Raw genomic sequence first — 57219 nt, 5'->3', positions numbered from 1 at the left:
AAGAACCTAAAAAGGTTTTTAAGAAGCTGGCGGAGAAATTGGATTAGTAAGACAAGAAGACCTACAAGGTCAAAAAAAGACTCTGTAGGTTTTTCAGAGATATATGGGATTAGCTCCTCTCCTTCGGAGAGGCGGGGGTGAGGCTTTACTTCAGCAGCACTCCTCTTTTCTGCATCACCGGTAGCTCCTGAAGCGCCTTTTCGTTGATGCTGTTCTTTCTGAAAACAAATTTTTTATGGAACATCTTTCCTTCAGCAAAAAAGGAGACAGAAAATTCATTGTTAAGCTGAAGGACATCATCCTGTAGAAACTCCACCTTTGCATAAGACTGGGGTGGCAATTCAGCAATAGAATGTCTCATGGTAGATGTTTCCCTTTTGCCGTCATAACCTTTGCTCACGATGAGAACTCCTTCCAAAGTTTCGTTCCTGTCGTTAATGAGATAAGCATTCCAGTCCAGGGTTTGATACTCCGCGTGCTTTTCCCGCACGGCAGCCACAAAAACATCCTTTACCTCAGGAATATCAATGTCTTTTTTCACAACTAACCGATCTTGCTCTTCACCTTGCGCCATAGCCACCAGATGATTCCCAAAGCAACTAATAATAAAACAGCGCCAATAGCAAATTCAATGATTTCCACTACAATTAGCACCACGATGACCGCAACGATGATTAAGCCAATAATCCCTACTCCTAAAGTTTTCATATAGATGATTTAAACTGTTCCAGGAACCTCATGTCATTCTCATAGAACATGCGAATATCACCAATTTGGTAAAGCAGCATGGCAATTCTTTCTATCCCCATACCAAAGGCAAACCCGGAATACTCTGCAGGATCTATGTTACAGTTTCGAAGTACATTTGGATCTACCATCCCACAGCCCATGATCTCCAGCCAACCGGTACCTTTGGTGATGCGGTAATCGGTTTCAGTTTCAAGGCCCCAGTAGATATCAACTTCTGCACTCGGTTCTGTAAAAGGAAAATAAGACGGTCTCAGCCTTATCTTTGATTTTCCGAACAACTGCTTAGTAAAGTACAACAAAGTTTGCTTCAAATCTGCAAACGAAACGTTTTTATCTACATACAAACCTTCTACCTGATGAAAGATACAGTGGGAACGTGCCGAAATAGCCTCATTCCTAAAAACCCTTCCGGGAGAAATTGTTCTGATTGGCGGCTTGTTATCTTCCATATACCGCACCTGTACAGAGGAGGTGTGGGTACGCAACAGCACATCTGGATTCGTCTGAATAAAGAAAGTATCCTGCATATCCCTTGCCGGGTGATACTCCGGAAGGTTCAATGCTGTAAAGTTGTGCCAGTCATCTTCCATTTCGGGACCTTCAGAAACATTGAAGCCAATGTTTGCAAAGATCTCGATGATCTGGTTCTTTACAATGGAAATAGGATGACGTGCACCAATCTCTACCGGTTCCCCGGGACGCGTAAGATCACCGTAGATGCCCTTCTCCTCTTCCTTGCTATCAAGCTCCTCCTTAAGTTGCTGCACCTTATTGTTTGCAGCATTTTTAAGCTCATTCACAGCCTGCCCAAAGGCTTTTTTCTCCTCATTAGGCACCGCTTTGAATTCAGCAAAATACTGGTTCAAAATACCTTTTTTGCCAAGGTATTTTATTCGGAAATTTTCAACTTCTTCTTTCGTTTTGGCTTGAAAAGCCTCAATTTCAGAGATATGCTCCTTTATAGTTTCTGTCATGGTCCCTTTTCTTTAGGAAGCGCAAATTTAGCAAAATAATGCGGCACTAGCTACAGGGAATGTGTTGTAAAGCTGTAGTGCCAAAAATGCTATTTTATATAATCTTTTTCCAGGAAGTATTGCACAATAGCCTCCTTCATAAGCACCTGCTGTTCCCCGGCTTTTAACTGCGGAAGGTTCTCGACAACTTTATAATGCGGCCAGCCTTCATCATCAAAATATTCGAATTCGTAATATCCATAGGGCTCCAGCAGACGGCATATTGCTATGTGCATAAGATCAAGCTTGTGATCTTTCTTGAATTTCCTGTGAATTTGCCCCAACTCCTGAAGGCCGATAAGGTATATAATAGCATCGAGCTCCAGCTTTTCTCCATCGGCAAATTGCTGTGACAGCTTGAGCTCTACCTCGGCCCAACGTAATTTTAATTGTTCATCTCTAGACATTTTGCAAAGATAATTACTAAGAACCGGAAATTACTATCTTTGAGAACATGAATATCCTCGATCTGCTCCTCACGATCTTTATACTTACAGGTCTCGTAAGAGGACTATTTAAGGGCTTTTTCGTGGAACTGGCAGGTCTACTCTCCCTCCTGGGAGGAATTTACGCCGCCATACATTTCTCCGGCGCTACTTATGTTTTTCTAAATAGTTTTCTGGACTGGAGCGATAAACTGCTCTCAATAGTATCCTTTGCCCTTACATTTTTTATTGTTGCCCTGCTCATTTCTCTTGCAGGAAGTTTTCTCACCAAAATGGTGCACATGGTTGCCCTGGGAATTATAAACAGGTTAGCTGGCGGTGCTTTAGGGGTGCTAAAAATGTCATTTTTGGCAAGTATATTTATTATGTTTATCGAGCGCTTCGATGTATTTACGGCCGAAGAATCTACAAAAGAAGAGTCTATTCTCTATACACCCGTAAGAGCAATAGCCCCGGCTATTTTGCCTACTATAATTGAAGAAATAAAAGAAGGGGACCTTTTCGAGACTTCTCCGGAAGCTGAAGAGACTTCTGAAGAGCTTCGGTAATTTCACCTTTTTGAAGGTTATATTTAAAGAAAAGATCCGGCAGAAATAGTTAATTCCATACCGGATCTTTTATCTGAAGTTCAGTTGTTAAGCCGAAAAAAATTCCTTTTTATATAAGGCTGACCTTTCCGGTCGATATGGAATAAACTCCACCCACGATCTTGATCTCGCCCTTTTCTTCCATCTCCTTTAAGATCGGACTTTTTTCTCTGATCCTTTCCATCGTGAGCTTAACATTGTTCTCAACAACATCGGCTACAAAAGAGTCATTTTTGGAACTTCTTTCTCCATCAGTTTCTGTCGCCTTTACAGCAGGTTTTATATTTCCGAGTAAATGGGTAATATTACCAAGTTCTACATCGTCACAAGCTGCTTTAACTGCTCCACAAGCTTCATGGCCAAGTACAAAAACGAGTTTGCTTCCTGCTACTTTACACGAGTATTCCATACTTCCAAGAATATCGGTATTTTCAAAATTCCCTGCTACGCGGGCCACAAAAATATCGCCCACGCCCTGGTCAAAGACGATCTCAACTGGCACTCTCGAGTCGATACAACTTAGTACAACTGCCTGTGGCCACTGTCCTCCGCTGGTTTGATCGATCTGGCTTGAGTAATCCCTTTGGTGCATATTTTTTCCCGTAAATCTCTCATTACCGGCCATTAGATCATTTAAAACTTTATCTGGAGTTAAATTATCTTGTTTCTCTTTGTTTATAATTTCTTTGATCATCATATATATTTTATGTTCTACAATTTTTTTATTTAAATCTTTTCTTAGGCTGTCTTAGGCCTTTGGAAGAATTGCTGATAGCTCTCAGGGTTTTCAACCGTTCCTCTTTGAGAAATGATCTTAATATTGATATTCCTTTCCGCAGCCTTGATTTTAAAATCATCGAGGATTTCCACAATATCATAATCCAGATAATGCGTTTTGCTCACATCCATGATAAGATATGAATTTTCTTCAAGCCTGTTCAGTTCTTTTATAATAGCTCCTTTGTTTATAAAGGTCACTTCTTCAGCCAGGGTCATCTTAACAGTTTTACCTCCGTTTTGAACATCTTCTTTGTGTAGAAAGTGAGAGTTCTGGTAGCTCTTAATAAGAATAACACAAATTCCAACCAAAGTACCCAATGCAATCCCAACAAGAAGATCACCTAAGACAATACCCAATACTGTTACTATAAAGGGCACAGATTGTTTCCAGCCCGCCTTGTACATTTGCACAAAAAGTTGTGGTTTTGCAAGTTTATAACCTACCAGGAATAACACAGCTGCCAGTACAGACAATGGGATATAGTTTAGTACTGTCGGAATGATAATTACTGAAATCAACAGCAAAAATCCATGAATGATCGCTGATAATTTGGTTTGTCCACCAGACTGTATATTTGCTGAACTCCTAACGATTACCTGGGTAATAGGAAGACCACCGATTAATCCTGAAACCAGATTTCCGGTTCCCTGCGCAAACAGCTCTCTATTCGTTGGCGTGGTTCTTTTATGAGGATCCAGTTTATCTGTCGCTTCCACACATAAAAGTGTTTCCAGACTTGCAACTAATGCAATTGTAAAGGCAGTGATCCAGATTTCAGAACTTCCAATTCTTCTAAAAGAAGGAAAAGTAAATTGACCAATGAAGGAGTCAAAACTGTCAGGAACCGGTACACTTACCAGGAATTTCTGATTTATGGCAAATTCTGTATCCCGGGTTACGAGATAGAAGATAATCCCTACAACTACAGCCACAAGAGGTCCCTGAACCAATCTAAAAACTTTGCTCTTTTTGGTGAGCACTTTATCCCAGAGAATAAGAATTCCCAATCCAATAAATGCAATAAGAGTAGCTCCAGGACTTATCCCTCTAAACAGGTATCCCATTTCATCTATAGAGTACAAATCTCCAATATTACCATCATACCCAAAGAAATGAGGGATTTGTTTGATAATAATGATAATCCCAATTCCCGTCAACATCCCCTTAATTACAGAGGACGGGAAGTAATATCCAATAATACCGGCCTTTAGAACCCCAAATAAGATCTGGATGGCTCCGGCCAATACTACAGCCAAAAGAAAATCCTGATAACTTCCCAGGCTCGCTATAGCGGCAAGGACGATTGCCGCCAATCCGGCAGCGGGACCACTTACTCCCACGTTTGAACCACTGATGGCTCCTACTACTATTCCTCCTACTATTCCGGCAATTAAACCTGAAAATAAAGGAGCTCCACTGGCCAGCGCAATACCGAGACATAATGGTAATGCAACAAAAAATACAACAATACTGGCCGGCAAATCACTTTTTAGGTGCTTGAACATAAATATTAATACGTTTGATGACAGGGATTTCTGTTGATCCTGCCATAGATTACTTAAAAATTAATGGAAAAGTTGATCCGGAAATGAGGAATAATATCAATAACCCTCAAAGCCACAATGAAGCAGCCACAAGAAAGCGGATCAAAAAACGGAAATATTTATGCTGTTTTGGGAGGGGGAGAAGTCACCTCGAGGTATACTTTATGGTAATCTTCCTTATAAGAATATCTTTCTTTTTGATGCGTTCGCAGGTATTCTATACTTGCGTGGTTGGAATAGATCTCTTCCACCAGGGATTCAAAAGAAACGGTATTCTTTGAAGAGTTCTCTTCCTCGTTTGCCGTAAAAGCAAAGGATACATCCACAGAATCATCTATAAGTGAGATAATAGTGGGTCCTGCAACAAAGCTGAGGAAGATAAAAGATAATATGTAGGCGACCTTTTTCAAAGGTGACAAAAATAACATTTTTAACGGTTAGGGCAAATTTTCACGCCCCCAAAGAATCACCAAAGTCCTTAAAGGGCGCGGGATTCCAATTCTTTTTTACTATTAGAGATAGTTAAAATTGATAGCGGGAGTGAGGGATATATAAGTGTGGATCTAATAAATTACAATCGCCTTACCTCATTTTCTTCCATCCATCCACGACTTCCGTTGGGAAGTTCGATCTCAACCCACCCCTGAAAATCTTCAGTGATTTTGACCTTTGCGCCTTCGTGAAGGGTAAAGGCTTCTTCAGAAACGGGGGAAGGTTCTGTTTTCACCTCCACCTCTTCAGAAAAAACAATTGCGTAAGTACTATCCTGCTGCAGGTCTTGTTTGGTGAATCCTATTACAGCAGAAGCAATAGCAAGTACAAGGAAGAACATTCCGCTTATAAAGAGTAACCTTTTCACAAGGGTTCTATTGCTAAAATAGTAGACAAGAATAAAGACAACGAACACCAGCATACAGAAAACTGCGACCCAGCCCCAGCCCGACGCAGAAAATGCCGTAGTTGAGCTCTCAAAAATGCCATAAAATCCCTTGCTTTCCTCCTGTCCCAGGGCGTCAATGGTCATGTTGCGGGCAAAGCTTAAATTATTGATCACGTCTTCGTCACCCGGTGCCAGTTGCAGAGCCTTTTCATAGTGATATATACTTGGAGCAATATCATTGAGCTTATAGTAAGCATTTCCAAGGTTATAATGTACCTCAGCCGAGGTTTTCCCATTGGCCAGGATCTGCTCATAATTTTCTATGGCTTCTTCATAATTACCGGCGCCGTAGGCTTTGTTTGCAGCTTCAAAAAGTTGAGAATTTTGTGCCATTCCCGTAAAGCTGAAGAGAACAGCGAATAAAAAGATCAGCTTTTTCATACCTGTTTATCAATTTCAGAGATTACACGTACTGCCTTATCATAATCCTGCTGCATCGCCACATTTGAAGCAGGGGTGTAGCGGGCAAATTCGCAACTCTTAAGTAGTTCTATAAAATCGGTTACAGTAGTTGCATTTACTCCGCGACTTTCAAGCAGCTCCTTGATCCTCTCCTTACTCATTTCGCTGGTTTGAATATGCAGCTTGGCCTTAAGATAATTATGAAGAGCCCTCTCCAGAGAGTCATAAAATTTCACCTGATCTCCCAGGTTCTTTTTGGCTTCTGAAAGATATTTTCGGGCAAGTTTATCTGCTTTCCTAATCCTGTTCCCTCGCACATCGCTTGCTATGGCCTTTCTTCTATTGCCAAATATTATGGCCAACGGAATGAACAGCAACGGACTCAGAAACAGGCTCCAGAACAAAGTGGAGCCAATAAACGATTTCTCCCCAACCGATTTTAGAGAGGTGTTAAGCTTTATATACCTGAATTGATTTGCAGCCGAAGGCACCTGTTGTGCAATAGCTCCTGTACTTCCCGATGTTGTTTGGCTGCCGGCGGGCGGCGCATCGACATCAAGAATGATCTCATTTGAAGTGAGGGTTTTATAAGACCGGGTATTCAGATCAAAATAACTGAAGCTTACCGGTGGTATAGCTAAATTACCCTGCGCCTGTGGCACCAGGGTGTATTGATTGGAAATTTTTCCCTGCATTCCGTTAAGGGTGGTGGCCACATTTTCAACATACTCCGGCTCGTATTTTTCCATTGAAGAAGGAACAGTTAATGGCGGCAGGTCGAATAATTTCAAATTCCCCTGACCACTCACTTCCACTGTAGCCTGCAGGGATTCTGTAGCCCTTAGTTCAGTCTTGTTAGTGGTGACTTTTAAACTCAGGTTCTTACCCACAGCCCCGGTGAAATCTGCAGGGCGGCCTTCCTGGGGTAAAGGTTTAACCTCGATGACTCTATTACCAGCAGCAACTACTTTGTCCACAGTTTCGTAAAATCTGTTGCCAAAAATGTCCCTTCGGTTGCCGGGCACTTCTACAGAAATATTCAGCGTAAGGGGCTCGATATTCAGCTTTCCGGTCTTCTGTGGATAAAGCACTGTTTTCCGAAGCACAACAAAACGATAGGGTTCGCCCTTGTAGGTGCCATTCTCCACTTCAAGCCTTCTTATATCAATATTCTGACTCCAGAAGTCGCTGAACTTTGGATTATCGAGCTGTCGCCAGTCACTTACGTTTATACGCGGACTCACATAAAGTTTATAAACTACTGTAATGGCCTCGTTGAGATAAGGATTGGTATTTGATATTTCGGCCACCAGATGAATATTTTCAGAAGCTATATATTCTGAATTTTCCCCGTCTGTAGGTTGATCCACGGCAGCAGTAACTTCCACCTGCACCGGGCTGGTCTTGTAGATATCGCCATCGATAGTGATCTCTGCCTGGCCAATAGTGAATTTTCCACGACCCTTTGGTGCAAGAAAATAGCTGTATGTTTTGGAGTAGCTTCTTTTCCCATTGATCCAACTATTGCTTACAGCCTGATTGGGACCGCCAACTACAGTAAAATCGGAAAATTCCGGCGGATTAAAGTTATCGCCGTCCTCATTCATCACGAAATCCACCCTAAGGCGTTCGTTGACCCCGAGTTTATTTTTACTCACTTTGGCCTCAAACTGCACCTGACTAGTAGCAAGGCCTGAGAACAATAACATTACTAAAAGTAACAGTTTCTGCTTCATTTTAATTACCAGTCTTTTTCTGTTTGCACAGGAACACCTTTGGCTTTCTTAGCGTTTATCTTTTCCTGAATTTTCTTTTCTTCATTCCCCATGGCTTCCAGCAGGTTCTTTACCTGTTGAGGAGAAAGCTGTCCGGACCTTTGTTGCGGCTGTTTTGGCTCTTTTCCTTCTTTTGGCTGCTTTTGTTTCTTCTGTTCTTTATCATCGGGCTGGCCGGCATTATCTTTCTTTTGATCGCCTTCTTTGTTTTCATCTTCTTTCTTATCGCCGCCCTCCTGCTCATCGGGCTTTCCGTCTTCACTTTGTTCTTTCTCTCCTCCCCCGTCCTGTTGATCCTGTTGGTCCTGCTGCTTTTGCTGGTCCTGCTGGTCCTTTTCCTTGCTATCTCCGCCGCCGCCCTGCTTTTGTTCCTCTTCCAGCATCTTTTTTGCCAGAGCCAGATTATAGCGGGTTTCATCATCCTTAGGGTTATTCCGCAAGGACTGTTTATAAGCCTCAACAGCTTCACTATATTTCTTTTGCTTCATGTAAGCGTTCCCCTGGTTGTGGTAGGCGTCATGTTTTAAAGGCTTTTCTTCAGCCGTAGCTGCAGCACCACGGTGTCGCTCCAAAGCCTGGCTGGTAATTTCTTTATTGTAGTATAGATTTCCCAGGTTGTACTTGGCTTCAGCATTTGAAGGATCTTTTGCTATAGCCTTTCGGTAGAAAGCTTCAGCAGTAGCCATGTCATTATCGGCCAGGGCGGCTTCGGCCTCCTGCATATACTTTTTTGCTGCTTTTGTTCCGGCATCCGGCGCTTCCTGCGCTTCAGCAAAAAAAGGAAGAGAAAAAAGGATACCGAAAAATGCCATTTTTGGCAGGTATTGTTTAAATGTCCTTTTCATCATCAGCTTCTTTTTTCATTGAACAAATTTAACCTTTTTAACCAGGCTGTCTGTCTTTCCAGTAAGAGAACATCAAGAAGTAAAAATAGTAATCCCAAGCCTAAGAACCACTGGAACTGGCTCTTGTATTCGGCTATTTGTTGAGATTCGAACTCCTTTTTGTCCATATTCTGAAGGATCTCTGTCACTTCTTCCACGACCTGAGAGGTCACCCTTCCATCCACATATCTCCCGTTGGCTGCACTGGCGATCTCCTTTAAAGTCTCTTCATCGAGACGGGTGATCACTGTTTCCCCCTGATTGTCCTTTTTATAATTCTGAATAACTCCATTCCTCTTAATGGGTATAGGACCACCTTTTGGAGTACCTACACCAATGGTGACAATCCTTATTCCCTGGCGTGCAGCTTCTTCAGCAATCTCTTCAATATTCCCCTCGTGGTCTTCTCCATCACTAATCAGGAACAGGACCCGGTTTGTCTGTTCATCATCATTGAAGTAGGTTTTTGACATTTCAATTGCCTCCTTAATGGCAGTCCCCTGCGAGGAAAGCATGTCTGTATTCATGTTTTGCAGGAACATTTTTGCCGCCGCATAATCTGTAGTGATCGGCAGCTGCGGAAAAGCGCTTCCTGCATAGGCAATTATTCCTACCCTGTCACTTGCCAGGTTATTGATGATCTGGGTGACCAACTGCTTGGATTTTTCGAGCCGGTTTGGCGCAATATCTTCGGCCAGCATACTCTTGGAAACATCTATGGCAAAAACCACATCGACTCCTTCCCTTTTCACAGTTTCCAATTTTGTGCCAAACTGCGGATTAACCAGAGCTATGACAAAACTGGCAATAGCCAAACAGAGCAGAATGATCTTCATCACCTGTTTTCCCGTGGAGCGGTTAGGGCTCAGCTTATCAAGAAGTTCCTTGTCGGCAAATTTTCTCTGAGTTCTTTTTTGCCAAAAGATGACCATGAGATACAACAGTACAATGACAGGTATCCCAATCAACAACCACAAATAAGTTTTATCTTCTAACAAAAACATTTTCTAGTGTTTTAAACAAAGCTTCTAAAAATGGTAAAACGAAGCAGTACTTCAATTAGTAACAGAAAACCTGCCAACAATACTAACGGGCGGAATTTCTCTTCATAATTATAGAACCTGAATTCTTCTATTTCGGTCTTTTCGAGCTCATCTATCTCGGCATAGATCTCCTCCAGGCTTCGGTTATCTGTTGCTCTAAAATACTTGCCACCCGTAACTTCTGATATTTCTTTTAAAAGTGCTTCATCGATCTCCACCGGCACTCTTCCATACTGGAAATTCCCATTTGGCAAAATAGCAATTGGCGATAAGGCCGTGCCATTACTTCCCACTCCAATGGTATAAACTTTTATGCCAAATTCCACTGCCAGCTCACTTGCGATCTTGGGATCAATGAATCCGGCGTTGTTCATTCCGTCTGTTAAAAGTATGATCACTTTACTTTCGGCTTCACTGTCTTTAAGTCGGTTCACGGCTGTAGCCAAGCCCATTCCTATTGCTGTTCCGTTCTCCAGCATACTGTTGTACTCAATATCTTCCAGGGCACTAAGAACTATGCTCTTGTCGCTGGTAATTGGGGTTTGTGTAAAACTTTCGCCCGCATATACTACCAGCCCAATACGATCGGCCGGGCGGTTCTTAACAAAATCGGCCGCCACTGCTTTTGTAGCCTCCAATCTGTTAGGATCCAGATCCCTGGCGAGCATACTGGCCGAAATATCTATAGCCATGGCAATATCAATTCCAAAATTGCTGCTCGTACGCGAGGAGACGTCTACGGTACGCGGCCTTGCCAGTGCTGTAATCACCAGCGCCATTACCAGTAACCTCAACACAAAAAGTACAGGCCGGAATCTTCCAAGCAATCCCGGTTTGGCTTCAAACCCTTTAATGCTCGAGATCCTGAGCTCTGCGGTTTGCCGGTGACGCTTCCATACATACCAGCCCAGGGCGAGCGGCAAAAGCAGCAATAACCAAAAGAACTGCGGATCTTCAAAAACAAATCTCTCGAACATTATTCGGCTTTATTTATAAGTTCAACCGATGTGGTGATGCGCTGGGCGATCTCATCGGCATACCTGTCTTCTTCATTGTAGATCATTACGACCTGCTGGTAACCTTCCCCCATTCCAAAGTTCAGAATAGAATATTCCTTGGAGACAGGTTTGGATTTTTCACTTTTTTGGAAGGTCATGGTTCCAAAAATTTTCAAGCCTTTGGCACCATTGATCGTGCTGAACTCTTCCTGTTTGGTAATGATGTTTCTTGCTCCTTTTTGTTCCAGGTAAGCATATACTTCCTCCACCGCCGATTCCAGGTTGAATTCTCCTGCTACAGGGCGGGTATTTATACTCATGAAGAGATCGCTTTCCAGGCTTCCGTAATTAAAGGTTTCCTTGCCTGCAGCAATTCCGGTAGTGTCGGTAACATCCCTAACAAGAACATCGGGTGTGGCAATGGTGACCGGCGGAGTTCCGTATTCACTGGAGATCCATTCACTCTCCAACATCTCCTTTGTAGTACTACCCAAATATGTTTCAGTAAAATATTCAACACCACGGGTGGAGATCACATATGCCGTGCCTGCACTTATGAGCAGGATCACTGCTACTATTCCAAAAATGATCTTTTTGACCTTCTTTTTTCGCTCCAGTCTTTCCCTATATTCCTGATCCCTTAACAGCTCTTCTTCTGTAGGCTGCGGGATGGACGCTTTGGTGTCCTTGATGACATTTTCAACACTGCTGCGATCTTCCCTGGCGGTAAGAACATCTGGTCTCGAATTGGCGAACTTGGCAAGATCTGCACGTTCCAGGATCTCCTTTAATCGGCTAATGGTTGTATTTTCCAACTTAAGTCTTCCTCTGTCCCTTTCAGCTTCGAGATATGCGATCAATTCATTTGTGGTGCTTTCGAGCGCGTGGTCATAGATCTCTCCATCAAGGTATCTTCTTACTGCAGCAGAAAGCTGGGAGTAGTACTCCTTTAGCTCCCTTTGCTCCAAAAGATGAGAATCATCCAATTGTTTTAACTCAAAAAGAGCCCGTTCGTATGGCGGAAGCTGTTTTGCAGCCTCTTTTCTTTTCTTCCTGCTCCTGTACAGCAGGTATACAACAACTGCCAGAAGAATAACGCCCAGCAACCACCACAACCAGTCGGGAAAACTAAAAGCCGGCGGCACCTCAACAGCAGGTTTTATGGGAAACATTTTCTGCTTTGTAGTATCTACCACCACGTCGTTGACCACAACCGGAATGGAATCTGTAAAGAAATCCCTGCTGTTAATGATCACGCGCTGCCTCGGAATTGTATAGTGACCAGAATCGAATTGCGTTAAAGCATATTTTCTGGTAAGACGATACCTGTTGCTTATCTCGCTGGTATCAATAGCGTAGGCTTCGATCATCTCCAGCGGAGAAAAAGTCTGCCCTTCCGGAAAAACCACCAGATCGTCCCTTCCGGCTTCAACTGCCAGTTTATACGTGATCTGTTCGCCTATTTTAATTGTTGTTGTATCTACTGAAGCCGATGCTTCCTGAGCTTCAGACTTGAAAATATTGAACAGCAGAAAAAATATCAGCATACACGAAAGAGAAACTCTGTTTTCTGAGGTCTCAAAAATGCTATTCTGCCGTAAACTTTTCTTCATCATTATTCTTTATCTGGCCTTGAAATAACCCAGTAATTTTTTCACATAACTTTCGTCCACACGGGTACTAAGGCTTCCGGCTCCGCTTCTTCTAAAGCTTTCAGAAAAATAATCCACCCTTTCCCGGTAGTATTTTGAATAATTGCGCCGCACCGCCCTGGACGAAGTATCGACCATGATCCTTCTTCCTGTCTCTTCATCCTGCATGGCTACCATTCCAAGATTGGGAATCTCCTCCTCGCGTTCGTCATAGACTCTAATCCCGGTCACATCGTGTCGGCCGCTGGTGATCTTCAGGGTTCGCTGGTAATCTTCAGCAATAAAATCTGAAAGCACAAAAACAATTGCTTTCTTCTTCATGACCCGGGAAAGATAACTCAGCGCGTTTTCCAGATCGGTCTTCTGACTCTTCGGCTGAAATTCCAGTAATTCCCGAATGATGCGCAGTACGTGGGAGCGACCTTTCTTCGGCGGAATATAAAGTTCAATTACATCTGAAAAAAGGATGAGCCCAATCTTATCATTGTTCTGGGTTGCCGAAAATGCCAGAGTAGCGGCAATTTCTGTGATGATGTCCTGCTTAAAGCCGTTGCGGGTTCCAAAAAGTCCCGAGCCGGAAACATCGACTACCAGCATCATGGTAAGCTCGCGCTCTTCTTCGAACACTTTCACAAAAGGCTCAGAATAGCGGGCAGTCACGTTCCAGTCAATGTTCCTTACATCATCTCCAAACTGATACTGGCGCACCTCACTAAAGGTCATCCCGCGACCTTTGAACGTAGAGTGATATTCCCCGCCAAAGATGTGGTCACTTAACCGGCGGGTCTTGATCTCTATTTTCCGTACTTTTTTGAGTAACTCCTTAGTATCCATTCTTCAATTAACAATAAACAATTAACAATGATCAATTTGGTCACAACCACCAGCTATAGCTGATAATTGCTAATTGATAATTGTACATTGTTATGGTACTTCGATCTCGTTAACGATCTTGTTGATGATATCTTCAGAAGTCACATTTTCGGCTTCGGCTTCGTAGGTAATTCCAATTCTGTGACGCAATACATCATGTACCACGGCACGAACATCTTCGGGCACTACATAACCGCGACGCTTAATGAAGGCATAACATTTGGCAGCAGTTGCCAGGTTAATACTTCCCCTTGGAGAAGCTCCAAAATTGATAAGCGGCTTAAGATTTTCCAGCCTGTATTTCTCGGGGAAACGCGTTGCAAAAACTATATCAAGAATATATTTTTCGATCTTTTCATCCATATAAACCTCGCGAACAGCCTGCTGAGCTCTGGCGATCTGTTCCAGGCTTACTACGGGATTTACCTTTTCGAAGCTACCTTTCAAATTGGAGCGGATGATCATTTGCTCATCGGCCATTTCAGGATATTTGATGACAGTCTTGAGCATAAAACGGTCGACCTGAGCTTCAGGCAGAGGATAAGTTCCTTCCTGCTCCACCGGGTTCTGGGTAGCCATTACAAGGAATGGTCTGTCCAGCACAAAAGTTTCTTCTCCTATGGTTACCTGCTTTTCCTGCATAGCTTCCAGTAAAGCTGACTGCACTTTGGCAGGAGCCCTGTTGATCTCATCGGCAAGCACGAAATTGGCGAAAATAGGTCCTTTCTTGATACTGAAATCGTTCAGCTTCATGTTATAGATAAGGGTACCAATAACATCTGCCGGAAGTAGATCGGGTGTAAATTGAATACGGCTGAAAGATCCATGTACAGCCTGAGAAAGAGTATTAATAGCCAAAGTTTTTGCCAGCCCCGGAACTCCTTCGAGCAGGATGTGCCCCTGACCGAGCAATCCGATCAATAAACGTTCAACCATGTGTTTCTGGCCAACAATGACCTTTTTCATTTCTGAACTCAGCACATCAACAAAAGCGCTCTCGCGTTCTATCTTCTCATTGATACTGGCAATGTCTATCGAACTGTTATTTTCCTGCATGTAAACAAAATTTTAGGATTGTGAAGATACTTATCTAAGGTCAACGGCGCAACCTCAGCAAATATTCAACCAAAGTATCTTAAAATTTTGTTAAAACAAAGAGCAGCGGGATACCGCTGCTCTAAAATTTGTAAAACTGCCTATAGGTTAGTCTACCTCCACAAGGAATATGTCCTCAAGAGTTACAGTTTCTCCGGCGCCAACTGTCACATTGCTTTTCACGAAAGCCTGTAATCCCAGTCCTGCAACAGGAGTTGCAGTCACCTTGTACGTTCCTGCAGGCAGACCGTGGATCATGAAATCTCCATCGGCATCTGTATATGCAGAGGCATACATAGAACCACTCTGCGCAGTAACCAGAACAGAATCTTCACTTGGATGCACATTTCCAACTATTGCTCCTGTATCTTCTTCAATAGCCATGCGAATAACAGGTTTTAAGCTGAAATCCCCAGATCCTGTGGTAACTACCGACTTATCAACATCAAAATCCAGGATAAAAGTATAGGTTTCCCCTGCCTGCAGTTCCTCATTAACCATGATCTTTAGCCCAGACTGTTGAGCACTGGGTGTTTTTAGATCATAAGTAGCTGAAGGTTGGGCATGCGTAACTATTGAGTTATCATCACCAAGAACTAAACGTATTTGATGCATATAACCCGCTTCGATTTCTGTGTCTACCAGTAATTCTGTCACACCGCCGGTTAGACTAAGTAGGTCGATCACTCCTGTATTCACTCCTTCCAAACTTACCCAGCCTTCTTCTTCGCCGCCTTCGGCAGTGGTTTTGATCATCACATCTTCCACTTCAACAAAAACGTGCTTGTAGTCCCCGGGCGCATCGGTAAGCCTTACAGCAACTCTCGCAGAATCCTCAGATCCGGAAGAGTCATCTGAACTACAACTAACAAGGCCCGACATAAGGGCAAAAAGAAATACAAATAAATGATACTTTTTCATAAACGATTGTTTTAGGTTTAAAGAGGATAACGCCCGACCAAAGGTTTTAATTTATCGATAAATGAAGTTTAACTCTTTTTAACTATCACCGCTGTTCCTTTAACAGCAGCATTTCCGTGCTAAAATGCAGGAGTTCCTTACTTTTAAATCATGAGGCAAAGAAATTCATATTCCCGGATAATTCAGGATCCTTCACAATGGAGTTCTGAATCCAAGGGTTCAAAAATCCAGCTTTTTCAACACTGTATAGAAAAGGATATTACCAGTTTCCTAATTAACACTCAAAAAGGTTCCTACGACCACAGTTTGGGAACAGCTTTTAGTGAAAGCGGCTTGAGCAGGGATGAGATCCAGTTCATTGCCCGCCTGGGTTCCTACGGGGATGAGGATGACATTGTGGTACAGGTCGAAGAAATCCTTCAGTTTCTGGACACAGATTATCTTGATCTCCTGTTCTTGGATTTTGGGCTGCAGGCAAATATCCTGCTCTCCACAATTCAAAGACTCAGAGCTCGTGGAAAAATTGTAGAAATAGGGATCCTGGAAGGCAAACCGGGGGATCAAACCAGGTTTATAAAGGATTTTCCGGCTAGCGCTACTCTCTCTACCTTTTCATTTTCACCTGCGGCGGTAAAAACTCTTACCTTAGCCAAAGAGGGGCCAGAAGAAACAACTCAAATGTTGATCCTGGAGAGCGGAAACTGGGAAAATGATCACGAAGAGGTAAAAAAATTGGCCGATAAATATCAAGTAAGGCCAAAGGAGTTGCTGTTTAGCTGGCTCCTGCACCACAAAGGACATTTTCACCCCGTGATCGATGGAAATTCTGAAGCGGTAATAGATTCAGCCGTCAAGGCTTTTCACACCAAATTAATCGAGGAAGATTTTAAGAAGCTTCCGGAAAAACTTTAAAAAAACACATTTTTGACACCTATGAGTAAGACAGCCTTAGTAACCGGAGCCAGCAGCGGAATTGGAAAAGCAATAGCCATTGCTCTTGCAGCATCGGGTTACCGCCTTGTAATTTGCGGGAGAAGAGTTGAAGCCCTTCAGGAATTAAAGGATAAGCTGCAGGACAAAACTGAAGTTCAAATTCTTCAGTTTGATGTAAGAGATAAAGAAAAGGTGAAAGGAGCAATTCAAAACCTTCCGCAGGAATTCAAGAAAATAGATGTGCTGATCAATAATGCAGGTAATGCCCATGGTCTCGACCCTATCCAAACCGGGAATGTGGATGACTGGGATGCAATGATCGATATTAATGTCAAAGGATTGCTGTACGTGAGTCGCGAGATCATTCCTCAAATGGTGGAAAGGAAGGCAGGCCACATCATCAACATAGGGTCTATTGCCGGGAAGGAGGTCTATCCAAACGGGAATGTGTACAGTGCCAGCAAACATGCAGTAGATGCCATCAACAAAGGAATGCGCATAGATCTCAACGGCACCGGTGTACGTGTTGGAGCTATTAATCCGGGGCTGGTAGAGACGAATTTTAGTGAAGTTCGGTTCAAAGGCGATTCTGAAAAAGCGAATTCGGTGTACCAGGGCTATCAACCGCTAAAAGCCGAAGATATTGCCGATATTGTTGTTTTTATGGTCACACGGCCTTCTCATGTCAATATTGCTGACCTAATGGTATTACCTACAGCACAAGCGAGCTCTACAATTGTGAATAAGGAGTAACAGCAATGATCAATAAGCGGCTTCTTATCAAAAACCTGCTGGCGCACAACAGCGAAAACGGCTTTTACGATAAAAAAAGGCAGCTTAACCTGAATGAAAAAGAAGGCAAAGCCAAATTTTTAAAACACATTTGTGCCCTCGCAAATTCCAATCCTTCAAATCGCTCATTCATGGTAATTGGCGTTGAAGACGCCGATAATGAAATCAAAGGGGTAGATTTTTTCGATGACAGCAAGATCCAGAACCTGGTAAATGCATATCTGCAGAATCCGCCGCTGGTTTCCTATGAGAACATTCCCTTTCCTCATTTGCCCGACGAGCTTGTGGTGGGGCTCGTGACAATTCAGCCAAACAGTGGGAGAATATGCTCTCTCAAAAAGGGCATCTGGAAGTATGCTTCCGGAAGTGTATTTTACAGAGAGGGAAGCATTAGCATAGCTTCAGAATTTGTTCGCGGAACCCAGGGTGAGAACAGTGAGGTGGTGGCATCTATTGAAGCACACTCACAGAACAACATAGCCCATACCCTGGACGGAGTTTTTGACTTCATGCAAAAACATGAAAAGTTCGATCCTACTTACAAGGTGTTTAAAGAGTATTTTGTGGTTTGCTGGAGCGGAAAGAAAAAGGAACTTAACGAAAACACCTATTATTCCAGGGTAGACATTGAGCTTGTAAATGAACAGGTGAAATTGTTTTATTCTGAACTTGACGAGGTAAGCATTGACTATTCTGATGAAGTTTTTTCGATACTTGAGTATGTAAGGCTAGGGCTGCATGATAAGTTCAAATATTATCCCCTTGAGGAAGTAAAGATCTACTTTAAAGACAATGCGACCTACGACATCAAAACCAATATGCTGTTTGAACCTCCTCAATTCGAAAAGAAAACGCTATACCACATTTATAACTCCAATATTGCCCTGGTCAACAAGCTCCAGCATAACTTGAGGCTGAATGCAGCCGAAGAAAAAGATCTCTATAATTTGCCGGCAACGTATCTGCTTTGTCATTTCAATGGTTTCAGTGAAGCTCTGGAAAAGCTTGAAGATGCAAAAGAAGAATTAAAAAGATATGACCCAAGGATCTATCAACAGTATAAAGATAGTTTGAGGATCCTGAGAAAAGTAAAATACAATTAAGATGGGAAGAACTCTGGTAATTGGTGATATACACGGCGGACTTAAAGCCCTCTTGCAGGTCCTGGAAAGAGCAGCAGTAACCCCAGATGATAAGATCATCTTCTTAGGGGATTATGTAGATGGCTGGAGCGATTCGGCTAATGTTGTCTCTTATCTTATTGAATTTGCCAAACAAAATACCTGCATTTTTCTTCGGGGAAACCACGATGACCTCACTCATAGATGGCTCAAAAGCGGAGAGTTAAATGACCAGTGGCTGCAACATGGAGGCCAATCCAGTATTGATGCCTACAGGCAGTTTTCCAATAAGGAAAAGGAGGAACATATCGCTTTTTTTGACCAAATGGTGAATTACTACATAGACAAGGAGAACCGGCTATTTGTCCACGCCGGCTTTACGAACCAAAAAGGCCCTCAGGAAGAATACACTCCCACGCCTTTCTACTGGGATCGCACCCTGTGGGAAATGGCCATGTGCATAAATCCCGATCTTCAACCGGGAGACACAGAATATCCCAAGCGATTGGCCCTGTTCAAAGAGATCTACATTGGTCATACTCCCGTAACGCGCATTGGCAGAGACAAACCTGCCAGGTTTGCGAATGTTTGCAACGTGGATACGGGTGCAGCTTTTATGGGGAAACTCTCGATGCTGGATGTAAATTCGGGAGCTTTGGTCCAGAGCGAGCCTGTGCACAGCCTGTACCCCAATGAGTCGGGCAGAAATTAAGAATATTTTTAAATCCCTCAGAAATTAACTTCTTATCTTTGTCGATTACCAAACATTTTATTGGTGCGGTTATTGAACCCAAAACATTAAACAATTTTTATGGCCTTAGAGAATATTCGATTAGAAGTAATGAAGACAGTAGAGAAGTCTATTGATGAATTCGTGGAAAAATATCTTATTCCCGTTGAAGATATATGGCAGCCTACAGATCTCTTACCAAATTCTCAGGACGAAGGCTTTTTTGAAGAAGTCACCCGAATACGGGAGGAGGCCAAAGAACTCGGATATGATTTCTGGGTTGTACTGGTGGCCGATATGGTTACTGAAGAAGCTCTGCCTACCTACGAATCCTGGCTTATGGACATGGAAGGGGTTGAGCAACATGGTCAACAAAAAGGTTTACAGAATGGCTGGGCCAAATGGATACGTCACTGGACGGGGGAGGAGAACCGCCACGGCGATACCTTGAATAAATATCTTTATTTATCGGGAAGAGTGAATATGAGAGAGGTCGAAAAAACAACTCAGTACCTTATTAATGATGGATTCGACATTGGAACCGGCAGGGATCCCTATCGCAATTTTGTTTATACCAGTTTCCAGGAACTGGCAACAAATATCTCTCACAAAAGAGTGGGACAGCTGGCGCGAAAGAAAGGTAATAAGATGTTGGCAAAGATGTGTAATATCATCGCCGGGGATGAGATGAGACACCACCTGGCATACAGGGAATTCGTAAAAACGATTTTCGAATACGATCCAAGTGAAATGATGCTTGCTTTTGAGGATATGATGAAGAAAAAGATCGTTATGCCGGCACAGTTTATCAGGGAAAGTGGACAGGGTATTGGAGAAGCTTTTGAGAACTTCTCGAATGCTGCGCAAAGACTTGGGGTGTATACAACGCAGGACTACATTGAAATTTTACAGAAACTTAATGAGTTCTGGGAAATAGATAAAGTGACTGCACTTACAGACCGGGCTGAAAAAGCAAGGGACTATCTCATGAAGCTTCCGGACCGCATGACCAGGATCGCTGAGAGAATTAAAGTACCACAAGACCCTCACCAGTTTGCATGGGTAAGTGCAAACGGGACTCTATAAAATCGAGACGCTCCTAAAAAAGAAATACCTCAAGCTGGAACCTGTTTCAGCTTTTTCTTGTTATTGCAGTAAGTTGAGATCCTGAAATAAATGCAGGACGCATTTTTTTACTTTCGAGCGACTTTGTTTGTTTAGATCTTCCTCTCTTCGCACACCAGGCTTAGAGGATAATCTGCGTATACCTTGCGCACCTCAACCGGAATGGGAGCCAGGAATTCGACCTCATCCCAGACCCTGTTTATAAGAGCTTCATTTTCCTCGTAAGAAAAAGGCCTGAATTGTATTTTGCCCTGTATAGGTGATTCATGGATATTCACATACTGGCTTCCTGAAGCACAATCAAAACTGAAGTTTTCGAGTGATAGTTTTCTAATTTCAGGATTCCTTTGGGTCTGGAAATATATTTCCAGATTGGTGAGATCGTAAACTATGCTCCATTGAGTAGTGGAATCCTCCTGCCTCACGCGGTCCAGGATTTCAAAAGAATATTCTATAAGATTTTCTCCGGAATACTCCTGCAGACCATTTGCGGCATTGACAAACCGGTCAAGAGGGGCAGTGGAAAAAGGTATGGGATCATTCCCGCCAAAGCCTGAAAAATTCTGAAGGTATTCGGTACTTCTTTCATAGGTGTCGTTTGCCAAAACCGCTACCTTTAAGGACTCTCCTTGATGTACTACCATCTTACCTTCGATGTACTCGATGGTTGCCACATTGCCCATTTTATCGGCTACAAGAAAATGTAGTTTAGCGACAGATTGAGGAGAGATCCTTAGAAAATCTTTAGAGGCAATTACTTCCTGCACATTGGCAGAATTGTCCAGGTGGTATTGGATCCACTGTAATTCGGTAAGTCCGGATCTTTCATCAATTTCAGGATAAATCGATTCATTGAGCGCCATTTGTTCCAGGACCAATCCTTTTTCATTTATTCCTCCATAAGGAAATTCACGACCCTGTTGATTAAAGCTCACGCTACCATACCTGGAAGTCCATTCCAAAGCCTTTTCCGGCGGCCGAACCATAGCAACTTTTCGTACGTTCTTTTTATTTATGAGGACATGGCCATGACCAACAGGAAAATCAAAATTTCTACCAAAGACAATGCGTTCCCCGTTCTTAATGCAGAAAGTTGTGCAGGCTTCAGTTTCTAATGTGGAAAAAAGAATAGCTACAAAGGTTAGAATGTTCAGAAGTGACAGCTTTTTCATTAGTCATTCAATTTAAAGGTGAAGAAAAAGGTATTCCTAAATTTAAAAAAATTAAGAGATAAAAACACCTCTAAATCTTAATTAGTAGCAAGATTAAACAGCTGATGTTAAAAACGAGTCTCCAAAATGCCATTTTTGAGATCTATTCCCACCCCGAATTTCTGACTTTCCCTATGCAATACCTCCTGAAGCCAGGCTGCGTCTTTTTTTGAAGCCCGACCTAAACTAAATCTCCTTATCTGCATGGGCACCATCTCCAATTTTACAAGATCTCCAGACTCGGGATCTAGTTCAGGAAAATACATGAGGGAAAGCTCACCTCTGTATTTCTCATTTCCGCTTATGCCTTCATAGTCGTTAATGAAATCCCCTGCTCCATATATTATCAACTTGTTCTTATAGACTTCCATACCCATGGGATGATGAGAAGAATGTCCAAAAATGACATCTACACCGGCTTTTTCTATGAGTGCGTGAGCAAACCTTCGGTGGACAGAAGGAACATCATATCCCCAATTAGGCCCCCAGTGAACAGAGAAAATGACTATATCTCCCTTCTTTTTATCCGAAGAGATATGCTTTTGGATCTCCCGGATCTGTTGCTCATCAAAGCCAGGTAAAAAATTTACTCCCGATCTGTCATTTTTGGCAGCCCAGCTATTAGGAATTCCGCTGCCGAGTGAGCCGTACGAGTAAACCAGCACCCGTGTTCCTTCAACATGAAATACCGCCGGCTCCTTAGCTCTCTCTTCATCTTTACCGGCACCCGAAAATGCTATTTTTGCCTCCTCCAGGGTGTTCAGAGTTTCGGCAAGGCCTTTTCTCCCCCAGTCCAGCACATGGTTATTAGCAAGACTGCAGTGATCAATACCGGCCACAGTAAGAAGTCCAACATTTTTTGGGTGCATACGGTAATGAATTCCTTTATGCGGCCAGGGTTCATCATGGATCGTGATACTGGTTTCAAGATTTATCAATTTAAGGTGAGGATTACGCTGCTTCCAGACTTTTAAGGCATCTCCCCAAATATATCTATAGCTCAAGGGTAGCTCCAACTCCCCATTCTCCCGTTCTGCCAGAAAAAGGTAATCCCGCGCATCCCGCACAAACGGCTCATACAGTACCGGCTCTACAGAAACTTTCAAAGTCTGATCGATTCCCCGACCTGTCATAACATCTCCTGCTAAGAATAACTTGACCCTTTTTCTTTCCATGGAATTCTGGGCGAAGCAGAAATAACCGACCAGCATCAAAAAATAGAACAGCAGGTTTCTACGCATTTTTTCAGCCCTCATTGGTTTCCTTTAAGTTACAAAATTTAGGATTTATGTCACATTCGGGAAGAACAGTCGCAGCCGATTTATTGCTAAGTTTGCACAGCAATATTTCAGCATGGGCCAATCGAAAAATCCGCTTTTTATCATCCTCGCTTTTTTCTCGATCTACGTGATCTGGGGCTCTACCTACCTGCTGAACAAGGTGGCGGTGACCGAATTACCTCCGTTCATGCTGGCTTCTATTAGATTTGTGACTGCAGGATTACTGATCTTTGGAATCAGCCGGGTCTTGGGGAAAAGCCTCCGGCTCACCCGAAGACAGTTCTGGAACACCGTAATCGCCGGTTTTCTGTTCCTGGCTTTTGGAAATGGCGTAGTGGTCTGGGCTCTCAGGTTTGTTGACAGTGGATTTGCTGCTTTGGTCATTTCTGCACAACCTCTCGTGGTTTTACTGTTCATGCGCATCTTTGAAGGAAAAAGGATTCTGCCAATGTCAATGGTAGGAGTGGTGCTGGGGTTGATCGGAATCTATTTACTGGTGAGTCAAAAGCAGGTAACCTCTTCAGAAAATTCCATTTTAGGGGTCTTAATGATCTTTACCTGTCTTCTTAGCTGGTCCTACGGAAGTTTGTTCGTTGGAAAGGCCAATTTGCCCACCAATCATTTTGTGAACACAGGTTACCAGATGTTTACTGCCGGAATCATCCTCGGCATCTCAAGCTTTTTATTTAACGAGCCGTGGAGTGATCCTTTTACCTGGAGTACCCCTGTCCAATGGTCAATGCTGTTGTTGATCATCTTCGGAAGCATTGTGGCTTTTACGGCTTTCAATTACCTGCTGAAGGTGGTTTCTCCCGAAAAAGTGGCTACTTCCACCTATGTAAATCCGGTAATTGCAATGCTTCTTGGCTGGTATTTCCTGGAGGAACAGATCACAACCCAATCGGCTATTGCTGCAGCTGTTCTGCTTACGGGTGTTTACTTCATCAATACCAGGAAAAAGCTGGCTGTGCTTTCCAGGTTTACCACAAAGGCTTCAGATTTCTTTAAAGATTAGCCTTAAAATTGCCTTTCTTTTCTGAACTCTAAAACTGCGGACAGGAGAAAGATTTGAGGATCACAAGGAAGAGTAACGGAATGCCTGCCGAAATGATTTCCAAATTACTTGTACTCCACCCATGGAAAATCATTAAAGATAAAAGAGACCAGATCCAGGTGAAAAATTCTTTTGTCTATAACGGCCTTTTTAAGAGGTATAGATCTTTGGCCTTTAACTAAGGGTAAGAGCATAACAGGGAAACCGGAAAAAGAATTATTCTGTTTCCAAAACCTTATGCTCTACATTCACCCCTTCCTCCCGGATATCAAAAACAAGGGTTTTCTTGAGTGCTCCTTCTCCCTCTTCCATATAGCTTCCCGTAGCCGATTCTTCCTTTCCATTGCTTCTGGTGAACCTGAAGGTGTATTGACCATCAGCAAAACTCTCCTTGACCTGCATGGTGTGCTCAATGTCCTGTCCTGCAGGAAGATTATCTGCTTTAAAACTCACCCTGTTTTCGGCTGTACTCAGCATTAAATCCCTAACGGGTTGGCCGGTGTTGTTCACGATCTCTATTTCCAGCACATGATCTTCGGGTACACAAGAGAAAATAAGGCTTATAAACAACAAGAGTGTAAAAATTCTTTTCATTTGAGTAGTTGGTTTAGTTTCTTCTAAGATAAAGAATCTGTCACTTTAAAAGAAGTGGTCTTTGGCTCGTGTGCGCCACATGACTATAACTTAACATACTTTAACCCTTTCCTTTGACATACATCAATTCTAACCCGCTATGCCTTTATTACCTTTACAGTCACGAGGATTAACCTCATTATGAGATAAATAAACTATAGATATGAATAACGAACAAGCACTATTACAACCCTACAATAAAGGAAATTTAAACCTGAAGAACCGCGTGGTAATGGCACCCATGACCCGAAGCCGGGCCGCAAACGCTGAAAATAAACCTACGGGAGAACTTCAGGGGGAGTACTATAAACAACGGGCCAGCGCCGGGCTCATCATTACTGAAGGTGCTCAAATCTCCAAGCAGGCAGTTGGATATATTAATACCCCTGGGATCCATTCTGAAGAACAAATTCAAGGCTGGAAAGAAGTCACCGATAAGGTACATGAAGCAGACGGAAAGATATTTATCCAGTTATGGCATGTGGGACGTATGTCTCACCCCGATTTTCACAACGGAAATTTACCCGTGGCACCTTCAGCTATTAACCCGAATGAGAAATCTTTTACTGCTGAAGGTTTGAAAGACACGGTAACCCCAAAAGAAATGAGTGTGGAGGAAATAAAATCTACCGTGCAGGATTTCAAGCAAGCCGCTGCAAACGCCATGAAAGCCGGTTTTGACGGGGTGGAAATTCATTCTTCAAACGGTTACTTACTCCACCAGTTCTTTAATGGAACCTCCAATCAGCGAACCGATGAGTATGGTGGCAGCATTGAAAATCGTGCAAGGATCCTTTTTGAAGTGATTGACGCCATTAAAGAAGTAATGCCCGAAAAGAAAATTGGCCTGCGCTTTAACCCTTCCCTGAACGGGATCTTCGGAATGACTATGGATGAAGAGACCATTCCTACTTTTGATTACATCATTAAGAAGCTGAATGATTACAATCTGGCTTATCTTCATCTTTCTGAACCTTTTAATGATGTTTCCGATCTTCCTTTTGCTGAAACTGAGATTGCAAAACGTTACAGACCAATGTATAAAGGCACGATCATTATCAACACCAACTTTGACCAGGAAAGCGGAAATGCCATCCTGGAAGCAGGCAATGCCGATCTCGTAGCCTTTGGAAAGCCTTACGTTTCAAACCCCGACCTGGTAGAACGCTTTGAACAGGGCGTTGAACTAACAGAATGGAATGAAAAAACCTTCTACACCCCCGGAAAAGAAGGATATTTAGATTACCCGGTAAAAACTGAAAGAGAACCTGCGCTAAAGTAAGGTTCCAAAAATGCAAAATAAAGAGGCTGTCCGAAAAGACAGCCTCTTTTTTATTTTAAGTGTTAAGCTCTTACAAATCAAACTTGATCCCCTGTGCCAGTGGCAGCTCTGTGGTATAATTGATCGTGTTGGTTTGGCGACGCATGTAGATCTTCCAGGCATCAGACCCGGATTCCCTTCCACCTCCGGTTTCCTTTTCACCACCAAAGGCTCCGCCAATCTCAGCGCCCGAAGTTCCAATATTTACATTGGCAATTCCGCAGTCAGATCCTTCAACAGAAAGGAATCTTTCCGCTTCCCGCAGATTGTTTGTCATGATCGCCGAGGAAAGTCCCTGTTTAACTCCATTTTGAAGAGCTATTGCATTTTCAAGATCTCCGCTGTATTTCATGAGATAAAGAACAGGTGCAAAAGTCTCGTGCTGTACAATCTCATAATGATTCTCAGCTTCAGCAATCGCAGGTTTTACGTAGCATCCGCTTTCATAGCCTTCGCCTTTTAGGACGCCACCTTCCACAATGATCTTTCCACCTTCTTCAACAACCTTATCCAAAGCAGCCTGGTAATTCTTTACTGCATCTTTATCAATAAGAGGGCCCACGTGGTTGTTCTCGTCCAGCGGATTCCCAATACGCAACTGCTTATAAGCATCAACAATTGCGTTCTTCACCTGGTCGTAAACATCTTCGTGAACTATAAGCCTTCTGGTAGAAGTACAACGTTGTCCGCAAGTACCCACAGCTCCAAAAACAGCTCCTATCACTGTATTTTTTATGTTGGCATCTGGCGTTACAATAATGGCATTATTTCCGCCTAATTCAAGCAGCGATTTTCCTAATCGTGCCGCTACGGCCTGGGCAACAATTTTTCCCATTCTAATAGATCCGGTGGCCGAGATTAGTGGCACCCGCTCATCTTTAGTCAGCATTTCACCTACCCGGTAGTCGCCGGTAATCAAACAGGAAATACCTTCCGGAAGATCATTTTCAGCGAAAACACGTGCAGCAATATTCTGACACGCAACAGATGTTAGTGGCGTCTTTTCAGAACCTTTCCACACACATACATCCCCGCATACCCACGCAAGTGCTGTATTCCAGGACCAAACAGCTACAGGAAAGTTGAAAGCAGAGATCACTCCCACCACTCCTAATGGATGATACTGCTCATACATACGGTGGCCGGGACGTTCAGAATGCATGGTGAGGCCGTGTAACTGCCGGCTTAAACCTACAGCAAAGTCACAGATATCGATCATCTCCTGTACCTCTCCAAGACCTTCCTGATAAGATTTTCCCATCTCGTAAGAGACCAGTTTTCCTAATGGTTCTTTCAACCTCCGCAATTCATCATTGAACTTACGCACTATCTCCCCTCTTTGAGGCGATGGCATGGTTCTCCAGGTCTTGAAGGCCGCCTGTGCAGTTTCTATGACCCTATTGTAGTCTTCTTCTGTTGTAGCTTTTACTTTTCCGATTAAAGCTCCGTCAACAGGAGAATATGATTCTATCACCTCTCCCGAAGCGAACCATTCATTTCCGGTAGAAGTACCATTATTCACCTGGTCCACATTAAGACCGAGATCCTTTAAAGCTTGATTTATTCCGAATTTTTCAGCAATTGCGCTCATTCTGGTTGTTGTTTTAATATGAATTTGTTTGGATATTTGCGAATATAAAAAATTTAGGAGGGAAAGCCTCGAACTATCCCTGGGGCTTTTCCATCACTGTCCCACAGTTGTTACAGGTACGCAGCTCTTTGCTGTTATAGAAATGCTCAAAATGTTTTTGAAAATCATTTTCAATATCATGTAACGGAAAATAAACCTCATACAACTTGTTATTGCAGTTCTCACAGAACCAGAGCAAGCCGTCTTTTGCGTCAATATCTGTTCTTTTTCGCTCCACTACAAGCCCTACAGAACCTGCAGTTCGCTCGGGCGAATGCGGCACCTTTGCAGGATGCAGGTACATATCCCCGGGCCCCAGCTCAAAAGTTCGTTTTTGACCATCTTCCTGTACATGGACTTTTATTTGCCCTTCCAGTTGATAAAAAAGCTCTTCGGTTTCGTTGTAATGGTAATCTTTCCTCGAATTGGGACCACCTACGACCATTACAATATAATCTTCAGCCGCGGGATAGATGCTTTTGTTGGCAACAGGCGGTTTAAGCAGGTCGCGATTTTGTTCTATCCACTTATTAAGATTAAAAGGTTTAGATATTGGCATCTTTTTGTTTTTTTGAAATTTAAAATTACGCAATCTTTTCCTGAACAAGACTTCTGGAACAGCTAAGACTGCGAAACCACCCTTTTTTCATAACTTTCCTGCTGAAAAATCCAGATCATGAAAAAAATACTTCTTGTTTTTGCCCTTTTTGGCACCTTAGCCTGTAATAATTCTGCTGAAGAAAATTCAGCCGGTGTTGAAACTTCTGAAGCAGTTTCAGAAAAAAGAGACTCTCTTCCCAACTACGGAATTGTCATCCACGGTGGCGCCGGAACTATTCTGAAAGAAAACATGTCCGATTCCCTTGAAAAAGAATATCGAGCCAAGCTTGAAGAAGCAGTGAGAGCCGGCCACGCAGTACTTGAGCGGGGAGGAACCTCAATTGAAGCCATTGAAGAGGCTATTAACATTATGGAGAATTCACCACTTTTCAATGCCGGAAAAGGAGCCGTTTTTACCAATGCCGAGACCAACGAACTCGATGCTGCGGTCATGGATGGAAAAACTCTTAATGCCGGCGCAGTTGCGGGGGTTACCACTGTGAAAAATCCAATTGATCTCGCTATAGCAGTTATGAACAATTCTGAACATGTCATGATGATTGGAAAAGGAGCCGAAACCTTTGCTGAAGAGCAGGGGATGGAAATCGTGGATCCTGAATATTTCTACACCGAAAACCGTTTTCGCGGACTTCAGCGTATAAAGGATTCAGAAAAAACACAACTGGACCATGATCAAAAAACCGCATTTTTGGATCCTTTTATTAAGGATTCCAAGTATGGAACCGTAGGTGCTGCCGCATTAGATAAACACGGAAATCTTGCTGCGGGAACCTCAACGGGAGGAATGACCAATAAAAGATGGGGACGTGTAGGCGATGTTCCGGTAATTGGTGCGGGAACTTACGCAAACAATAAAACTGCTGCTATTTCGGGTACAGGATGGGGAGAGTTTTTCATTCGGGGAGTAGTGGCTTATGATATCTCTGCGCTTATGGAATACAAAGGCCTGTCCCTGCAGGAAGCTGCAGAGGAGGTGATCCAGAAGAAAAACATGGAACTTGGAGGAAACGGCGGTATCATCGCCATCGACAACAAGGGAAATGTTGCCATGGAATTCAACACCTCCGGGATGTATCGCGCTAAAATGAATCGTGAAGGAGAACTGGAGATCGGGATCTATGGGGAAGAATAGAATAAAATTTAAAGGATAATCAAAACCGCCTTTTAGGCGGTTTTTTTATTTAAAGCATTAACAAAACTTTATGGTTCCCTTAGTTCGGAGGTTTCCGAACTAACCTGTACTTTTGCAGCTTCCTAATAAAAAATTACTATGGACCTGGATGTTCAGAAGAAGAATCTTATTGAAGAGCTGGGGGTTCACCTGGAGAAAGATAATTTGGCGCCTCTTGCAGCGCGCATTATGGCTACGCTTATTCTTTCCGGGAAAAAAGGGGTGACCTTTGATGAACTGGTTTGTAATCTACAGGCCGGCAAGAGTACTGTTTCCACCCACCTCGATCATCTACAAAATACAAAACGGGTGAAATATTTCACCAAACCCGGCGATCGCAAGCGATACTTCATCATAGATCCCAACCTCGTGTTGAACGTGATGGATGAATTGCTGAATAAATGGGAGAATGAAAAAAAACTGCATTTAAAGATCAGGGAGTACAAACAGCAGTGCAACAAAAGAGCCGAAGAAACCGGGGAATTTCAGTTTGACCTGGAGTTTCAGGATGATTTTTTGACTTTTTTGGAAGAGACATCAAACGCTGTTAGAAAATTCAAGTCTAAATATATATCAAGAAATAAATAAGCACATAACTAAGACATGACAAAATCTACATTTTTAGGACTTTTCATAACTGCTCTCCTGGCAATTTCCTGCCAGGACAATGAGCAGGCACAGCAGCAGACAGCTGCAACCCCCTTGCCGGTGATCGAAGTTCCACAGAGAACAGTGACAGGTTACACCTCTTATCCGGTAAGCATAGAGGGAACTGTGAACAGTGCAGTAAGAGCCAAGGTGCCGGGATATATTACCCAAGTGCTGGTGGATGAAGGTGAAAAGGTCAGAAAAGGACAAACACTTTTCAAATTAGAAACTGAATCTCTTTCCCAGGATGCGGGTGCTGCAAAAGCCAACGTGAATGCAGCCCAGGTAGAAGTTGATAAGCTGAAGCCGCTAGTCGAAAAGGGAATAATAAGCCCCGTACAACTGGAAACAGCAAAAGCCAGATTAGAGCAGGCTAAAGCCGGTTACAGTAGCATTGCCGCCAGTATAGGATATGCTACTATTAAAAGTCCGGTGGATGGTTATGTTGGCGCGATCAACTTTAGAGAGGGAGCTTTGGTTAGTCCCGGTGACCCTACTCCATTGACCACTGTTTCAGATATTGATGAAGTCTATGCCTTCTTTTCCATGAACGAAAGGGATTACCTGAACTTCATTCAAAATGCCGAAGGAGAAAATCTTTCAGAAAAAATAGACAACTTTCCGCCGGTGCAGCTGCAGCTGGTGAATGACCAGATCTATTCAGAAACGGGAGAGATCCAGACGGTAACCGGCCAAATTGATCCCACAACAGGAACAGTAGGTTTTAGGGCTATGTTCCCAAATCCAAATAACATTCTTGCCAGTGGTAATAGCGGAAGGATAAGAATCCCCAGAACCTATGAGAATTTTCCCGTAGTCCCCGAATCTGCTTCTTTTGAGCAACAGGGAAGAGTTTATGTTTACGGAGTTCAGGGGGACAGTCTTGCAGTTTCTGTTCCAATCGAGGTAGTAGATCGTGTGCAAAACCTTATTGTTGTCAAAGAAGGAATTAAACCCGGAGACAGGATTGTTGCCCAGGGAGTTGGAAAGCTTCGGAACAATACTCCAATCATTCCTCAACCCATACCTTTTGACAGTATTGCCACTTCCATTAAACCAATCTTTAAATAAAAAAGAAGAATGCTTAAGACCTTTATTGAGAGACCCGTTTTATCGACGGTAGTCTCCATTGTAATAGTAATGTTGGGGATCCTGGCCATTACCACTTTGCCAGTAACTCAGTATCCCGATATCGCTCCACCTACGGTGCAGGTGTCGGCAAACTATCCCGGAGCCAACGCCTCTACAGTACTCGAAAGTGTGATCATTCCCATCGAAGAACAGATCAATGGAGTGGAGGGAATGGATTATATTACCTCAACGGCGAGTAATAATGGAAGTGCCAGCATTCAGGTTTTCTTTGATCAGGGTGTGGATCCAGATATCGCTGCGGTAAACGTCCAGAACAGGGTTGCCAGGGCTACGCCGCTGTTGCCAAGAGAAGTAACTCAAAGTGGGGTTACCACCCAAAAACAGCAAACCAGCGCCCTGATGTTCTTTACTGTAATTTCTGAAAATGTGGCCTATGATGCGACCTTTATTCAGAATTACCTCAACATCAATGTCATCCCCGAACTTAAAAGGATTAACGGCGTTGGAGATGTGAACGTGTTTGGAGCCAAGACCTATGCAATGAGGATCTGGTTACAGCCCGAAAAAATGGCGGCATACAATCTTATTCCTTCAGACGTAATTGGCGCTGTCAACGAGCAGAGCCAGGAAGCCGCGGCAGGTTCTCTCGGCCAGAATAATGCCGAAGCCTTTGAATATGTAATTCGCTACAGCGGCCGCTATAACACCGAAGAAGATTACCGCAACATAGTCATTAAAGCTCTCGGCAACGGGAAGTTCTTAAGACTTGAAGACGTGGCCCAGGTGGAACTCGATGCCCAGGGCTATAGTGTGATTGGTTTCACCAACAATAAGCCGGGTGTAAGTATGGGTGTTTACCAAACGCCCGGTTCCAATGCCCAGGAGATCATTGAAAATGTTCATGAAAAGCTTGAAGAGCTCGAAAAGAATTTCCCTACCGGACTCGAAGTGCGGATCAATTTTGACACCAACGAATTCCTGAATGCCTCCATAAATAAAGTAGTTCTTACCATTTTTGAAGCCTTTCTGCTGGTGTTCCTGGTGGTTTTTGTTTTCCTCCAGGATTTCAGATCTACCCTGATTCCCGCCATTGCAGTACCCGTGTCCATAATCGGAACTTTTTTCTTTCTCAACCTCTTCGGGTATTCTATCAACCTGCTTACCCTCTTTGCGCTTGTCCTCGCAATTGGTATTGTGGTGGATGACGCGATAGTGGTTGTGGAAGCAGTACACGCCAAGCTGGAACAGGGTGTTGAAAATGCGAAAAAAGCCACGCATTCTGCCATGGAAGAAATCGCAGGGGCAATTGTTTCCATTACTCTGGTCATGGGTGCCGTTTTTATTCCGGTTACTTTTATTACAGGGCCTACGGGAGTTTTTTACGAGCAATTCGGGGTAACTTTAATGGTTGCGATCGCGATTTCGGCCATTAATGCTTTAACTCTTAGTCCGGCACTCTGTGCTCTGTTTCTGAAACCTCATGAAGAAAAGGTAGCCAAGAAAAAGGGCTTTTTGAAGCGCTTCTTTTCGGCCTTTAATGTGGCTTTTGAAGCAACCACAGCGAAATATCTAAGATCGGTCTCTTTCCTTTACAGACACAAGTGGATCACCGGAGTAATAATCGTTGCCGCAGTAGGAGCCATTTTCTGGGCTTCTTCTACCACTCCTACCGGGTTTGTTCCCGATGAAGACCGCGGGATGATCTTTGCCAATATTGAACTTCCTGCCGGGGCCTCTCTCGATAGAACTGTCGAGGTCACTTCGGAATTAAGCCGAAGAATACAGCAAATTCCCGGGGTAGATGTAGCTTCCTTCGTTAATGGATTCAGCTTTTTAGGTGGTGCCGGAAGTAATTATGGGATTGGATTTATAAGGCTGGACGACTGGGATGAGCGAACCGGAGAAGGCATGTCTGCCGAAGAGATCACCGGAAAATTCTTTGCTACAGCTGCCGGTATAAGCGATGCAAATATTCTCTTTTTTCAGCCCCCAAGTGTTCCCGGATTTGGAGCATCATCGGGTTTTGAGATGAAGGTACTCGACCGTACCGGCGGTAGCTTTGAAGATCTTGATGCCGCTACCAGGAACTATCTGGCAGATCTTTCTGCAAGGCCTGAGATCCTTTATGCCAACAGTTCCTTTAACACCAATTATCCGCAGTATGAGATAGACCTGAATATTCCGAAGGCCAAGGAGGCAGGGGTAGATATTGGAAGCATCTTTTCGACCCTTCAAACCTATATAGGATCTGTTTACGCTGCCGACTTTGCACGCTTCGGAAAGCAATATCGTGTGTTTGTACAGGCACTTCCCGAAGATCGTTCTTCAATAGAAGATCTTAATTCTATTTTCGTAAGAAATGCTCAGGGGGAGATGGCACCTATTACACAATTTGTCACTCTAAGCAGAGTTTATGGGCCACAGTCTGTCACCAGATTTAACCTGTTCAATTCGGCCAGTGTGAACGGGGCCGCAGCGCCAGGCTATTCTTCGGGAGATGCTATTGCGGCCGTTCAGGAAGTGGGAACAGGATCCCTGCCGGAAGGTTTTGATATAGGATTTTCGGGTTTGACGCGGGAAGAAATTTCCGCAGGAGATCAAACGACTTTTATCTTCCTGCTCAGTATCCTTTTTGTGTTCTTTATTCTGGCCGCACAGTATGAAAGTTACCTGCTGCCGTTAGCAGTGCTGTTCTCCTTACCAATAGGCGTGATGGGAGCTTATGTCACCACTGCTCTAAGCGGCCTGGAGAACAACATCTATTTCCAGATCGCGCTTATCATGCTTCTTGGTTTACTTGCCAAAAATGCCATTTTGATAGTGGAATTTGGAATACAAAGACGGACTGCAGGAAATTCTATAGTTGATTCGGCCATGGGAGCTGCAAAAGCTCGGCTGCGCCCCATCCTTATGACGTCTTTTGCGTTCATTGTTGGTCTACTTCCGCTGGTTTTTGCCTCCGGAATTGGAGCTGCCGGAAACAGATCCATAGGTACAGGAGCAGTGGGAGGTCTTCTGGTTGGAACGGTGATAGGAGTTTTCATTATTCCGATTCTGTTTATCCTCTTCCAGTGGTTGCAGGAGAAAGTGGGAAGAAAACCTGAAGCAATTCAAGAACAATAAAAATCTGAGATGAAAAGATCCATATATAAAATACTTGTAGTTCCGGCGGTATTGCTTTCTCTACAATCCTGTTTTGTGGCGAAGGAATATACCAGACCTGAGGAAGTAGTTGAAGCTGAAACCTACCGAACTGATGAACTTCCAACCGATACTATCTCCATGGCCAGGATCTCCTGGCGGGAACTATTTTCAGATCCTGTACTGACAGATCATATTGACAGGGCGCTGGAGAATAACCTGGATATAAGAATTGCACTGCAGCAAATAGAGGCTGCCGGGGCTTACCTAAAACAGGCAAAGGTTCAAGACTTGCCTTCTCTTGGATTATCTACACAGGTAACGCATCAACAACTGGCTCCTAACAGCCAGTTCGGAAGCTTCTTTGACGGTTCAATAAGCCAGTATGAAGCAACGGCCAACCTTTCGTGGGAAGCAGACATTTGGGGCAGGATCAAAAGCAATGAACGGGCACAGAGAGCAGCCTTTCTCCAAACGGTGGCAGCCCACCAGGCGGTAAAAACAAGACTGGTAGCCAATGTGGCGAATCTCTACTACCAGCTTTTGGCTCTGGACGAGCAGCTGGAAGTAACGAGAGAAACTGTTGCCAACAGGATGAACAGCCTCGAGACCATCAAAGCCTTAAAAGAGGCAGGAAATGTAACGGAAGTGGGTGTAAAACAGACCGAGGCGCAGCTTTACCGGGCACAGGCAGTAGTGGTAGATCTCGAAAACCAGATAAGACTACTGGAAAATGCCTTTTCAATCCTGCTGGGAGAAGCACCCCATGCTATCGAAAGAACTGAACTGGAAGATCAGGTTCTGAATACGCAACTTAAGACAGGTCTTCCTGTACAATTGCTAAGGAACAGACCCGACGTAATCGCTGCCGAATATAACTTGGCGAATGCTTTCCAGCTCACGAACGTGGCAAGAAGTAATTTTTACCCATCTCTGAGCATTTCAGCGACCGGTGGATTCCAGAGTCTGGACCTGGCAGAACTTATAGACGCTAATTCCCTTTTTGCAACTGTAGTTGGTTCCCTTACCCAGCCGTTATTCAACAGAAGACAGATCAAGACACGGTATGAAGTTGCACAGGCACAGCAGGAGATTGCTTTTCTCGAATTCAGAAGAGCCATTCTCGACGCTTCAAGAGAAGTATCTGATGCTTTATTCAATTATGCCGCAGCAGATAAGAAACTGGAAATAAAACAGCAGGAATTTGAGGCCTACGATCTCGCAACATCGTATTCTGAAGAACTGCTTAACAGTGGCTTTGCTAATTATCTGGAAGTACTTACTGCCAGGGAAAATGCTTTAAATTCTCAATTGGAGCTGGTGAATATCAGATATGATGAACTAAACGCAATAGTAGATCTATACCAGGCGCTGGGCGGTGGCTGGCAGTAGGAATGAAAATATTCGAAACAAAGAGCCCTGCCACCCGGCGGGGCTTTTTATTGATGTTCCAAACTTATAATAATGGAGAATTTTCCATAGATTAGTTACACAAGTGTTTCAAATGTATGGTCGATAAGTTTTTAATAGATGCAGTATTGAACTTAATGGAGGCTGCCTTTAATTCGGACAAAATTTCCCGATGATAAAACTAATTTTATTTTTTATCGCCTTTGAAATTCTATTTCTGATCCCTTCTTACTTTTTGTACAAGAAATTTATAACAAAAAAGTTTCAATGGGGGAACATAAAGATGTTTTCCATCCTGGCAACACTATTATTACCAATTGTATGGACGGCATTATTCATTGGAATTTGTTATGGAATAATCAATCCCATATGGAGGTCGAAAGAATTTAATTCCAAAGATTGGATTACCGATGTAGATTCGAGATATAGAATGGTCAAGGATTTAGAAAAAAACAAACTACTCGAAGGAAAAACCAAGGAAGAGGTAATTGAAATACTTGGCACGAAATATTCCAATTGCTGGACCGATAATACTATATGTTATATTACACCTGACCCCGATAACTTCGCAGTTTTGGACCATATGGAATTTGTTGTTTTTTTCAACGAACAGAATAAGGTTGATCAAGTTCAAAACATGAATAGATAAAAAATAAACGGCAACATGTAATATGAAAACATTCCTTCTTACAACATTCACAGTATTTTTTTGTGTATCCGGTTTTGCGCAAATTAATGAATCTGTGTATCCAGATCTTATCGGACAGAATCTACAGGCGATTGAAAACAATCCTGACTGGAAGATATTGCACAAGGCATCAGGTGATTTGAACAAAGACGGATTTGACGATTACGCTTTAATCCTGGAATCAAAGGATAGTATATTCGAAAAAAGATGTGCAGATTGTTCTCTGTTAAAAAACAAACCCAGGATTATATTAATTCTCTTAGATAAAAAAGAGAACGAAGAAGTTATCATTCAAAATAATGAATTCATTGCACGTGGAGACGAAGGTGGAATGGCGATCTATTTAGAACCAGAGTTGTCTATAAAAGACGGATTGCTAAAAATACTTTATCAGTATACCCGGGCCACTCAATCTTACACCTTTGAGTTCTTAAATAACCAACTGCAGCTGATATATGCAGAAGATGGCGGAGTACATTCAGCAAGCGGAAATTTCGAGAACAATTATTATGACTTTAAAGAGGGCACAATAACTACAAAGACAGGAAATATTTCTCAGGATCATATTAAAACCGAAGTCACCAAAATAAACATTACCCCAAAATTACTTTCTGAATTCGGCAGAATGTATGAATGGGAAGTAATTGAATATAAATATTTGTAAATTGACAGGATAATTATCTTTAAAGGTTTTCAAAATGTTGTTTCATAACACTCATTTTTGACAGCCTTTAAGTCTATTACATGTAATTCAGTTCAACAACAGCAACTTGTCCGGTAGGTAGCCTGGCAGAAAATTAAAAATTTTCAATGCACAAAATCTGGATAATTCTTCCGGCAACTGCAATATTTTTATTGATCAATCTTATTTACTACATAAGTATGAGTGCTTATGTTGGAAACGCTTTTGGTAAAAAGTGGCTGAAGATATGGGGCAACAAAGTTTATTTCTGGCAAAGTTCCATCTTTGTAAGCACAGGAGGTACTTTTCTAGTAAACTACCTTTTAAAATGGTCAGATATCTTGAACTTTTAAAAACCATAATAAGATAACTAAGCTAATAAGAACTAGATTCAAGACTGCCGCGGAAAGCAGACTTGACGATAATAGTAAACCTGCTCGCTTTAATGTGTGGGAGGTTTAGTAAAACTGAAGAAAATGAAAATACCATACAAGAAACGACAGCTTAATTTCAATCTGTACTTTGGTAGCATCTGGTTGATTTTTTTTCTGGGCCAGTTTTTCTTTGACGATGAATTCAATTGGATTGATTACGGCTTACTTGTGTCCATAGCATATTTTGGGACTTATTATTATAAAGTGAAATATAAGTACGTCACCATTGACGAGGGAAATCTGACTGTGAACGGACCCTTCGGAAAATCTGTTGCCCTGGATGAAATCGTACAAATTAAGAGCTTTGCCGGAGAGTACATTTTAAAAACTGAAAAGCAGGAACTTAGAATCAATACCCACACAATAAAGCCGGAATCCCTCGCTATCTTAAATAAAGAACTAAAAAAGCTGCAGGTGGTTTGGAATTATAAGCCTTCAACTATTAGGTAGTAAACCTAAGGCTCTAAAAACTCACCCGAAAAAGTGCCGGCACCTAAGCTCCCTTAAAGAAGATTTGTCGCGCGAACAAGATAACCCGCAAAAATGTCTACAGGAAACTTTACTTTAACTCAGTCCCTTTAGCTGCCCACCAGGGGTGGATCTCCACCTCAAGTCTGCCGGCCTGTACTGCGGGATCAAGCCTCGCCAGGCTATCGGCCATTTCTAAGGTCGGGGTATTGTAGACCGCAATTCCACGAATTACCCCGTCGTCACCAAAAGGTCCCGCCAGGCTCATATAGCCTTCACTTGCCATTCGGCTTAAATGTGCCATATGCTGTTGTTGAAGTTGTGCCGCTACAGTAGAATCCTGATCGCGGTTCTCTCCTCTTTTGAGAAAAACAATGTAATACTGCTGCATGAGATATTGTTCGCCTCCATCTTCATAAACAAAGGTTTGGTAGCCTTTGTTCTTGAGGTCTTCTGCTTCCTGTCCTATATTGGGAATCGTATCGGGCATTCGGGCCTCTACTTCTTCGGGGCCGGGAATTCCCCTGATATCCCTGCTTTGGTTGCAAGCTGATGCCAGTCCCAGTGCAGCTATTAGAAAAATTACTTTTTTCATGGTCTTTCTTTTTGCCATTCTTTAAACGGGAATTTACTTAAAAAGGAATTATAATATGTCTGATTGCCGGTGACTTCTTCCCCCAGCCATTTAGGCTTCTCAATTTTTTCATTCTTCTCCTTCAGCTCAACTTCGGCTAATAGCAGGCCTTCATTTTCTCCCAGGAATTCATCGGCTTCAAAAATGTGTTTTCCAACTCTCACTTCATATCGATATTTTTCGATGACTCCGGTTTCGCAAAGCTTCAGGAGCTCTTCAGCTTCAAAAAGAGGGATTTCCCGTTCCCATTCAAACCGGGAAAGTCCGTCGCTTGTGCTCTTCCCTTTTATGGTCAGGAAGCCTTTTTCTCCTCTTATTCTCACCCGCACCGTTCTTTCGGGTGCTGAGTTAAGGTAACCCTGTACGATCCTGTTCTTACTTAAAGCATCTTTTCTGAAATCTGGAGCTTCTAAAATGAGAAATTTTCGTTCTATTTCCTGCATGTCTTGTCTTTAACGGTAGCTGGTAGCAATTTCCCTGATCTCATCTGATTCTATTCGGATAACCGAATATTTGTTATTAGCCAGATAGACCATAGCATCGGCAATCACACCTGCATGAATACTCCTGTACTTCTTTAACGGCCCCACCAGCAAATGGTTCCCAACACTCATCACCTTTTTCCATGCAGCTTCAAAAGGCCGTTTTTCCTCTCTTCTCCCGGCAATGAGCGATGGCTGAAGAATATAGGTCTCGGGAATTCCCAGCGCCAGCACATCCCGCTCCATTTCTCCTTTGGTTCGATTGTAAAAGAATTTACTGTTGACATGGGCTCCTAAGGCCGAAATGACCAAAAACCGGCCAATATTGTTCTCTTTGGCCAGCTTTGCAGCTGTAACTGGAATTCCGTAATCGATCTTGTGATAAGTTTCATCATCAGGCGTTTTGGCCTGGGTAGTTCCAATGCAACAGTGTACTTCATCGGCCTGAAAATCTTCAGCATACTTTTCAAGCTCAAACAGATCAATTAAATGTTCTTCGATTTTCTCATTTTTGAGACCTATAGCAGAACGGGAAAACAGTTTGATCTTTTTATACCGGACATCTTTTAAAAGCCTGTTGAGCAGCTCTCCGCCGGTAAGTCCTGTTGCGCCGAGTATGATCGCGGTTTTCATAGCTTTAGTTTTTTATGAAGGTAGAAGATTTCTGCTTCAAATCAAAGGTGGACCAAAAATGGCAATTCAGCATTAAATTTTTTCTCCGGAAGTAAACAACTGCGGAAAGTCTTCAGCAAAGATGAAGCTGAAGTTTCACTAATTTTATAGCGATGGAGGAGACAAAACAGCGAAAGATCATTCACGTAGACATGGACGCTTTCTATGCCTCTGTGGAACAGCTGGACAATCCTGAACTTCGAGGGAAACCTATCGCCGTGGGCGGCAGCTCCCAACGCGGAGTAGTAGCGGCCGCAAGTTACGAAGCCAGAAAATTTGGCGTAAGAAGTGCCATGAGCAGTGTATTGGCAAAACGCAATTGTCCCGATCTTATCTTTGTCAATTCGAGGTTTGACCGCTACCGGGAACTTTCAGACCGCATTCGAAGTATCTTTTTTGAGTATACAGACCTGGTGGAGCCTTTGTCCCTTGATGAAGCTTACCTCGACGTCACCGACAATAAAAAGGGCAACCCCAGTGCATCGCTCATCGCACAGGAAATTCGCCAGAAGATCAAAGAAAAGACCGGTCTCAACGCTTCCGCAGGAATTTCTATCAACAAGTTCATTGCAAAAGTGGCCAGCGACATCAATAAACCTAATGGCCAAAAAACTGTCCCCCCCGAAGAAGTGGAATCTTTTCTGGAAGAGCTAGAGATCAGGAAATTTTATGGTGTGGGCAAAGTAACTGCCGAAAAGATGTACCGGCTGGGCATTTTTACCGGAAAGGACCTGAAAAGCAAATCCCTTGATTTTTTAAATGAAAATTTCGGCAAGAGCGGGGAGTTTTATTTTCAGGTGGTACGGGGAATACACAACAGTGAAGTAAAGCCTTCCCGGATTAGAAAATCTTTGGGTGCAGAGCGCACTTTTGAGGAAAACATTTCTTCAGAGATCTTCATGCTGGAACGACTTCAGAACATTTCCGAAGAAATTGAACGCCGGCTTACCAAAAGCAAAGTGGCAGGTAAAACCATTACCTTAAAGATCAAGTACAGCGACTTTACGCTTCAAACCAGGAGCAAAACCCTCTCCTATTACATCTCTTCAAAGGATCTCATCCTGGAAACTGCAAAAGAACTGCTGTACCAGGAAAAGATGAAAGAATCGGTGAGGCTCCTGGGAATTTCCCTTTCAAATCTCAACACAGACAAGGAAGAAAGGCAGGAAGAGAAAAAGGAGATTGCGGTGCAGTTGAAGTTTGATTTTTAAATATGATCGCTCTGCTATTAGAGTCAAGAGCCAAGAATCAAGAGTCAGGACCAGTTTAAAATAAGATGTTGCGGGTTGCGGGTTGCGGGTCAACACGTTGCAGGTGGCAAATTCAGAAAAAGAAAAAGCCACAAAGAGCTTGTCCCTGTGGCTTTTTTATTATCTCAGAACTCAAGTCTAAGATCTGATATCTACTCAATTTCAGAAATACGTAGCGTGTTCACCATTCCTTTATTGGTGATAGGCATTGCCGCCAGGTTGATCGTAAAATCACCTTTTTCTACGAATTTATATTCTGTAGCGATCCTGTTGATATCATCGATGGTTTCGTCTGTACTCACCATCTTATCGTAATAAAACGCTCTCACTCCCCAAAGCAGACTTAATTGATTAAGGATCCTTTTGTTGGAGGTGAAGACGAGAATATTTGACTCCGGTCTCCAGGCAGAGATCTGGAAAGCGGTATAACCACTATTGGTAAGGGTGCAAATGGCCTGCGCTTTGATCTCGTTAGCCATGTGAGCTGCGTGATAACAGATGGATTTGGTGATGTATCTTTTTGTACGCACATGTGGTGGTTCATGCGGAACCTTTATGAGCGGAGAGTTTTCCACGCTAAGAATGATTTGGCTCATCTTCTCGATAACCTGCACCGGATAATTACCTACCGAAGTTTCCCCACTAAGCATCACAGCATCGGCTCCGTCCATAACAGAGTTTGCCACATCATTCACTTCTGCTCTTGTTGGAGTAAGACTGGTAATCATGGTTTCCATCATTTGAGTTGCAATGATCACCGGAATTCTCGCTTTTTTCGCTTTAAGCACTAATTGCTTCTGAATAAGCGGAACTTCCTGCGCCGGGATCTCAACTCCAAGGTCCCCACGTGCTACCATGAGTCCGTCACAATAAGCAACGATCTTATCAATATTGTCAACTCCTTCCGGTTTTTCGATCTTGGCAATGATAGGGATCTTATGATCTGTGTGTTCCTTTATTAGATTCTGAAGCTCTATAAGGTCATCACTGTTTCTCACGAACGAAAGAGCGATCCAGTCAACATCCTGCTTCACCGCAAAGATCGCATCCTGCACATCTTTTTCGGTAAGCGCCGGAAGGGAGATCTTTGTATTGGGAAGATTTACCCCTTTTTTTGATCTTAAAGGACCTCCCTGGATTACTTTTGCCAAAACCTCATCTTTTTTATTGGTGCTTACCACTTCAAAAATGAGCTTACCATCATCCAGAAGAATTCTTTCTCCTGCCTTGACATCTTGAGGAAACTGGTCGTAATTCATGTAAACCCTGGAAGAAGTTCCTTCGAACTCCTCTCCTGTAGCAAAAGTTATCTCATCCCCTTTGCTCACTACAACCTCTTCCTTCATTTTCCCAACCCGCAGCTTTGGGCCTTGAAGGTCGGCAAGAATTGCGGTAGTATAATTGTGTTCCTCGTTTAGTTCTCTAATTAGATCTATCCTTTGCTTTACATCCTCATAGTTGGCATGGGAGAAATTGATACGAAACACGTTTACACCTGCCTGCATCATATCTCTTAGAACGTCTTTAGAACTTGTGGCCGGGCCAAGAGTGGCCACTATTTTGGTCTTTTTCGTATTCGGCATTTATTCAAAAATTAAATTTTCTTTTGATTTTACTCGATCCAGATCGATCGCATAGGCAGTAGATACCTGTGGGATCTCCATGATCCTGGCAGTGAGCATCTTTTCGGATACCGCATCCAGTTCATCTTCGATCTTCACTAAGTAGTCTACCTGCTTAAATTCCGGTAATAAAAATGATTTTTTGACAGCCAGTTGTTCTCCAAAAAAAAGAGAATCTCCACCCGAACCCGACATTCCTTCCTCCCGGGCAACGTTGCTCACCAGGTGATAGGTGCAATATTTTTGCAGATCTTCAAAATAAAAATGGGCAAAAAACGCATTTTCTGAACCCTTGTGTAGATCTATGTCTTTTGGTGTTCTGGCCAGCTTTAGGTTTAAATGCTTGTTCAACAGGTAAGCCAGTTTATACTCTTCAACCGAAGAATGTATAGCAAAAAGCTTATAGGGCTGTTCAAAAACTTCATCTAAGACCAGTTTATGCGCCGGCATATATTTCTAAATCGAAGGTTAAAGGTACAGATTGTACCGCAGAAAATCGTAATTTTGGGCTATATTTTCAGAATATGTTACGAAAACGTTGTAGTTTCTGCTATATTCTTAAGAAGGTACTATTTTATTCTGCAGGGCGTAGTAGGCTCTTTTGGAAGCTTTTTCTTCAGCCTTTTTCTTAGAGGTAGCGCGGGCCTTCGCTACAACTCTGTCTTCAATTCTAAGTTTTACGGCAAAATGTTTAAGTTCATCTTTACCCGTATCTTCATAGATCTCATAATTGAAGTCTTTCTTCTCTTTTTGGCACCATTCGATCAATAAGCCTTTATAACTTATCACAGTGCCTTCAAGTTGCTCAATATCAACATAAGGATCGATCACCCGCTCATAAATGAACTTTTTGACATACCTGTACCCGCGATCAAGATAAATAGCACCAATAAGTGCCTCAAAGAGATTGCCGTGAATATTTGTGCCAAACTGCTCGGTAGGAATATTGGTTTGGATGTGCTTTATCAAATCCAGATCCTTCCCAAGTTCATTAAGGTGCTTTCGACTTACGATCTTTGAGCGCATTTTGGTTAAGTAACCTTCATTGCCCCCGGGAACTTCATTGAATAAATGGGAGGCGATCACTGCGCTTAGCATAGCATCCCCAAGAAATTCCATTCTTTCAAAGTTAATGGCATTTCCTTCGGAATCTTTTTGATTAAGAGACCTGTGGGTAAAGGCTTTTTTATAGTGGGAAATGTTCCTGGGTTTGAAGCCCATGATCTTTGTTAACTCCACAAAAAAATTCCCGCCTCTGGAGGAGCGGGAATTTAATATGTTTCTAATAACACTCATGGATGTTTTATTCGTCCAGCTTTTTGAAGAGTACGCAGGCATTATGCCCTCCAAAACCAAAGGTGTTGCTCATTGCAACTTTCACGTCACGCTTCTGCGCCTCATTGAGGGTAAGATTAAGCTGCGGATCAATATTTTCATCGGCTACTTTATGGTTGATAGTAGGCGGCACCACTCCATGCTTCATGGCAAGTATGGAAGCAATGGCTTCTACCGCCCCGGCTGCACCCAGCAGGTGACCGGTCATGGATTTTGTGGAGTTGATGTTTATATTCTTTGCATGCTCACCAAACACTTTTTTAATGGCCTTGAGTTCGGCCACGTCACCAAGAGGGGTAGATGTTCCGTGGGTATTGATATGGTCTACATCTTCAGGCTTAAGTCCTGCATTCTTAAGGCAGTTCTCCATTACAGCGACAACTCCAATCCCTTCGGGATGTGGTGCGGTCATGTGATGCGCATCAGAAGATAATCCGCCGCCAAGAACTTCAGCATAGATCTTTGCTCCCCTGGCTTTAGCATGCTCATATTCCTCAAGGATAAGAGCACCTGAACCTTCTCCCAAAACAAATCCGTCACGTGTTGCATCAAAAGGTCTTGACGCAGTTTCGGGGCTTTCATTTCTGGTTGAAAGGGCATGCATGGCATTAAATCCACCCATACCTGCAGGAGCAACGGCTGCTTCGGAACCTCCTGTGACAATTACATCACTATGCCCTAACCTAATGTAGTTAAGAGCATCAATAAGTGCATTTGCCGCAGATGCACAAGCCGAAACCGTAGTATAGTTAGGGCCCATGAATCCATGTTTTATGGAAATGTTTCCGGGAGCAATATCCGCGATCATTTTTGGAATAAAGAAAGGGTTGAACCGTGGGGTTCCGTCACCTTTTCCGTATGCTAAAACCTCATCCTGAAAAGTCTCAAGACCTCCAATCCCGGCACCCCAGATGACTCCAACTCGAAGTTTATCAATGGTGTCAAGATCGAGCTCCGAATCCTTGATAGCCTCATCTGAAGCTACCAAAGCATACTGAGCGAACTTATCAAGTTTCCTGGCTTCTTTGCGATCAAAATAGTCTTCAACTTTGAAGTTCTTGATCTCGCAAGCGAATTTAGTTTTGAATTTCTCGGTATCGAAATAAGTAATGGGTGCCGACCCGCTTTTTCCATTTACCAACCCTTCCCAATATTCTTCAATATTGTTACCAATTGGGGTAAGGGCACCTAATCCAGTGACTACAACTCGCTTTAACTCCATAAGGATATGTTACTTTTTTATTTCTTTGCGTCTTCAATATAAGAGATTGCCTGACCAACAGTAGCAATATTTTCTGCCTGATCGTCTGGGATCTGGATATCGAATTCTTTCTCGAACTCCATGATCAACTCTACAGTGTCTAATGAATCAGCGCCCAAGTCGTTGGTGAAGCTAGCTTCGTTTACTACTTCGTTCTCGTCAACTCCTAATTTGTCAACGATAATCGCTTTTACTCTTGATGCAATGTCTGACATAACTTGTATTTTTAATTTTAAATTAAGTGGCAAAAATAAAAAACTTTATTTTAAAACCTGTTTTTACTTTAAAAATGTGAATGTAAATTAATCAATTTCCAGCTAAAGCCAGTATTTTTACCTGCTAATAATTGTTAAGACCTATCTCTTGCCAACCAGCCAAAATTCAGAAAAAAAGAATATTGTGATCTTTGCCTCGGGCAATGGTTCCAATGCCGAAAATATCATTAAATACTTCCGGAATACCGGCTCTGCCAGGGTGATGGCTGTTTTTTCGAACAACCGTACCGCAAAGGTATTGCGCAGGGCTCATGATCTGGATGTAAAGGCACTGCATTTTGACCGGGAAGCGCTGTACGACAGTGATGATGTTCTTCACCTGCTGAAGGATATGAAACCCGATCTTATCGTCCTCGCCGGATTTTTATGGATATTCCCAAAAAAGATCCTCAAATGCTTTCCTAACAAGGTAATCAATATACATCCCGCCCTCCTGCCAAAGTACGGCGGAAAAGGCATGTATGGCATGAACGTCCATAAAGCAATTTTAGAGCAGAAAGAAATCAAGACAGGCATAAGTATTCATTTTGTAAATGATAAATATGACGAGGGAGAGCTTATCTTTCAGGCTACCACAGAAATTGAGCCCGGGGATAAAGTTGAGGATATTGCAGCTAAGGTCCATGAACTGGAATATGAACATTTTCCGAAGGTGATCGAAAAACTGTTATTCGCTTCAGAAGATGCATAGGCCACAAGTACATATATATACAGACGGTGCTGCCAGAGGAAACCCGGGACCGGGAGGATATGGAATTGTGATGGAGTGGGTAGGTAAACCATACTTCAAGGAATTTTCCAAAGGCTATAAACACACCACCAATAACCGCATGGAGCTGCTGGCAGTTATAGAAGCTTTAAAAAAGCTAAAAAACCCCGACACCACTGCGACAGTCTTTACAGATTCCAAATATGTTGCCGATGCAGTCGAAAAAGGCTGGGTCTTCAACTGGGAAAAAAAAGGTTTTAAAGATCGAAAGAATGTAGACCTGTGGATCGAATTCCTTAAAGAATACCGCAAGCACAAAGTGAAGTTCAAATGGATCAAAGGTCATAATGAGCATCCACAAAATGAACGCTGTGACCGTCTTGCCGTAGAGGCCTCGAAAGGGAATAAACTTTTGATCGATACAGGATTTGAAGACGACTCAAAAAGCCTTTTTTGAGTATTAAAGCTTGAAAAACAAAACCGTATATTTGCACCTCATTTTTAAAGAACACCAATGAACAAATTATTAATAGTGGGTACGGTGGCATTTGATGCAATTGAGACCCCTTTTGGTAAAACAGACAAAATTCTTGGCGGTGCGGCTACATATATAGGTCTCTCTGCTTCACAATTCGACATTAAGAGTGCAATTGTTTCGGTAGTAGGGGAAGATTTTCCGCAGGAATACCTGGACCTTTTGAGGGACAGAAATATTGATCTTACCGGGACCGAGATTGTAAAAGGAGGAAAAACTTTCTTCTGGAGTGGGAAATACCATAATGACCTCAATTCCCGGGACACCCTGGATACCCAGCTTAATGTACTGGCCGATTTTAAGCCGGTGGTGCCAGAGGAATTTAAATCCCCCGATGTTGTGATGCTGGGAAATCTTCACCCTCTTGTTCAATTGAGTGTACTGGAACAAATTGAAAGACCAAAGCTTGTTGTCCTCGACACCATGAACTTTTGGATGGATAATACCTGGGAAGACCTTATGAAGGTAATTGCCAAAGTTGATGCTCTTACGATCAATGATGAGGAGGCTAGACAGCTCACAGGAGAATATTCTCTTGTAAGAGCAGCCCGAAAGATCTCTGAAATGGGACCAAAATATGTAGTGATCAAAAAAGGGGAACATGGGGCCTTGTTGTTCCATGAAGAGCAAATTTTCTTTGCCCCGGCTTTGCCACTTGAAGAGGTCTTTGATCCCACAGGGGCAGGCGATACTTTTGCCGGTGGATTTACTGGATACTTAGCACACACGGGCGATATATCTTTCAAAAACATGAAGAATGCAGTGATCTTTGGATCCAACCTGGCTTCCTTCTGCGTTGAGAAGTTTGGGACCGAAAGAATGCAGGAATTGACAAAAGAAGATGTGCATCATCGCCTGGAGGAATTTAAAGCACTAACACAGTTTCAAATTAACCTTACTTAATTCTACGCCCTGTAATTTCAGGGCTTTTTTTGTGACTAAAACCGGGTCAAATAACAACAAATATGAGTGACGCTTTAAAACACGAATGTGGAATTGCCCAGCTGCGATTACTTAAGCCCTTGGAATACTACAAGGAAAAGTACGGCACGGCATTTTATGGGGTAAACAAGATGTACCTGATGATGGAGAAGCAGCATAACCGGGGGCAGGATGGTGCCGGCTTCGCAAGCATAAAGCTCAACACTCAGCCGGGCGATCGCTACATAAGCCGTATCCGTTCGAATGCTGCCCAACCTATTCAGGATATATTTGCGCAGATCAATGACCGCATTAATGAGGAGATCAAGCAGCACCCGGAGTATGCCGATGATGTTGCCCTTCAAAAGAAGCACATTCCTTACCTGGGTGAGTTATTTCTGGGTCATGTTCGCTACGGTACCTTTGGGAAGAACAGCGTGGAAAGTGTACACCCTTTTCTTAGGCAGAACAACTGGATGCACAGAAATCTTATTGTTGCCGGAAACTTCAACATGACCAACGTACACCAGCTTTTCAATAATCTGGTAGAGTTAGGCCAGCATCCGAAAGAAAAGGCCGATACAGTGACTGTAATGGAAAAGATAGGTCACTTTCTGGATGATGAGGTGAGGAAACTTTATAAAAAACTAAAGCACGAAGGCTATTCGAAAGTGGAGGCTTCTCCTTTGATCGCCGAGCAACTCAAGGTCAGTAAGATCCTGAAGAAATCGGCCAAGAACTGGGATGGAGGCTATGCCATGGCCGGACTTCTGGGTCACGGAGATTCTTTTGTGCTAAGGGATCCTGCCGGAATACGACCTGCTTATTACTATAAAGATGATGAAATCGTGGTAGTAGCTTCTGAAAGGCCTGTGATCCAGACTGTTTTTAACGTGGAGTTTGACAAGGTGGAGGAGTTACCACCGGGACATGCGATTATCACGAAGAAGAATGGGGAAGTCCGCATAAAAAAGATCCTGGAGCCTTTGGAAAGAAAGGCCTGTTCTTTTGAGCGCATTTATTTTTCCCGCGGAAGTGATGCCGAGATCTACAACGAGCGCAAAATGCTTGGAAAACTTTTGATGCCCGAAGTGCTTAAAGCCATAGATCACGATACAGTCAATACCGTCTTTTCCTTTATTCCGAATACTGCTGAAACCTCTTTCTACGGAATGGTGGAGGCAGCCCAGGACGAATTGAACAGGCAAAAGAACGATACGATCCTTGCTGAGAAAGAGACCCTGACAGATGAACGCCTGCAGGAGATCCTCGCCCACCGCTTAAGAACAGAAAAGATAGCCATCAAGGATGCCAAGCTTAGAACCTTCATCACCGAAGACAGCAGCAGGGATGATCTTGTCGCGCATGTCTATGATGTGACCTACGGAGTGGTTAGGCCGGAAGATAACCTTGTGATCATTGATGACAGTATTGTGCGGGGAACGACGCTCAAGAAGAGTATTCTTAAGATGATGGACCGCACCAATCCAAAGAAGATCATAGTTGTATCCTCTGCACCACAAATTCGCTATCCCGACTGTTATGGTATAGATATGGCCAGGCTTGAGAACCTTGTAGCCTTTCAGGCTGCGCTGGAGCTACTTAAGGAGAGCAACAAGTATCATATAGTTGATGAGGTATATGAGAAATGTCGCAAGCAGGTAGACCTTGACGACAGGGAAGTACAGAATTTCGTCAAAGAGATTTATGCTCCCTTTACAGATGAACAGATCTCGGACAAGATTGCAGAACTGCTGAGTGATGAAAGCATAAAAGCTGAAGTGAAGATCATCTTTCAATCGGTCAAAAACCTTCACAAGGCTTGTCCTAAAAACCTTGGAGACTGGTATTTTACAGGGGACTACCCCACCTTTGGAGGAAACCGGGTAGTCAATCGTGCTTTTATCAATTTCTACGAAGGAAGTCTGGAAAGAGCCTACTAAGTTGATCTATTTTCTCACGTCCTTAAAAGAGCTTGTGTAGTTTGGCTAAAATATTTGCTTTTCATCTAAAAAGATCTGAAAGACACAGAATAATATCTACTTTTACAAAGCCATAACATAAGTAGGTTAAGTTCATGGTAGATTTGGGGCAAAAAAGGTGGAGCTTTCCACCTTTTTTATTTTATATAGGTTCCATCTTTTTTCTCCTCACAAAAATCCAATTTTCTCCCGATAAGCCCTCCAAAAAAAGGCCTTTTTGGAAGGTAATTAGAAGCCAAATCTTTTTCAGTTGATACGGTTATTCCTTAACTTAAAGGGAAATTACTGCCATGTCAAAAAGGGCATTTTTACTACTGTTCCTGTTCTACAGTTCCTTTTTTTCAGCACAAAATCCCAGGGAATTTACAGGTAGCTGGACAGAAGTTGTCGGGCAACATAAATTATCTGAAAAGTGGTGCCTTGGAACCACAGCTATTTCGCAGCACTACCGGGTTTATGATGATCTTCAGTTCATACTTCTACGCACAGGCGTGGCCTATCGGTTTACAGATAATGCACTGGTATCTATTGGCTACGATTATTTCTATTCGGAGTCGTATTCAGAAGATAGGTCTCAGTTCCAACACAGAGCATGGCAAGAGCTTAATCTTAGCAGCAGATATTCCGGCTTGGGAATTTCTCACCGTTACCGCTTCGAGTCTATTTGGACAAGAAAGGAACCTCAATACGATCTCTCTCACAGGATTCGATACCGGCTCAAGGTAGAACATCCACTTTCCGGGAATTTCTATCTCTCTGCCTTTAATGAGATCTTTATAAATACGGGGACACCTTATTTTAACCAGGACAGAGTTGCCCTCGCCCTGGGTTACCATCTAAACCCAAACCTCCGGCTGGAACTCGGATATTTAAAACTACATTTTGATCGTGCTCATTATGACAGGCTAAGACTGGCCATGTTTTTCAAAACAGACCTTTTAGAAGGTAACAGGAATCAACCTTGATGAATAAAAAAAGTCCCGGCTCAAAGTCCGGGACCTTTTCAAAAATTTTAATCCCTGTTTTACATTAAGAAACTTATCATGATACCTGCTGCAACGGCAGATCCTATTACGCCACTTACATTTGGCGCCATGGCATGCATAAGCAGGTGATTGGAACGGTCGCTCTTGATCCCTTCCTGCTGAACTACCCGTGCACTATCGGGCACTGCAGATACACCCGCAGCACCAATAAGCGGATTGATCTTGTTCTTTTCACTTAGGAAGAGGTTCATTACTTTGGCAAAAATTAGTCCCCCGGCAGTGGCTATGATAAATGAGACTGCCCCCAGAGCGAAGATCTTAATGGAGCTTGCGGTAAGGAAAACGCTGGCCTGGGTGGAAGCTCCCACAGTAACACCCAGTAAAATGGTCACGATATCGATCATTTTTGTCCTGGCAGTTTCAGCCAACCGCTCGGTTACTCCGCTCTCTTTGAGAATATTTCCGAAGAAAAGCATTCCCAGAAGTGGAATGGCAGAAGGAGAAATAAAGGTGGTAAGCAACAGCCCAATGATTGGAAAAAGGATCTTTTCCGTCCGGGAAACCGCCCTTGGAGGTTTCATCCTTATCAACCTCTCCTTTTTTGAGATGAGCAATTTCATTATTGGAGGCTGAATTACAGGTACAAGAGCCATATAGGAATATGCGGCAATCGCGATACTGCCTATGAGTTGCGGCGCCAATTTTGCTGAAGCAAAGATCGCTGTTGGACCATCTGCCCCACCAATGATGGAAATAGCTCCGGCTTCATGTATCTCAAAACCCAGGGCTACAGCTCCTATAAAGGTTCCAAAAACCCCTACCTGTGCCGCAGCTCCCAGCAACATCAACCGGGGATTTGAAATAAGGGAGGAAAAGTCGGTCATAGCTCCTATTCCAAGAAATATCAATGGAGGATATATCCCCTGGGTAACACCAAAATACAAGTAGTTAAGCACAGAGCCCGATTCATAGATACCTACCCCTGCACCTGCTGGAAAAGGGATATTGCCTAAAAGGATACCAGTTCCAATTGGAATTAGTAGTAGGGGTTCATAGTGAAACCTGATAGCCAGAAATATGAAAAACAATCCTACAGCTATCATTATGAAGTTTCCAAAAGTAGCGTTGGAAAAGCCGGTATAATCCCAGAAGTGAAGGAGGCCCTCTACAAGGCTTCCTGTTTCTTCCGGAATTTCAAAAACGAGATTTTGGGCCATTAATTCCCCTCCAAAAAGAATGGGAATAAGGTAGAGTAGCCCGAGTATAGCTATGGTGGTGAGTAATTTTTTCACGATTCACATTTTTAAATTGGGGGAGTGTGTTTAGAACAAATTATTCTTATTCTATTACGAGCAAAAGATCATTTTGCAGTACTGCATCCCCTTCTTTGACCCTGATTTCCTTTATAACTCCGGCCTGATCTGCCAGCACTTCATTTTCCATTTTCATGGCTTCCAGGATGAGCAGGGAATCACCCTTCTCTACAGTATCACCTACCTTTACCTTTAGTTTGAAGATGCTGCCGGGTAAAGGTGCTTCTACAGGAAAACCTCCGGCTGATACTTTTCTTTCTATACGGCCTTCTCCAGGTTGCCGCACCACACTCTCCCGCACAAGTTTGGGGGTCTTAGCCGCTTTTTTTCGCTCCTGGTGTATTTCCACCACGTATTCTGTTCCGTTGACATGGATGACTGCCTGTTCGTCTTCAAACTCCTTCAGGTCAACCGCATATTTATTTCCGTTGATGGTAAAATTGAATTTTTTCATGTCTTTATCTTTACCTCGGGTTATTGTTTACTCCGTATATTTTTGAGTTCCAGGGAGAATAGGTACGGGCAACCCTTTTTATTGTGATGATCCCACTCTCCTCATCATGCTGCTCCTTTAAATAAAGGGTGATAGCCATTCCAATGGCGGCACTTATTTCGCCGGAGAGATATTTCTCCTCTTCCAGGTTCCCGTTGTTCCTGGCTTTAGCTCTTTCCTTCACCTCCCTAAATTTTTGTCTCAAGCCCAGGTTCAGGATCTTTGGCATATTCTTAAAACAGAACATGAGTAAAAGCAGAGCAATAAATACCACACTATAGCCGACTCCTGTAATGATCCAGATCTGCGACCAGTCAACATTTAATATTGTTGTTTCGTCCATGATTATTTTCTTAAAGAGGGATATTGTTGTGCTTCTTGGGAGGATTGGTCACTTTCTTGGTTTGTAGGGTTTGAAGTCCCCTAATCACCCTGAACCTTGTGTTTCGCGGTTCAATGACATCATCTATATAGCCATAAGCTGCAGCCTCGTAAGGATTTGCAAATTTTTTCCTGTACTCCTGCTCTTTCTCTTCTTTGTATTTTAATCTTTCTTCCGGGTCGGCAATTCCGCTCATTGTCCTTCCTTCAAGCACTTCTATAGCTCCCGCGGCACCCATTACTGCAATCTCTGCCGATGGCCATGCGTAGTTAAGATCTCCCCGCAGCTGTTTACAGCTCATCACATCGTGCGCTCCTCCGTACGATTTTCTCAGGGTTATAGTGATCTTGGGAACAGTAGCTTCTCCATAGGCGAACATTAACTTTGCCCCGTGGATAATGATCCCTGCGTATTCCTGGCCGCTGCCGGGCAAAAATCCGGGAACATCTACCAGGGTAAGGATCGGGATATTGAAAGCATCACAGAATCGTACAAACCTGGCTGCCTTTCTGGAAGCATCACTATCTAAGACGCCTGCCAGAAAGTTGGGTTGATTTGCTACAATACCAACGGACTGGCCATCCATCCTGGCAAAACCTACAATGATATTTTTGGCGTAGTTTCTATGCACCTCTAGAAATTCCCCTTCGTCGACTATACTGTAGATCACCTCCTGCATGTCGTATGGCTGATTGGGATTATCGGGAATGATTGTGTTTAGAAAATCATCCCGCCTGTCAATTGGGTCGCTATTATTAAAGAGAGGAGCTTCTTCCAGGTTGTTCTGTGGCAGATAAGAAAGCAACTTTCTTATAAGAAGCAGACCATTTTCTTCGGAAGATACCTTGAAATGTGAAACACCCGATTTTGATGCGTGCACGTTCGCTCCCCCGAGATTGTTGACCGATATATCTTCACCGGTGACTGTTTTTACCACTTTTGGCCCGGTAACGAACATATAGCTGTTCTCCTCGGTCATCATGACAAAGTCTGTTAGCGCAGGTGAGTAAACAGCTCCTCCGGCACAGGGTCCAAAAATGGCAGAAATCTGAGGTATTAATCCGGAAGCCAGTATGTTTCGCTCAAAGATCTCTGCATAACCCGCCAGGGAAGTTACCCCTTCCTGGATACGGGCTCCCCCACTGTCGTTGATTCCTATAAGAGGAGCTCCGGCTTTCATGGCCATGTCCATTACCTTACAGATCTTTTGAGCAAAAGTTTCAGAAAGGGAACCTCCAAAAACCGTGAAATCCTGAGAGAAGACATAGACCACCCGGCCATCAATAGTACCATGACCGGTAACCACTCCATCCCCGAGCACCTTATTTTTCTGCATTCCGAAGTTGGAACACCTGTGGGTGACAAACATGTCAAATTCCTCAAAACTTCCGTCATCCAGAAGGATGTCGATACGTTCCCGGGCAGTAAGTTTTCCTTTTTGGTGTTGAGCATCTATCCGCTCCTGTCCTCCTCCCAACCGGGCTAATTCCCGTTTTTGGATCAGTTCATTTACTTTATCCTGACTAGTCATTACTTAATTATTTTAGTTCTCCTTTGGTTGTTCACAGAGCTCGGTAAGTACTCCAAATGTCGATTTAGGGTGCAGGAAGGCAATGTTAAGACCCTCTGCTCCCTTTCGCGGAGCCTTATCTATTAACTGCACATCCTTCTTTTCCAGTTCGTTCAATCTCTCCTGTATCCCATTCACCGCAAATGCGATGTGATGAACTCCAGGCCCTTTCTTTTCTATAAATTTCCCGATGGGACCATCGGGCTCTGTAGATTCGAGTAATTCAATTTTGGTCTGTCCTACTTTGAAGAAGGCAGTCTTCACTTTTTGTTCCTTCACCTCTTCTACAGCATAGCATTTCAAGCCGAAGGTCTTTTCATAAAATGGAATTGCTTCCTCAAGGTCTTTCACGGCAATGCCGATATGTTCTATATGCGTTGGCTCCATAATCAATTGATTGGTTAAAAATTATTTTCAGTTTAGAGCAAAAAAAAATCGCACTCCGGCGATTTTGTAAATTCATTTATGTAAAAAGTTGTTCTTGGTTGATTATCCCGTTTTCAGGAATAAAAAAAATGATACTTGAGATAAGCATCTTCAAAAAAAGGAGCAGCGCAATTCTTAAATTCTGGAAGAAAAAACGCAACCGAAAACGGTCCAAAATATGCCTCTCCAGGAGTATCATTTCAGGGGTCTCTTAAGTCCCTATAAAGATAACGAAACTTTAACTTCTGAGGTCGAAAACTGAGAGCATATTTTTTAGAAAATAACGCAAACGTTGTAGTAATAACAAGGCCTACCAAAGGGTCCGAATTAATATTAGCAACCTCCTTCCGGCGAGAACGATTTCTTAAAAAGATGCGAAATATCATCCTTTTTTGAGCCCCAAATCAGCAAAGTATTGAGTAAATTTACAGGAGAGTTTTCTACCGGAATTTCCGAAGAAAAATTCCGCAGGGAATAAGCATTTTTCAGCAGAGATTTCACCATTAGAACCCGGTAAAAACTTTCCAAATAAGATTTAGGTTGTGAGCTTTTTGTTCTACTTCATCAAAGATCTAAAGCAGGCTATCCTCTCATGCAGCCCAAACCGACTTTTGAGAATCATTTGCCCTCCTGAAATTAGCAGGAGAAAAGACCTTCTTTTTCAAAAAACAATATTTCTTATGCCCGAAAAAGGGCATTTTCAACACAGGTTACAAACCAATGTAATCTCTAACGTAGCTATACCAATACTTTCATTAAAACCAATCCAATGAAGGAATCACTATTCAAAGAATTTCCTGAAGTCTCAGCCGAAGACTGGAAGTTAAGGATCCAAAAGGACCTAAGAGGGGAAGATTATGAACGGAATCTCATTTTTAAGACCCTGGATGAAATTTCAATACAACCTTTCTACACCGCCAAAGATGTAAGGGAGAATAAAGAATTGCCACCTCCCGGATCCTGGAGTATATCTGAAAGGATCCTGGTTGACTCTGCCGCAACAGGCAACCGGCAAATAAAGGAAGCTTTGGAAAAAGGCGCAGAAAGCCTATGGCTTTTCCTCTCTTCTAAAGATGTTGATTTAAATGTTCTTTTTGAAGGGGTTGAACTTAAGGATGTTCAGGTTTTCTTCAATCTCAAATTTCTTTCTGAAGAATTTATAGATAAAATGAATGCCTCTCTAAAAGGTCAAAAAGGAGACTTCTTCCTGCAGATAGATCCTATTAGACAGTTGACCAAAGAAGGAAACTTCTTCTTTAACCAAAAAAAGGATTTTGAGATCTTAAAATCTATAAAAAGCAGAGCTAAGGGATTTATCTCATCAGTAAGTGTGGATGTATCGCTTTACCAAAATGCAGGTGCTAATATTCCCCAGCAGTTAGGGTATGCTTTGGCCCATCTGGATGAATATCTCCACTACTTGTCTCAAAAAGGGGAAAATCTGGAAGAATTGCAGCCACAGTTCATTTTGGCCACCGGCAGTAATTACTTCCTGGAAATAGCAAAAATAAGAGCGCTTAGGCAGCTTTTCAACAGCCTTGCTCAAACTTATTCCATAAAGCAGCCTTGCTTTATTCTGGCATCACCTGGCACGAGAAATAAGACAATATATGACTACAACGTCAACCTCCTTCGCACCACGACAGAATGTATGAGTGCAGTCCTGGGAGGTGTAGATGCTGTTACCAATCTTTCTTACGACTTTCTTTTTAGGAAGGAGAGTGACTTTGGCCGCCGCATTTCGCGCAACCAACTCCTTATTTTGAAACACGAAGCTTACTTTAATAAGGTGTCGAATCCTGCAGACGGCTCATATTATATAGAAAGCCTTACTTCTCAATTTATTGACGCTGCCCTGAAGATCTTTGAAGAGATCAAGACCAAAGGAGGATTTTTAAAGCATTTAGAAAATGGTGAGATCCAAAGAAGGATTGAGAAGAGTGCAGCAAGAGAACAGGAATTATTTGATAAGGGGGATTTGATCCTTATCGGGACAAATAAATATTTGAACTCCCAGGAAAAAATGCACAATATCCTGGAGTTTGATCCTTTTGAAAATCCTGCCAGTAAAGATACACTCATCACTCCTATTCCAGGGAGAAGACTTAGTGCAGCCAAGGAACAGGAAAGATTAAAGAAAGAATCAATTGAAAGCTAAGATCATGGAAAGAAAATCACTTCAAAATAGGACACTTTTGGAACCCGAAAAAGCCAACGATCAGACTGTGGCTCCAAATAATCTCAAGGACCTCTCTAAAGAAACGGGTAGAAAGACGTATTCAAAAAAGGATCTGGAGAACCTGGAACACCTCAATTTCGCTGCCGGAATACCTCCTTTTTTGAGAGGACCGTACAGTACCATGTATGTGATGCGGCCATGGACTATCCGCCAGTACGCCGGCTTCTCCACTGCCGAAGAAAGCAACGCCTTCTACCGAAGAAATCTCGCTGCAGGCCAAAAAGGTCTTTCTGTAGCTTTTGA

Annotated in this window: 60 protein-coding genes (1 of these 60 only partly in view); 26 read left to right on the top strand and 34 right to left on the bottom strand. The window is 43.0% G+C overall.

All coding sequences use genetic code 11. The features are described from left to right. On the top strand, positions 1-47 hold the final stretch of the coding sequence (locus VR862_RS04140) for an NAD(P)H-dependent glycerol-3-phosphate dehydrogenase (protein ID WP_324719700.1). 949 nt of this gene lie to the left of the window's left edge; 47 of the gene's 996 nt are visible here — the last part of the coding sequence; its start codon lies off the left edge, out of view; its stop codon occupies positions 45-47. A 98-nt stretch (positions 48-145) separates the two neighbouring features. On the opposite strand, the gene VR862_RS04135 is transcribed toward VR862_RS04140, so the two are convergent. From VR862_RS04135 to VR862_RS04120, 4 genes are all read right to left on the bottom strand, one after another. Further along, positions 146-541: a hypothetical protein gene (locus VR862_RS04135; RefSeq protein ID WP_324719699.1), complete on the bottom strand. Its 396-nt coding sequence runs from the start codon at positions 539-541 to the stop codon at positions 146-148. Positions 542-543: 2 nt separating this feature from the next. Next, positions 544-708, bottom strand: a complete 165-nt coding sequence (locus VR862_RS04130; protein WP_324719698.1) for a hypothetical protein — start codon at positions 706-708, stop codon at positions 544-546. Continuing rightward, positions 705-1724 carry a phenylalanine--tRNA ligase subunit alpha gene (pheS, locus tag VR862_RS04125; RefSeq protein WP_324719697.1) on the bottom strand — a complete coding sequence of 340 codons (1020 nt, stop codon included), beginning with the start codon at positions 1722-1724 and terminating at the stop codon, positions 705-707. The genes VR862_RS04130 and pheS overlap by 4 nt, the downstream gene beginning before the upstream one ends. 89 nt (positions 1725-1813) lie before the next feature. Next, positions 1814-2170, bottom strand: coding sequence for a hypothetical protein (locus tag VR862_RS04120; RefSeq protein WP_324719696.1), 357 nt, complete (start codon positions 2168-2170; stop codon positions 1814-1816). A 47-nt stretch (positions 2171-2217) separates the two neighbouring features. Here VR862_RS04120 and VR862_RS04115 point away from each other — a divergent pair, with 47 nt between their 5' ends. Then, positions 2218-2757, top strand: a complete 540-nt coding sequence (locus VR862_RS04115) for a CvpA family protein (protein ID WP_324719695.1) — start codon at positions 2218-2220, stop codon at positions 2755-2757. A 109-nt stretch (positions 2758-2866) separates the two neighbouring features. Here the strand turns inward: VR862_RS04115 and VR862_RS04110 are convergent, their stop codons facing one another. The 12 genes from VR862_RS04110 to VR862_RS04055 all read right to left on the bottom strand — a co-directional run bounded on the left by VR862_RS04110 (position 2867) and on the right by VR862_RS04055 (position 15704). Beyond that, a complete protein-coding gene (locus VR862_RS04110) occupies positions 2867-3490 on the bottom strand; it encodes a carbonic anhydrase family protein (RefSeq protein WP_324720092.1) in 624 nt (207 codons plus the stop codon). Positions 3491-3534: 44 nt separating this feature from the next. Then, positions 3535-5082 (bottom strand): SulP family inorganic anion transporter, encoded by a 1548-nt coding sequence (locus tag VR862_RS04105; RefSeq protein WP_324719694.1) that lies wholly within the window; start codon positions 5080-5082, stop codon positions 3535-3537. A 158-nt stretch (positions 5083-5240) separates the two neighbouring features. Further along, positions 5241-5540, bottom strand: a complete 300-nt coding sequence (locus tag VR862_RS04100; protein WP_324719693.1) for a hypothetical protein — start codon at positions 5538-5540, stop codon at positions 5241-5243. A gap of 152 nt (positions 5541-5692) precedes the next feature. Then, on the bottom strand, positions 5693-6442 hold the full coding sequence (locus tag VR862_RS04095; protein WP_324719692.1) for a tetratricopeptide repeat protein: 750 nt from the start codon (positions 6440-6442) through the stop codon (positions 5693-5695). Continuing rightward, entirely contained in the window at positions 6439-8199 is a 1761-nt protein-coding gene (locus VR862_RS04090; RefSeq protein ID WP_324719691.1) for a BatD family protein, read from the bottom strand. The genes VR862_RS04095 and VR862_RS04090 overlap by 4 nt, the downstream gene beginning before the upstream one ends. Before the next feature lie 5 nt (positions 8200-8204). Further along, positions 8205-9086 carry a tetratricopeptide repeat protein gene (locus VR862_RS04085; protein WP_324719690.1) on the bottom strand — a complete coding sequence of 294 codons (882 nt, stop codon included), beginning with the start codon at positions 9084-9086 and terminating at the stop codon, positions 8205-8207. Continuing rightward, a complete protein-coding gene (locus VR862_RS04080; protein WP_324719689.1) occupies positions 9086-10126 on the bottom strand; it encodes a vWA domain-containing protein in 1041 nt (346 codons plus the stop codon). The genes VR862_RS04085 and VR862_RS04080 overlap by 1 nt, the downstream gene beginning before the upstream one ends. Before the next feature lie 11 nt (positions 10127-10137). Beyond that, positions 10138-11142, bottom strand: coding sequence for a vWA domain-containing protein (locus VR862_RS04075; RefSeq protein WP_324719688.1), 1005 nt, complete (start codon positions 11140-11142; stop codon positions 10138-10140). After that, a complete protein-coding gene (locus VR862_RS04070; protein ID WP_324719687.1) occupies positions 11142-12779 on the bottom strand; it encodes a DUF4381 family protein in 1638 nt (545 codons plus the stop codon). Before VR862_RS04070 ends, VR862_RS04075 begins: the two co-directional genes overlap by 1 nt. A 6-nt stretch (positions 12780-12785) precedes the next feature. Continuing rightward, on the bottom strand, positions 12786-13649 hold the full coding sequence (locus tag VR862_RS04065; RefSeq protein ID WP_324719686.1) for a DUF58 domain-containing protein: 864 nt from the start codon (positions 13647-13649) through the stop codon (positions 12786-12788). Positions 13650-13739: 90 nt separating this feature from the next. Then, complete coding sequence (locus VR862_RS04060; RefSeq protein WP_324719685.1) at positions 13740-14744, bottom strand: AAA family ATPase; 1005 nt, start codon at positions 14742-14744, stop codon at positions 13740-13742. 147 nt (positions 14745-14891) lie between these two features. Next, the gene (locus VR862_RS04055) at positions 14892-15704 is read right to left on the bottom strand and encodes a DUF4382 domain-containing protein (protein ID WP_324719684.1); all 813 of its coding nucleotides are present in this window, start codon (positions 15702-15704) and stop codon (positions 14892-14894) included. Positions 15705-15854: 150 nt separating this feature from the next. On the opposite strand from VR862_RS04055, the gene VR862_RS04050 reads away from it, so the two are divergent. From VR862_RS04050 to VR862_RS04030, 5 genes are all read left to right on the top strand, one after another. After that, positions 15855-16616, top strand: a complete 762-nt coding sequence (locus VR862_RS04050) for a hypothetical protein (RefSeq protein ID WP_324719683.1) — start codon at positions 15855-15857, stop codon at positions 16614-16616. A gap of 21 nt (positions 16617-16637) precedes the next feature. Beyond that, the gene (locus VR862_RS04045; protein WP_324719682.1) at positions 16638-17390 is read left to right on the top strand and encodes an SDR family NAD(P)-dependent oxidoreductase; all 753 of its coding nucleotides are present in this window, start codon (positions 16638-16640) and stop codon (positions 17388-17390) included. 5 nt (positions 17391-17395) lie between these two features. Further along, on the top strand, positions 17396-18532 hold the full coding sequence (locus VR862_RS04040; RefSeq protein WP_324719681.1) for an ATP-binding protein: 1137 nt from the start codon (positions 17396-17398) through the stop codon (positions 18530-18532). A gap of 1 nt (position 18533) precedes the next feature. Further along, positions 18534-19262 (top strand): metallophosphoesterase family protein, encoded by a 729-nt coding sequence (locus VR862_RS04035; protein WP_324719680.1) that lies wholly within the window; start codon positions 18534-18536, stop codon positions 19260-19262. 99 nt (positions 19263-19361) lie between these two features. Then, complete coding sequence (locus VR862_RS04030) at positions 19362-20366, top strand: acyl-ACP desaturase (protein ID WP_324719679.1); 1005 nt, start codon at positions 19362-19364, stop codon at positions 20364-20366. Between the two features lie 131 nt (positions 20367-20497). On the opposite strand, the gene VR862_RS04025 is transcribed toward VR862_RS04030, so the two are convergent. Both VR862_RS04025 and VR862_RS04020 read right to left on the bottom strand, forming a co-directional pair. Then, complete coding sequence (locus VR862_RS04025) at positions 20498-21577, bottom strand: linear amide C-N hydrolase (protein ID WP_324719678.1); 1080 nt, start codon at positions 21575-21577, stop codon at positions 20498-20500. Positions 21578-21684: 107 nt separating this feature from the next. Further along, on the bottom strand, positions 21685-22872 hold the full coding sequence (locus VR862_RS04020) for a CapA family protein (protein WP_324719677.1): 1188 nt from the start codon (positions 22870-22872) through the stop codon (positions 21685-21687). 97 nt (positions 22873-22969) lie between these two features. Between VR862_RS04020 and VR862_RS04015 the strand changes: the two genes are divergently transcribed. Further along, the gene (locus VR862_RS04015; protein ID WP_324719676.1) at positions 22970-23911 is read left to right on the top strand and encodes an EamA family transporter; all 942 of its coding nucleotides are present in this window, start codon (positions 22970-22972) and stop codon (positions 23909-23911) included. A 255-nt stretch (positions 23912-24166) separates the two neighbouring features. Here the strand turns inward: VR862_RS04015 and VR862_RS04010 are convergent, their stop codons facing one another. Then, positions 24167-24544, bottom strand: a complete 378-nt coding sequence (locus VR862_RS04010; RefSeq protein ID WP_324719675.1) for a hypothetical protein — start codon at positions 24542-24544, stop codon at positions 24167-24169. Positions 24545-24746: 202 nt separating this feature from the next. Between VR862_RS04010 and VR862_RS04005 the strand changes: the two genes are divergently transcribed. Then, positions 24747-25865, top strand: coding sequence for an alkene reductase (locus tag VR862_RS04005; RefSeq protein ID WP_324719674.1), 1119 nt, complete (start codon positions 24747-24749; stop codon positions 25863-25865). A gap of 70 nt (positions 25866-25935) precedes the next feature. Here VR862_RS04005 and amaB read toward each other — a convergent pair whose 3' ends face one another. Together amaB and VR862_RS03995 are read right to left on the bottom strand one after the other, a co-directional pair. Beyond that, positions 25936-27495: an L-piperidine-6-carboxylate dehydrogenase gene (gene amaB, locus VR862_RS04000; RefSeq protein ID WP_324719673.1), complete on the bottom strand. Its 1560-nt coding sequence runs from the start codon at positions 27493-27495 to the stop codon at positions 25936-25938. A gap of 73 nt (positions 27496-27568) precedes the next feature. Further along, positions 27569-28093 (bottom strand): 3-hydroxyanthranilate 3,4-dioxygenase, encoded by a 525-nt coding sequence (locus VR862_RS03995; protein ID WP_324719672.1) that lies wholly within the window; start codon positions 28091-28093, stop codon positions 27569-27571. Between the two features lie 117 nt (positions 28094-28210). Here VR862_RS03995 and VR862_RS03990 point away from each other — a divergent pair, with 117 nt between their 5' ends. The 9 genes from VR862_RS03990 (at position 28211) to VR862_RS03950 (ending at position 37871) form a co-directional block, all read left to right on the top strand. Next, positions 28211-29287, top strand: a complete 1077-nt coding sequence (locus tag VR862_RS03990) for an isoaspartyl peptidase/L-asparaginase family protein (protein ID WP_324719671.1) — start codon at positions 28211-28213, stop codon at positions 29285-29287. A 138-nt stretch (positions 29288-29425) separates the two neighbouring features. Then, positions 29426-29914, top strand: a complete 489-nt coding sequence (locus tag VR862_RS03985) for a GbsR/MarR family transcriptional regulator (protein WP_324719670.1) — start codon at positions 29426-29428, stop codon at positions 29912-29914. 15 nt (positions 29915-29929) lie between these two features. Further along, the gene (locus VR862_RS03980; RefSeq protein WP_324719669.1) at positions 29930-31045 is read left to right on the top strand and encodes an efflux RND transporter periplasmic adaptor subunit; all 1116 of its coding nucleotides are present in this window, start codon (positions 29930-29932) and stop codon (positions 31043-31045) included. A gap of 9 nt (positions 31046-31054) precedes the next feature. Beyond that, positions 31055-34189 carry an efflux RND transporter permease subunit gene (locus VR862_RS03975; RefSeq protein WP_324719668.1) on the top strand — a complete coding sequence of 1045 codons (3135 nt, stop codon included), beginning with the start codon at positions 31055-31057 and terminating at the stop codon, positions 34187-34189. 9 nt (positions 34190-34198) lie between these two features. Continuing rightward, entirely contained in the window at positions 34199-35599 is a 1401-nt protein-coding gene (locus VR862_RS03970) for an efflux transporter outer membrane subunit (protein ID WP_324719667.1), read from the top strand. Between the two features lie 301 nt (positions 35600-35900). Next, positions 35901-36266: a hypothetical protein gene (locus tag VR862_RS03965; RefSeq protein ID WP_324719666.1), complete on the top strand. Its 366-nt coding sequence runs from the start codon at positions 35901-35903 to the stop codon at positions 36264-36266. A gap of 22 nt (positions 36267-36288) precedes the next feature. Further along, a complete protein-coding gene (locus tag VR862_RS03960) occupies positions 36289-36969 on the top strand; it encodes a hypothetical protein (protein ID WP_324719665.1) in 681 nt (226 codons plus the stop codon). Positions 36970-37115: 146 nt separating this feature from the next. After that, on the top strand, positions 37116-37340 hold the full coding sequence (locus VR862_RS03955; RefSeq protein WP_324719664.1) for a hypothetical protein: 225 nt from the start codon (positions 37116-37118) through the stop codon (positions 37338-37340). A 123-nt stretch (positions 37341-37463) separates the two neighbouring features. Continuing rightward, positions 37464-37871 (top strand): hypothetical protein, encoded by a 408-nt coding sequence (locus tag VR862_RS03950; RefSeq protein WP_324719663.1) that lies wholly within the window; start codon positions 37464-37466, stop codon positions 37869-37871. Positions 37872-37980: 109 nt separating this feature from the next. Here the strand turns inward: VR862_RS03950 and VR862_RS03945 are convergent, their stop codons facing one another. Genes VR862_RS03945 through VR862_RS03935 form a run of 3 tightly spaced genes read right to left on the bottom strand, consistent with a single transcriptional unit; the run spans position 37981 to position 39638 of the window. After that, entirely contained in the window at positions 37981-38484 is a 504-nt protein-coding gene (locus tag VR862_RS03945) for a YciI family protein (RefSeq protein WP_324719662.1), read from the bottom strand. Further along, the gene (locus VR862_RS03940; protein ID WP_324719661.1) at positions 38481-38966 is read right to left on the bottom strand and encodes a CYTH domain-containing protein; all 486 of its coding nucleotides are present in this window, start codon (positions 38964-38966) and stop codon (positions 38481-38483) included. Before VR862_RS03940 ends, VR862_RS03945 begins: the two co-directional genes overlap by 4 nt. A gap of 9 nt (positions 38967-38975) precedes the next feature. Beyond that, positions 38976-39638, bottom strand: coding sequence for an NAD-dependent epimerase/dehydratase family protein (locus VR862_RS03935; RefSeq protein WP_324719660.1), 663 nt, complete (start codon positions 39636-39638; stop codon positions 38976-38978). 152 nt (positions 39639-39790) lie between these two features. Between VR862_RS03935 and dinB the strand changes: the two genes are divergently transcribed. Continuing rightward, the gene (gene dinB / locus VR862_RS03930) at positions 39791-40888 is read left to right on the top strand and encodes a DNA polymerase IV (RefSeq protein WP_324719659.1); all 1098 of its coding nucleotides are present in this window, start codon (positions 39791-39793) and stop codon (positions 40886-40888) included. A 191-nt stretch (positions 40889-41079) separates the two neighbouring features. Here the strand turns inward: dinB and pyk are convergent, their stop codons facing one another. The 5 genes from pyk to VR862_RS03905 all read right to left on the bottom strand — a co-directional run bounded on the left by pyk (position 41080) and on the right by VR862_RS03905 (position 45360). Next, the gene (pyk, locus tag VR862_RS03925; protein ID WP_324719658.1) at positions 41080-42510 is read right to left on the bottom strand and encodes a pyruvate kinase; all 1431 of its coding nucleotides are present in this window, start codon (positions 42508-42510) and stop codon (positions 41080-41082) included. Further along, positions 42511-42999, bottom strand: a complete 489-nt coding sequence (locus VR862_RS03920) for an IPExxxVDY family protein (RefSeq protein WP_324719657.1) — start codon at positions 42997-42999, stop codon at positions 42511-42513. Positions 43000-43107: 108 nt separating this feature from the next. Beyond that, on the bottom strand, positions 43108-43845 hold the full coding sequence (rnc, locus tag VR862_RS03915; protein WP_324719656.1) for a ribonuclease III: 738 nt from the start codon (positions 43843-43845) through the stop codon (positions 43108-43110). A gap of 7 nt (positions 43846-43852) precedes the next feature. Next, positions 43853-45106 carry a beta-ketoacyl-ACP synthase II gene (gene fabF / locus VR862_RS03910; RefSeq protein WP_324719655.1) on the bottom strand — a complete coding sequence of 418 codons (1254 nt, stop codon included), beginning with the start codon at positions 45104-45106 and terminating at the stop codon, positions 43853-43855. Between the two features lie 17 nt (positions 45107-45123). After that, positions 45124-45360, bottom strand: coding sequence for an acyl carrier protein (locus VR862_RS03905; protein WP_013069791.1), 237 nt, complete (start codon positions 45358-45360; stop codon positions 45124-45126). 148 nt (positions 45361-45508) lie between these two features. Between VR862_RS03905 and purN the strand changes: the two genes are divergently transcribed. The 5 genes from purN to VR862_RS03880 all read left to right on the top strand — a co-directional run bounded on the left by purN (position 45509) and on the right by VR862_RS03880 (position 50532). After that, positions 45509-46111, top strand: coding sequence for a phosphoribosylglycinamide formyltransferase (gene purN, locus VR862_RS03900; protein WP_324719654.1), 603 nt, complete (start codon positions 45509-45511; stop codon positions 46109-46111). Continuing rightward, positions 46104-46586: a ribonuclease HI gene (gene rnhA / locus VR862_RS03895; protein WP_324719653.1), complete on the top strand. Its 483-nt coding sequence runs from the start codon at positions 46104-46106 to the stop codon at positions 46584-46586. Before purN ends, rnhA begins: the two co-directional genes overlap by 8 nt. A gap of 57 nt (positions 46587-46643) precedes the next feature. Continuing rightward, on the top strand, positions 46644-47567 hold the full coding sequence (locus VR862_RS03890; protein ID WP_324719652.1) for a PfkB family carbohydrate kinase: 924 nt from the start codon (positions 46644-46646) through the stop codon (positions 47565-47567). 62 nt (positions 47568-47629) lie between these two features. Further along, complete coding sequence (locus VR862_RS03885; protein WP_324719651.1) at positions 47630-49528, top strand: amidophosphoribosyltransferase; 1899 nt, start codon at positions 47630-47632, stop codon at positions 49526-49528. 329 nt (positions 49529-49857) lie between these two features. Beyond that, positions 49858-50532 carry a DUF2490 domain-containing protein gene (locus tag VR862_RS03880; protein ID WP_324719650.1) on the top strand — a complete coding sequence of 225 codons (675 nt, stop codon included), beginning with the start codon at positions 49858-49860 and terminating at the stop codon, positions 50530-50532. Between the two features lie 59 nt (positions 50533-50591). On the opposite strand, the gene VR862_RS03875 is transcribed toward VR862_RS03880, so the two are convergent. Genes VR862_RS03875 through mce form a run of 5 tightly spaced genes read right to left on the bottom strand, consistent with a single transcriptional unit; the run spans position 50592 to position 54698 of the window. Next, the gene (locus VR862_RS03875) at positions 50592-51845 is read right to left on the bottom strand and encodes a sodium ion-translocating decarboxylase subunit beta (protein WP_324719649.1); all 1254 of its coding nucleotides are present in this window, start codon (positions 51843-51845) and stop codon (positions 50592-50594) included. Between the two features lie 46 nt (positions 51846-51891). Continuing rightward, positions 51892-52320, bottom strand: coding sequence for a biotin/lipoyl-containing protein (locus tag VR862_RS03870; protein ID WP_324719648.1), 429 nt, complete (start codon positions 52318-52320; stop codon positions 51892-51894). A 10-nt stretch (positions 52321-52330) separates the two neighbouring features. Further along, entirely contained in the window at positions 52331-52702 is a 372-nt protein-coding gene (locus tag VR862_RS03865; protein ID WP_324719647.1) for an OadG family protein, read from the bottom strand. 10 nt (positions 52703-52712) lie between these two features. Continuing rightward, positions 52713-54272 carry an acyl-CoA carboxylase subunit beta gene (locus tag VR862_RS03860; RefSeq protein WP_324719646.1) on the bottom strand — a complete coding sequence of 520 codons (1560 nt, stop codon included), beginning with the start codon at positions 54270-54272 and terminating at the stop codon, positions 52713-52715. A 12-nt stretch (positions 54273-54284) separates the two neighbouring features. After that, the gene (gene mce / locus VR862_RS03855) at positions 54285-54698 is read right to left on the bottom strand and encodes a methylmalonyl-CoA epimerase (RefSeq protein ID WP_324719645.1); all 414 of its coding nucleotides are present in this window, start codon (positions 54696-54698) and stop codon (positions 54285-54287) included. Positions 54699-55506: 808 nt separating this feature from the next. Here mce and VR862_RS03850 point away from each other — a divergent pair. Next, complete coding sequence (locus VR862_RS03850) at positions 55507-56895, top strand: methylmalonyl-CoA mutase subunit beta (protein ID WP_324719644.1); 1389 nt, start codon at positions 55507-55509, stop codon at positions 56893-56895. Between the two features lie 4 nt (positions 56896-56899). Further along, positions 56900-57219: methylmalonyl-CoA mutase family protein (locus VR862_RS03845; RefSeq protein ID WP_324719643.1), on the top strand; the 320-nt coding region annotated here is incomplete at its 3' end.

This window comes from Salinimicrobium aquimaris, from assembly GCF_035607535.1.
Lineage (GTDB): Bacteria > Bacteroidota > Bacteroidia > Flavobacteriales > Flavobacteriaceae > Salinimicrobium.
This window is presented reverse-complemented; position numbering and strand designations above follow the sequence as displayed.

Excerpts from the sequence above, each read along its gene's own strand:
- VR862_RS04040 (WP_324719681.1), top strand. The coding sequence starts at position 17,396 with ATGATCAATAAGCGGCTTCTTATCAAAAACCTGCTGGCGCACAACAGC.
- VR862_RS04015 (WP_324719676.1), top strand. The coding sequence starts at position 22,970 with ATGGGCCAATCGAAAAATCCGCTTTTTATCATCCTCGCTTTTTTCTCG.
- VR862_RS03960 (WP_324719665.1), top strand. The coding sequence starts at position 36,289 with ATGAAAACATTCCTTCTTACAACATTCACAGTATTTTTTTGTGTATCC.
- VR862_RS04130 (WP_324719698.1), bottom strand. The coding sequence starts at position 708 with ATGAAAACTTTAGGAGTAGGGATTATTGGCTTAATCATCGTTGCGGTC.
- VR862_RS04020 (WP_324719677.1), bottom strand. The coding sequence starts at position 22,872 with ATGAGGGCTGAAAAAATGCGTAGAAACCTGCTGTTCTATTTTTTGATG.
- VR862_RS04025 (WP_324719678.1), bottom strand. The coding sequence starts at position 21,577 with ATGAAAAAGCTGTCACTTCTGAACATTCTAACCTTTGTAGCTATTCTT.
- VR862_RS03940 (WP_324719661.1), bottom strand. The coding sequence starts at position 38,966 with ATGCAGGAAATAGAACGAAAATTTCTCATTTTAGAAGCTCCAGATTTC.
- VR862_RS03945 (WP_324719662.1), bottom strand. The coding sequence starts at position 38,484 with ATGAAAAAAGTAATTTTTCTAATAGCTGCACTGGGACTGGCATCAGCT.
- VR862_RS04090 (WP_324719691.1), bottom strand. The coding sequence starts at position 8,199 with ATGAAGCAGAAACTGTTACTTTTAGTAATGTTATTGTTCTCAGGCCTT.
- VR862_RS03995 (WP_324719672.1), bottom strand. The coding sequence starts at position 28,093 with ATGCCAATATCTAAACCTTTTAATCTTAATAAGTGGATAGAACAAAAT.
- VR862_RS03955 (WP_324719664.1), top strand. The coding sequence starts at position 37,116 with ATGCACAAAATCTGGATAATTCTTCCGGCAACTGCAATATTTTTATTG.
- VR862_RS03935 (WP_324719660.1), bottom strand. The coding sequence starts at position 39,638 with ATGAAAACCGCGATCATACTCGGCGCAACAGGACTTACCGGCGGAGAG.
- VR862_RS04095 (WP_324719692.1), bottom strand. The coding sequence starts at position 6,442 with ATGAAAAAGCTGATCTTTTTATTCGCTGTTCTCTTCAGCTTTACGGGA.
- VR862_RS03850 (WP_324719644.1), top strand. The coding sequence starts at position 55,507 with ATGAAGGAATCACTATTCAAAGAATTTCCTGAAGTCTCAGCCGAAGAC.
- VR862_RS03905 (WP_013069791.1), bottom strand. The coding sequence starts at position 45,360 with ATGTCAGACATTGCATCAAGAGTAAAAGCGATTATCGTTGACAAATTA.
- VR862_RS04010 (WP_324719675.1), bottom strand. The coding sequence starts at position 24,544 with ATGAAAAGAATTTTTACACTCTTGTTGTTTATAAGCCTTATTTTCTCT.
- VR862_RS04085 (WP_324719690.1), bottom strand. The coding sequence starts at position 9,086 with ATGATGAAAAGGACATTTAAACAATACCTGCCAAAAATGGCATTTTTC.
- VR862_RS04105 (WP_324719694.1), bottom strand. The coding sequence starts at position 5,082 with ATGTTCAAGCACCTAAAAAGTGATTTGCCGGCCAGTATTGTTGTATTT.
- VR862_RS03990 (WP_324719671.1), top strand. The coding sequence starts at position 28,211 with ATGAAAAAAATACTTCTTGTTTTTGCCCTTTTTGGCACCTTAGCCTGT.
- VR862_RS04045 (WP_324719682.1), top strand. The coding sequence starts at position 16,638 with ATGAGTAAGACAGCCTTAGTAACCGGAGCCAGCAGCGGAATTGGAAAA.
- VR862_RS03865 (WP_324719647.1), bottom strand. The coding sequence starts at position 52,702 with ATGGACGAAACAACAATATTAAATGTTGACTGGTCGCAGATCTGGATC.
- VR862_RS03965 (WP_324719666.1), top strand. The coding sequence starts at position 35,901 with ATGTTTTCCATCCTGGCAACACTATTATTACCAATTGTATGGACGGCA.
- VR862_RS03870 (WP_324719648.1), bottom strand. The coding sequence starts at position 52,320 with ATGAAAAAATTCAATTTTACCATCAACGGAAATAAATATGCGGTTGAC.
- VR862_RS03885 (WP_324719651.1), top strand. The coding sequence starts at position 47,630 with ATGAGTGACGCTTTAAAACACGAATGTGGAATTGCCCAGCTGCGATTA.
- pheS (WP_324719697.1), bottom strand. The coding sequence starts at position 1,724 with ATGACAGAAACTATAAAGGAGCATATCTCTGAAATTGAGGCTTTTCAA.
- VR862_RS04005 (WP_324719674.1), top strand. The coding sequence starts at position 24,747 with ATGAATAACGAACAAGCACTATTACAACCCTACAATAAAGGAAATTTA.
- VR862_RS03880 (WP_324719650.1), top strand. The coding sequence starts at position 49,858 with ATGTCAAAAAGGGCATTTTTACTACTGTTCCTGTTCTACAGTTCCTTT.
- VR862_RS04060 (WP_324719685.1), bottom strand. The coding sequence starts at position 14,744 with ATGCAGGAAAATAACAGTTCGATAGACATTGCCAGTATCAATGAGAAG.
- VR862_RS03985 (WP_324719670.1), top strand. The coding sequence starts at position 29,426 with ATGGACCTGGATGTTCAGAAGAAGAATCTTATTGAAGAGCTGGGGGTT.
- VR862_RS03950 (WP_324719663.1), top strand. The coding sequence starts at position 37,464 with ATGAAAATACCATACAAGAAACGACAGCTTAATTTCAATCTGTACTTT.
- pyk (WP_324719658.1), bottom strand. The coding sequence starts at position 42,510 with ATGCCGAATACGAAAAAGACCAAAATAGTGGCCACTCTTGGCCCGGCC.
- dinB (WP_324719659.1), top strand. The coding sequence starts at position 39,791 with ATGGAGGAGACAAAACAGCGAAAGATCATTCACGTAGACATGGACGCT.
- VR862_RS04050 (WP_324719683.1), top strand. The coding sequence starts at position 15,855 with ATGAGGCAAAGAAATTCATATTCCCGGATAATTCAGGATCCTTCACAA.
- VR862_RS04070 (WP_324719687.1), bottom strand. The coding sequence starts at position 12,779 with ATGATGAAGAAAAGTTTACGGCAGAATAGCATTTTTGAGACCTCAGAA.
- fabF (WP_324719655.1), bottom strand. The coding sequence starts at position 45,106 with ATGGAGTTAAAGCGAGTTGTAGTCACTGGATTAGGTGCCCTTACCCCA.
- VR862_RS04065 (WP_324719686.1), bottom strand. The coding sequence starts at position 13,649 with ATGGATACTAAGGAGTTACTCAAAAAAGTACGGAAAATAGAGATCAAG.
- VR862_RS03890 (WP_324719652.1), top strand. The coding sequence starts at position 46,644 with ATGAACAAATTATTAATAGTGGGTACGGTGGCATTTGATGCAATTGAG.
- VR862_RS03980 (WP_324719669.1), top strand. The coding sequence starts at position 29,930 with ATGACAAAATCTACATTTTTAGGACTTTTCATAACTGCTCTCCTGGCA.
- rnc (WP_324719656.1), bottom strand. The coding sequence starts at position 43,845 with ATGAGTGTTATTAGAAACATATTAAATTCCCGCTCCTCCAGAGGCGGG.
- amaB (WP_324719673.1), bottom strand. The coding sequence starts at position 27,495 with ATGAGCGCAATTGCTGAAAAATTCGGAATAAATCAAGCTTTAAAGGAT.
- VR862_RS03920 (WP_324719657.1), bottom strand. The coding sequence starts at position 42,999 with ATGCCGGCGCATAAACTGGTCTTAGATGAAGTTTTTGAACAGCCCTAT.
- mce (WP_324719645.1), bottom strand. The coding sequence starts at position 54,698 with ATGGAGCCAACGCATATAGAACATATCGGCATTGCCGTGAAAGACCTT.
- VR862_RS04110 (WP_324720092.1), bottom strand. The coding sequence starts at position 3,490 with ATGATCAAAGAAATTATAAACAAAGAGAAACAAGATAATTTAACTCCA.
- VR862_RS04055 (WP_324719684.1), bottom strand. The coding sequence starts at position 15,704 with ATGAAAAAGTATCATTTATTTGTATTTCTTTTTGCCCTTATGTCGGGC.
- VR862_RS03970 (WP_324719667.1), top strand. The coding sequence starts at position 34,199 with ATGAAAAGATCCATATATAAAATACTTGTAGTTCCGGCGGTATTGCTT.
- VR862_RS04035 (WP_324719680.1), top strand. The coding sequence starts at position 18,534 with ATGGGAAGAACTCTGGTAATTGGTGATATACACGGCGGACTTAAAGCC.
- VR862_RS04080 (WP_324719689.1), bottom strand. The coding sequence starts at position 10,126 with ATGTTTTTGTTAGAAGATAAAACTTATTTGTGGTTGTTGATTGGGATA.
- VR862_RS03860 (WP_324719646.1), bottom strand. The coding sequence starts at position 54,272 with ATGACTAGTCAGGATAAAGTAAATGAACTGATCCAAAAACGGGAATTA.
- VR862_RS04120 (WP_324719696.1), bottom strand. The coding sequence starts at position 2,170 with ATGTCTAGAGATGAACAATTAAAATTACGTTGGGCCGAGGTAGAGCTC.
- rnhA (WP_324719653.1), top strand. The coding sequence starts at position 46,104 with ATGCATAGGCCACAAGTACATATATATACAGACGGTGCTGCCAGAGGA.
- VR862_RS04030 (WP_324719679.1), top strand. The coding sequence starts at position 19,362 with ATGGCCTTAGAGAATATTCGATTAGAAGTAATGAAGACAGTAGAGAAG.
- VR862_RS04115 (WP_324719695.1), top strand. The coding sequence starts at position 2,218 with ATGAATATCCTCGATCTGCTCCTCACGATCTTTATACTTACAGGTCTC.
- VR862_RS03975 (WP_324719668.1), top strand. The coding sequence starts at position 31,055 with ATGCTTAAGACCTTTATTGAGAGACCCGTTTTATCGACGGTAGTCTCC.
- VR862_RS04075 (WP_324719688.1), bottom strand. The coding sequence starts at position 11,142 with ATGTTCGAGAGATTTGTTTTTGAAGATCCGCAGTTCTTTTGGTTATTG.